Annotated in this window: 65 protein-coding genes and 1 tRNA gene (2 of these 66 running past the window's edge); 33 read left to right on the forward strand and 33 right to left on the reverse strand. The window is 62.8% G+C overall.

What is annotated here, in order from left to right; all coding sequences use genetic code 11:
- The 4 genes from AYX22_RS24185 to AYX22_RS21680 all read left to right on the forward strand — a co-directional run.
- Positions 1 to 1,219, forward strand: the 3' portion of a protein-coding gene (locus AYX22_RS24185) for an FG-GAP-like repeat-containing protein (protein ID WP_242703448.1). Its footprint begins 668 nt before the window's first position; the window shows 1,219 of its 1,887 coding nt (coding positions 669–1,887); its start codon lies off the left edge, out of view; its stop codon occupies positions 1,217 to 1,219.
- A gap of 65 nt (positions 1,220 to 1,284) precedes the next feature.
- On the forward strand, positions 1,285 to 1,650 hold the full coding sequence (locus AYX22_RS21670; RefSeq protein ID WP_207595511.1) for a metal-sensitive transcriptional regulator: 366 nt from the start codon (positions 1,285 to 1,287) through the stop codon (positions 1,648 to 1,650).
- Between the two features lie 49 nt (positions 1,651 to 1,699).
- Positions 1,700 to 1,933, forward strand: coding sequence for a heavy-metal-associated domain-containing protein (locus AYX22_RS21675; RefSeq protein ID WP_232481475.1), 234 nt, complete (start codon positions 1,700 to 1,702; stop codon positions 1,931 to 1,933).
- An 8-nt stretch (positions 1,934 to 1,941) separates the two neighbouring features.
- Positions 1,942 to 4,266 (forward strand): heavy metal translocating P-type ATPase, encoded by a 2,325-nt coding sequence (locus tag AYX22_RS21680; protein WP_207595513.1) that lies wholly within the window; start codon positions 1,942 to 1,944, stop codon positions 4,264 to 4,266.
- A 25-nt stretch (positions 4,267 to 4,291) separates the two neighbouring features.
- Here the strand turns inward: AYX22_RS21680 and AYX22_RS21685 are convergent, their stop codons facing one another.
- Entirely contained in the window at positions 4,292 to 4,564 is a 273-nt protein-coding gene (locus tag AYX22_RS21685; RefSeq protein WP_089596993.1) for a DUF2277 domain-containing protein, read from the reverse strand.
- Between the two features lie 158 nt (positions 4,565 to 4,722).
- On the opposite strand from AYX22_RS21685, the gene AYX22_RS21690 reads away from it, so the two are divergent.
- The gene (locus AYX22_RS21690; protein WP_011776688.1) at positions 4,723 to 4,986 is read left to right on the forward strand and encodes a WXG100 family type VII secretion target; all 264 of its coding nucleotides are present in this window, start codon (positions 4,723 to 4,725) and stop codon (positions 4,984 to 4,986) included.
- A 62-nt stretch (positions 4,987 to 5,048) separates the two neighbouring features.
- Here AYX22_RS21690 and AYX22_RS21695 read toward each other — a convergent pair whose 3' ends face one another.
- The gene (locus AYX22_RS21695) at positions 5,049 to 6,095 is read right to left on the reverse strand and encodes an EamA family transporter (RefSeq protein WP_207595514.1); all 1,047 of its coding nucleotides are present in this window, start codon (positions 6,093 to 6,095) and stop codon (positions 5,049 to 5,051) included.
- A 71-nt stretch (positions 6,096 to 6,166) separates the two neighbouring features.
- Here AYX22_RS21695 and AYX22_RS21700 point away from each other — a divergent pair, with 71 nt between their 5' ends.
- Positions 6,167 to 6,715 (forward strand): CGNR zinc finger domain-containing protein, encoded by a 549-nt coding sequence (locus tag AYX22_RS21700; protein ID WP_207595515.1) that lies wholly within the window; start codon positions 6,167 to 6,169, stop codon positions 6,713 to 6,715.
- Between the two features lie 48 nt (positions 6,716 to 6,763).
- Positions 6,764 to 7,123 carry a DUF1801 domain-containing protein gene (locus tag AYX22_RS21705; protein ID WP_207595516.1) on the forward strand — a complete coding sequence of 120 codons (360 nt, stop codon included), beginning with the start codon at positions 6,764 to 6,766 and terminating at the stop codon, positions 7,121 to 7,123.
- Positions 7,124 to 7,253: 130 nt separating this feature from the next.
- On the opposite strand, the gene AYX22_RS21710 is transcribed toward AYX22_RS21705, so the two are convergent.
- The 3 genes from AYX22_RS21710 to AYX22_RS21720 all read right to left on the reverse strand — a co-directional run bounded on the left by AYX22_RS21710 (position 7,254) and on the right by AYX22_RS21720 (position 9,601).
- Positions 7,254 to 7,598, reverse strand: coding sequence for a hypothetical protein (locus AYX22_RS21710; RefSeq protein ID WP_207595517.1), 345 nt, complete (start codon positions 7,596 to 7,598; stop codon positions 7,254 to 7,256).
- Between the two features lie 68 nt (positions 7,599 to 7,666).
- Positions 7,667 to 8,251, reverse strand: a complete 585-nt coding sequence (locus tag AYX22_RS21715; protein ID WP_242703449.1) for a DUF308 domain-containing protein — start codon at positions 8,249 to 8,251, stop codon at positions 7,667 to 7,669.
- A gap of 9 nt (positions 8,252 to 8,260) precedes the next feature.
- Complete coding sequence (locus AYX22_RS21720; RefSeq protein ID WP_207595518.1) at positions 8,261 to 9,601, reverse strand: MATE family efflux transporter; 1,341 nt, start codon at positions 9,599 to 9,601, stop codon at positions 8,261 to 8,263.
- A 106-nt stretch (positions 9,602 to 9,707) separates the two neighbouring features.
- Here AYX22_RS21720 and AYX22_RS21725 point away from each other — a divergent pair, with 106 nt between their 5' ends.
- The 4 genes from AYX22_RS21725 to AYX22_RS21740 all read left to right on the forward strand — a co-directional run bounded on the left by AYX22_RS21725 (position 9,708) and on the right by AYX22_RS21740 (position 12,229).
- A complete protein-coding gene (locus AYX22_RS21725; RefSeq protein WP_207595519.1) occupies positions 9,708 to 10,682 on the forward strand; it encodes an IS481 family transposase in 975 nt (324 codons plus the stop codon).
- A 38-nt stretch (positions 10,683 to 10,720) separates the two neighbouring features.
- On the forward strand, positions 10,721 to 11,320 hold the full coding sequence (locus tag AYX22_RS21730; protein WP_089597001.1) for an antibiotic biosynthesis monooxygenase: 600 nt from the start codon (positions 10,721 to 10,723) through the stop codon (positions 11,318 to 11,320).
- On the forward strand, positions 11,317 to 11,727 hold the full coding sequence (locus tag AYX22_RS21735) for a GNAT family N-acetyltransferase (protein ID WP_089597002.1): 411 nt from the start codon (positions 11,317 to 11,319) through the stop codon (positions 11,725 to 11,727). Before AYX22_RS21730 ends, AYX22_RS21735 begins: the two co-directional genes overlap by 4 nt.
- Before the next feature lie 67 nt (positions 11,728 to 11,794).
- Positions 11,795 to 12,229 (forward strand): DoxX family protein, encoded by a 435-nt coding sequence (locus AYX22_RS21740; protein WP_089597003.1) that lies wholly within the window; start codon positions 11,795 to 11,797, stop codon positions 12,227 to 12,229.
- Positions 12,230 to 12,357: 128 nt separating this feature from the next.
- Here the strand turns inward: AYX22_RS21740 and aztD are convergent, their stop codons facing one another.
- Positions 12,358 to 13,671 (reverse strand): zinc metallochaperone AztD, encoded by a 1,314-nt coding sequence (gene aztD, locus AYX22_RS21745; protein WP_207595520.1) that lies wholly within the window; start codon positions 13,669 to 13,671, stop codon positions 12,358 to 12,360.
- Between the two features lie 136 nt (positions 13,672 to 13,807).
- Here aztD and AYX22_RS21750 point away from each other — a divergent pair, with 136 nt between their 5' ends.
- Positions 13,808 to 14,782: an acyl-CoA thioesterase gene (locus AYX22_RS21750; protein WP_207595521.1), complete on the forward strand. Its 975-nt coding sequence runs from the start codon at positions 13,808 to 13,810 to the stop codon at positions 14,780 to 14,782.
- A gap of 171 nt (positions 14,783 to 14,953) precedes the next feature.
- Positions 14,954 to 15,148, forward strand: a complete 195-nt coding sequence (locus tag AYX22_RS21755) for a hypothetical protein (RefSeq protein WP_242703450.1) — start codon at positions 14,954 to 14,956, stop codon at positions 15,146 to 15,148.
- 16 nt (positions 15,149 to 15,164) lie between these two features.
- Here the strand turns inward: AYX22_RS21755 and AYX22_RS21760 are convergent, their stop codons facing one another.
- The 5 genes from AYX22_RS21760 to AYX22_RS21780 all read right to left on the reverse strand — a co-directional run bounded on the left by AYX22_RS21760 (position 15,165) and on the right by AYX22_RS21780 (position 20,159).
- Positions 15,165 to 15,902 carry a VOC family protein gene (locus AYX22_RS21760; protein WP_207595522.1) on the reverse strand — a complete coding sequence of 246 codons (738 nt, stop codon included), beginning with the start codon at positions 15,900 to 15,902 and terminating at the stop codon, positions 15,165 to 15,167.
- 188 nt (positions 15,903 to 16,090) lie between these two features.
- Positions 16,091 to 16,744, reverse strand: a complete 654-nt coding sequence (locus AYX22_RS21765; RefSeq protein WP_207595523.1) for a GntR family transcriptional regulator — start codon at positions 16,742 to 16,744, stop codon at positions 16,091 to 16,093.
- 119 nt (positions 16,745 to 16,863) lie between these two features.
- Entirely contained in the window at positions 16,864 to 17,856 is a 993-nt protein-coding gene (locus AYX22_RS21770; protein WP_207595524.1) for a transketolase C-terminal domain-containing protein, read from the reverse strand.
- Positions 17,853 to 18,758 (reverse strand): transketolase, encoded by a 906-nt coding sequence (locus AYX22_RS21775; protein WP_207595525.1) that lies wholly within the window; start codon positions 18,756 to 18,758, stop codon positions 17,853 to 17,855. The genes AYX22_RS21770 and AYX22_RS21775 overlap by 4 nt, the downstream gene beginning before the upstream one ends.
- A 63-nt stretch (positions 18,759 to 18,821) precedes the next feature.
- Positions 18,822 to 20,159 (reverse strand): MFS transporter, encoded by a 1,338-nt coding sequence (locus tag AYX22_RS21780; RefSeq protein ID WP_207595526.1) that lies wholly within the window; start codon positions 20,157 to 20,159, stop codon positions 18,822 to 18,824.
- A gap of 205 nt (positions 20,160 to 20,364) precedes the next feature.
- Here AYX22_RS21780 and AYX22_RS21785 point away from each other — a divergent pair, with 205 nt between their 5' ends.
- Genes AYX22_RS21785 through AYX22_RS21800 form a run of 4 tightly spaced genes read left to right on the forward strand, consistent with a single transcriptional unit; the run spans position 20,365 to position 24,248 of the window.
- Positions 20,365 to 21,207, forward strand: a complete 843-nt coding sequence (locus AYX22_RS21785; protein WP_207595527.1) for a sugar phosphate isomerase/epimerase — start codon at positions 20,365 to 20,367, stop codon at positions 21,205 to 21,207.
- Positions 21,208 to 21,236: 29 nt separating this feature from the next.
- Positions 21,237 to 22,010, forward strand: coding sequence for an SDR family NAD(P)-dependent oxidoreductase (locus AYX22_RS21790; protein WP_207595528.1), 774 nt, complete (start codon positions 21,237 to 21,239; stop codon positions 22,008 to 22,010).
- 33 nt (positions 22,011 to 22,043) lie between these two features.
- The gene (locus AYX22_RS21795; protein ID WP_207595529.1) at positions 22,044 to 23,780 is read left to right on the forward strand and encodes a dihydroxyacetone kinase family protein; all 1,737 of its coding nucleotides are present in this window, start codon (positions 22,044 to 22,046) and stop codon (positions 23,778 to 23,780) included.
- Between the two features lie 9 nt (positions 23,781 to 23,789).
- Complete coding sequence (locus AYX22_RS21800; RefSeq protein WP_278251943.1) at positions 23,790 to 24,248, forward strand: ribose-5-phosphate isomerase; 459 nt, start codon at positions 23,790 to 23,792, stop codon at positions 24,246 to 24,248.
- 73 nt (positions 24,249 to 24,321) lie between these two features.
- Here the strand turns inward: AYX22_RS21800 and AYX22_RS21805 are convergent, their stop codons facing one another.
- Positions 24,322 to 25,053 carry a hypothetical protein gene (locus AYX22_RS21805; protein ID WP_207595530.1) on the reverse strand — a complete coding sequence of 244 codons (732 nt, stop codon included), beginning with the start codon at positions 25,051 to 25,053 and terminating at the stop codon, positions 24,322 to 24,324.
- Positions 25,054 to 25,147: 94 nt separating this feature from the next.
- Positions 25,148 to 26,536: a replicative DNA helicase gene (gene dnaB / locus AYX22_RS21810; RefSeq protein ID WP_089597011.1), complete on the reverse strand. Its 1,389-nt coding sequence runs from the start codon at positions 26,534 to 26,536 to the stop codon at positions 25,148 to 25,150.
- A 594-nt stretch (positions 26,537 to 27,130) separates the two neighbouring features.
- Here dnaB and AYX22_RS21815 point away from each other — a divergent pair.
- Positions 27,131 to 27,604 carry a hypothetical protein gene (locus AYX22_RS21815; protein ID WP_089597012.1) on the forward strand — a complete coding sequence of 158 codons (474 nt, stop codon included), beginning with the start codon at positions 27,131 to 27,133 and terminating at the stop codon, positions 27,602 to 27,604.
- Positions 27,605 to 27,611: 7 nt separating this feature from the next.
- Entirely contained in the window at positions 27,612 to 28,187 is a 576-nt protein-coding gene (locus AYX22_RS21820) for a hypothetical protein (RefSeq protein ID WP_207595531.1), read from the forward strand.
- Between the two features lie 6 nt (positions 28,188 to 28,193).
- Here the strand turns inward: AYX22_RS21820 and AYX22_RS21825 are convergent, their stop codons facing one another.
- Positions 28,194 to 28,550: a zf-TFIIB domain-containing protein gene (locus AYX22_RS21825; RefSeq protein ID WP_242703451.1), complete on the reverse strand. Its 357-nt coding sequence runs from the start codon at positions 28,548 to 28,550 to the stop codon at positions 28,194 to 28,196.
- Between the two features lie 10 nt (positions 28,551 to 28,560).
- Here AYX22_RS21825 and AYX22_RS21830 point away from each other — a divergent pair, with 10 nt between their 5' ends.
- On the forward strand, positions 28,561 to 29,136 hold the full coding sequence (locus AYX22_RS21830; protein WP_207595533.1) for a MepB family protein: 576 nt from the start codon (positions 28,561 to 28,563) through the stop codon (positions 29,134 to 29,136).
- Here AYX22_RS21830 and AYX22_RS21835 read toward each other — a convergent pair.
- From AYX22_RS21835 to AYX22_RS21850, 4 genes are all read right to left on the reverse strand, one after another.
- Entirely contained in the window at positions 29,122 to 29,748 is a 627-nt protein-coding gene (locus AYX22_RS21835) for an FMN reductase (protein WP_207597690.1), read from the reverse strand. The genes AYX22_RS21830 and AYX22_RS21835 overlap by 15 nt on opposite strands.
- 91 nt (positions 29,749 to 29,839) lie before the next feature.
- A complete protein-coding gene (locus tag AYX22_RS21840; protein WP_207595534.1) occupies positions 29,840 to 30,799 on the reverse strand; it encodes an alpha/beta hydrolase in 960 nt (319 codons plus the stop codon).
- Positions 30,800 to 30,855: 56 nt separating this feature from the next.
- Positions 30,856 to 31,932, reverse strand: coding sequence for an alpha/beta hydrolase (locus AYX22_RS21845; RefSeq protein ID WP_207595535.1), 1,077 nt, complete (start codon positions 31,930 to 31,932; stop codon positions 30,856 to 30,858).
- Between the two features lie 63 nt (positions 31,933 to 31,995).
- Positions 31,996 to 32,508: a GNAT family N-acetyltransferase gene (locus AYX22_RS21850; RefSeq protein WP_207595536.1), complete on the reverse strand. Its 513-nt coding sequence runs from the start codon at positions 32,506 to 32,508 to the stop codon at positions 31,996 to 31,998.
- Positions 32,509 to 32,594: 86 nt separating this feature from the next.
- Between AYX22_RS21850 and AYX22_RS21855 the strand changes: the two genes are divergently transcribed.
- Positions 32,595 to 33,845 (forward strand): CaiB/BaiF CoA-transferase family protein, encoded by a 1,251-nt coding sequence (locus AYX22_RS21855; protein WP_207595537.1) that lies wholly within the window; start codon positions 32,595 to 32,597, stop codon positions 33,843 to 33,845.
- Positions 33,842 to 34,792: a hydroxymethylglutaryl-CoA lyase gene (locus tag AYX22_RS21860; protein WP_207595538.1), complete on the forward strand. Its 951-nt coding sequence runs from the start codon at positions 33,842 to 33,844 to the stop codon at positions 34,790 to 34,792. Before AYX22_RS21855 ends, AYX22_RS21860 begins: the two co-directional genes overlap by 4 nt.
- Here AYX22_RS21860 and AYX22_RS21865 read toward each other — a convergent pair.
- Both AYX22_RS21865 and AYX22_RS21870 read right to left on the reverse strand, forming a co-directional pair.
- Positions 34,789 to 35,238 carry an SRPBCC family protein gene (locus AYX22_RS21865; protein WP_207595539.1) on the reverse strand — a complete coding sequence of 150 codons (450 nt, stop codon included), beginning with the start codon at positions 35,236 to 35,238 and terminating at the stop codon, positions 34,789 to 34,791. The two genes, AYX22_RS21860 and AYX22_RS21865, sit on opposite strands and share 4 nt — an antisense overlap.
- A gap of 85 nt (positions 35,239 to 35,323) precedes the next feature.
- Positions 35,324 to 35,617 carry a DUF4287 domain-containing protein gene (locus AYX22_RS21870; protein WP_207595540.1) on the reverse strand — a complete coding sequence of 98 codons (294 nt, stop codon included), beginning with the start codon at positions 35,615 to 35,617 and terminating at the stop codon, positions 35,324 to 35,326.
- Between the two features lie 210 nt (positions 35,618 to 35,827).
- Between AYX22_RS21870 and AYX22_RS21875 the strand changes: the two genes are divergently transcribed.
- A complete protein-coding gene (locus tag AYX22_RS21875) occupies positions 35,828 to 36,736 on the forward strand; it encodes a hypothetical protein (RefSeq protein ID WP_242703452.1) in 909 nt (302 codons plus the stop codon).
- 6 nt (positions 36,737 to 36,742) lie between these two features.
- Here the strand turns inward: AYX22_RS21875 and AYX22_RS21880 are convergent, their stop codons facing one another.
- Positions 36,743 to 37,642, reverse strand: a complete 900-nt coding sequence (locus tag AYX22_RS21880) for a diacylglycerol kinase family protein (protein ID WP_207597692.1) — start codon at positions 37,640 to 37,642, stop codon at positions 36,743 to 36,745.
- A 192-nt stretch (positions 37,643 to 37,834) separates the two neighbouring features.
- Here AYX22_RS21880 and AYX22_RS21885 point away from each other — a divergent pair, with 192 nt between their 5' ends.
- The gene (locus tag AYX22_RS21885) at positions 37,835 to 38,044 is read left to right on the forward strand and encodes a hypothetical protein (protein ID WP_089597024.1); all 210 of its coding nucleotides are present in this window, start codon (positions 37,835 to 37,837) and stop codon (positions 38,042 to 38,044) included.
- 29 nt (positions 38,045 to 38,073) lie between these two features.
- Here the strand turns inward: AYX22_RS21885 and AYX22_RS21890 are convergent, their stop codons facing one another.
- From AYX22_RS21890 to AYX22_RS21900, 3 genes are read right to left on the reverse strand one after another with little or no spacing between them, the layout of a single operon-like run.
- A complete protein-coding gene (locus tag AYX22_RS21890; protein WP_207595541.1) occupies positions 38,074 to 38,832 on the reverse strand; it encodes a methyltransferase domain-containing protein in 759 nt (252 codons plus the stop codon).
- A complete protein-coding gene (locus AYX22_RS21895) occupies positions 38,832 to 39,191 on the reverse strand; it encodes a DUF1801 domain-containing protein (RefSeq protein WP_207595542.1) in 360 nt (119 codons plus the stop codon). The genes AYX22_RS21890 and AYX22_RS21895 overlap by 1 nt, the downstream gene beginning before the upstream one ends.
- A 24-nt stretch (positions 39,192 to 39,215) precedes the next feature.
- Complete coding sequence (locus AYX22_RS21900; RefSeq protein ID WP_207597693.1) at positions 39,216 to 40,007, reverse strand: IclR family transcriptional regulator; 792 nt, start codon at positions 40,005 to 40,007, stop codon at positions 39,216 to 39,218.
- 58 nt (positions 40,008 to 40,065) lie between these two features.
- Here AYX22_RS21900 and AYX22_RS21905 point away from each other — a divergent pair, with 58 nt between their 5' ends.
- Both AYX22_RS21905 and AYX22_RS21910 read left to right on the forward strand, forming a co-directional pair.
- Positions 40,066 to 40,743 carry an ABC transporter ATP-binding protein gene (locus AYX22_RS21905; protein ID WP_207595543.1) on the forward strand — a complete coding sequence of 226 codons (678 nt, stop codon included), beginning with the start codon at positions 40,066 to 40,068 and terminating at the stop codon, positions 40,741 to 40,743.
- Position 40,744: 1 nt separating this feature from the next.
- The gene (locus AYX22_RS21910) at positions 40,745 to 42,277 is read left to right on the forward strand and encodes a DUF6297 family protein (RefSeq protein WP_207595544.1); all 1,533 of its coding nucleotides are present in this window, start codon (positions 40,745 to 40,747) and stop codon (positions 42,275 to 42,277) included.
- Positions 42,278 to 42,307: 30 nt separating this feature from the next.
- On the opposite strand, the gene AYX22_RS21915 is transcribed toward AYX22_RS21910, so the two are convergent.
- Positions 42,308 to 43,159 carry a PhzF family phenazine biosynthesis protein gene (locus AYX22_RS21915; protein ID WP_207595545.1) on the reverse strand — a complete coding sequence of 284 codons (852 nt, stop codon included), beginning with the start codon at positions 43,157 to 43,159 and terminating at the stop codon, positions 42,308 to 42,310.
- 71 nt (positions 43,160 to 43,230) lie between these two features.
- On the opposite strand from AYX22_RS21915, the gene AYX22_RS21920 reads away from it, so the two are divergent.
- On the forward strand, positions 43,231 to 43,653 hold the full coding sequence (locus AYX22_RS21920) for a DUF1801 domain-containing protein (RefSeq protein WP_207595546.1): 423 nt from the start codon (positions 43,231 to 43,233) through the stop codon (positions 43,651 to 43,653).
- Between the two features lie 90 nt (positions 43,654 to 43,743).
- On the opposite strand, the gene rplI is transcribed toward AYX22_RS21920, so the two are convergent.
- The 4 genes from rplI to rpsF form a co-directional block, all read right to left on the reverse strand.
- Complete coding sequence (gene rplI, locus AYX22_RS21925) at positions 43,744 to 44,196, reverse strand: 50S ribosomal protein L9 (RefSeq protein ID WP_024818808.1); 453 nt, start codon at positions 44,194 to 44,196, stop codon at positions 43,744 to 43,746.
- Positions 44,197 to 44,214: 18 nt separating this feature from the next.
- On the reverse strand, positions 44,215 to 44,454 hold the full coding sequence (rpsR, locus tag AYX22_RS21930; RefSeq protein ID WP_003800144.1) for a 30S ribosomal protein S18: 240 nt from the start codon (positions 44,452 to 44,454) through the stop codon (positions 44,215 to 44,217).
- A gap of 128 nt (positions 44,455 to 44,582) precedes the next feature.
- The gene (locus AYX22_RS21935; RefSeq protein ID WP_011776754.1) at positions 44,583 to 45,164 is read right to left on the reverse strand and encodes a single-stranded DNA-binding protein; all 582 of its coding nucleotides are present in this window, start codon (positions 45,162 to 45,164) and stop codon (positions 44,583 to 44,585) included.
- Between the two features lie 50 nt (positions 45,165 to 45,214).
- Positions 45,215 to 45,520 carry a 30S ribosomal protein S6 gene (gene rpsF / locus AYX22_RS21940; protein WP_011776755.1) on the reverse strand — a complete coding sequence of 102 codons (306 nt, stop codon included), beginning with the start codon at positions 45,518 to 45,520 and terminating at the stop codon, positions 45,215 to 45,217.
- Between the two features lie 232 nt (positions 45,521 to 45,752).
- Here rpsF and AYX22_RS21945 point away from each other — a divergent pair, with 232 nt between their 5' ends.
- On the forward strand, positions 45,753 to 46,091 hold the full coding sequence (locus AYX22_RS21945) for a YnfA family protein (protein ID WP_207595547.1): 339 nt from the start codon (positions 45,753 to 45,755) through the stop codon (positions 46,089 to 46,091).
- A 70-nt stretch (positions 46,092 to 46,161) separates the two neighbouring features.
- On the opposite strand, the gene AYX22_RS21950 is transcribed toward AYX22_RS21945, so the two are convergent.
- Positions 46,162 to 46,244 (reverse strand) — tRNA-Leu (locus tag AYX22_RS21950).
- Between the two features lie 120 nt (positions 46,245 to 46,364).
- On the opposite strand from AYX22_RS21950, the gene AYX22_RS21955 reads away from it, so the two are divergent.
- Positions 46,365 to 46,529, forward strand: a complete 165-nt coding sequence (locus tag AYX22_RS21955) for a hypothetical protein (RefSeq protein WP_207595548.1) — start codon at positions 46,365 to 46,367, stop codon at positions 46,527 to 46,529.
- A 26-nt stretch (positions 46,530 to 46,555) separates the two neighbouring features.
- Positions 46,556 to 47,215 carry a DUF1345 domain-containing protein gene (locus tag AYX22_RS21960; protein WP_242703455.1) on the forward strand — a complete coding sequence of 220 codons (660 nt, stop codon included), beginning with the start codon at positions 46,556 to 46,558 and terminating at the stop codon, positions 47,213 to 47,215.
- An 87-nt stretch (positions 47,216 to 47,302) separates the two neighbouring features.
- Here the strand turns inward: AYX22_RS21960 and AYX22_RS21965 are convergent, their stop codons facing one another.
- The 3 genes from AYX22_RS21965 to AYX22_RS21975 all read right to left on the reverse strand — a co-directional run bounded on the left by AYX22_RS21965 (position 47,303) and on the right by AYX22_RS21975 (position 51,181).
- Positions 47,303 to 48,718, reverse strand: coding sequence for an amino acid permease (locus AYX22_RS21965; RefSeq protein WP_207595549.1), 1,416 nt, complete (start codon positions 48,716 to 48,718; stop codon positions 47,303 to 47,305).
- A gap of 224 nt (positions 48,719 to 48,942) precedes the next feature.
- On the reverse strand, positions 48,943 to 50,250 hold the full coding sequence (locus tag AYX22_RS21970) for a M18 family aminopeptidase (protein ID WP_207595550.1): 1,308 nt from the start codon (positions 50,248 to 50,250) through the stop codon (positions 48,943 to 48,945).
- A 37-nt stretch (positions 50,251 to 50,287) separates the two neighbouring features.
- On the reverse strand, positions 50,288 to 51,181 hold the full coding sequence (locus tag AYX22_RS21975; protein ID WP_207595551.1) for an intradiol ring-cleavage dioxygenase: 894 nt from the start codon (positions 51,179 to 51,181) through the stop codon (positions 50,288 to 50,290).
- A gap of 164 nt (positions 51,182 to 51,345) precedes the next feature.
- Between AYX22_RS21975 and AYX22_RS21980 the strand changes: the two genes are divergently transcribed.
- The 3 genes from AYX22_RS21980 to AYX22_RS21990 form a co-directional block, all read left to right on the forward strand.
- Positions 51,346 to 51,792 carry a hypothetical protein gene (locus tag AYX22_RS21980; protein WP_207595552.1) on the forward strand — a complete coding sequence of 149 codons (447 nt, stop codon included), beginning with the start codon at positions 51,346 to 51,348 and terminating at the stop codon, positions 51,790 to 51,792.
- Positions 51,789 to 52,529 carry a cyclase family protein gene (locus AYX22_RS21985; RefSeq protein WP_207595553.1) on the forward strand — a complete coding sequence of 247 codons (741 nt, stop codon included), beginning with the start codon at positions 51,789 to 51,791 and terminating at the stop codon, positions 52,527 to 52,529. Before AYX22_RS21980 ends, AYX22_RS21985 begins: the two co-directional genes overlap by 4 nt.
- A 76-nt stretch (positions 52,530 to 52,605) precedes the next feature.
- Positions 52,606 to 53,109, forward strand: partial view of an IclR family transcriptional regulator gene (locus tag AYX22_RS21990; protein ID WP_207595554.1) — the 5' portion only. It continues 273 nt past the right edge of the window; 504 of the gene's 777 nt are visible here — the first part of the coding sequence; its start codon is at positions 52,606 to 52,608; the stop codon falls past the right edge of the window.

The following is a 53,109-nucleotide window of genomic DNA, read 5'->3' on the forward strand; positions in this document are numbered from 1 at the left end:
GGTATACGTCGCCGTACGGGCGCGGCAGTATGCAGCGCTGGAAGTTGTTGATGGAGCCACAAACCAAGCAGGCGGGATGTTCTCCGATCTCAACGCCAGCCCCACGTCCCTCTCCGTGGACGAAAAGAACAATCGGGTCTACTTCGGCCGGACTTCGCTGGGGGATGGCACCATTTCATCGCGGACCGGGCTGCTGGCGATATTCGACGACGGCGGACCGGGGCGGGTCGATATCAGAACCGGTGCGGCGCCAGGAGCGATTGCCGTCAACGGAACCACCAACAAGGTGTATTTTGAGGCCGGTTACAGGGGCACCACGGTGGTCGATGGTAAAAGCTTTGCTCTCTCCACACTGTCACACCCCTTTACGGGCACCCTGGCCGTCAATGAGGCCACCAACAAAATCTACGCAAGCAACTGGCAAGGGTCCGTAACGATCATTGACGGGAACAGCCCCACACCCCTGAAAAACGACTTCAGGGGTGATCGAAAGACGGACCTGTTGGCCCGCGACGCTTCGGGTGTCTTGTGGCTCTACCCGGGAAACGGGGCCGCCGGATGGCTCCCCCGCACCCAAGTGGGTTCGGCGTGGAACTCCATGACCGCCGTCGTCAGTCCCGGCGACTTTAACGGCGACAAGAAACCGGACGTTCTTGCCCGCGATGGTGCCGGCCACCTGTGGATGTACCCGGGAAACGGGGCGGGTGGTTGGCTGGCGCGGGTTCACGTCGGGTCGGGCTGGAATGCCATCACGGCCATCGTCACGCCAGGGGACTTCAATGGGGACGGCACCGCCGACATCCTCGCCCGCGATACTTCCGGGACCCTCTGGCTGTACCCCGGCGACGGTCGGGGAGATTGGTTGCCCAGGACCAACCTAGGGACCGGCTGGAACGCGCTGACGGCAATTGTTGGCTCAGGTGACTTCAACAGCGATGGCACCCCCGATGTCCTTGCCCGTGACGGATCCGGTGTTCTCTGGCTCTACAACGGGAACGGCACCGGAGGCTGGGCATGGGACCGCCAGAAGGTCGGTGAGGGTTGGAACAGCATGACATCCATCGTCGCCCCAGGAGATTTCAACGGTGACGGGCGGCCGGACATTGTGGCCCGCGATGGCAGCGGCTCACTCTTCTTGTACCCGAGCGCCAGCGGTGGAGCGTGGCTGCCTACCGTCCGGATCGGACAGGGCTGGAATGGCATGACCGCCCTGCTCTAGAAACAGTCAAGTTATACCCCTAGGGGGTACTTGCTTTATACCCCCATGGGGTATAATTTTGTGTCATGAGCACGCCAGATCTGAGCATTGGCCAACCTGATGCACCCACCATCAACGTGGAACCGGAGCACGCCGCACCCCACGGGTACACCAGCAACAAGGATGCCTACATCAAACGATTGAAACGGATCGAGGGGCAAGTCCGCGGAATCGCGCGGATGGTGGAGGACGACAAGTACTGCATCGACATCCTGACCCAAGTGGCCGCCGCCACCAAGGCCCTCCATGCCGTCAGCCTTGGACTCGTAGAGGAGCACATCGGCCACTGTGTGGTCGGTGCTGCCTCCGAGCCCAACCCGGAAGCCCGCGCCGAACAGATCGACGCCAAAGTGAAGGAGGCCACCGATGCCATCGGGCGCCTGCTGCGGTAATTCCGCCAACAACCACCACACCATTCAACTCACCACCAAGGAGCGCTCCATGAGCCAGACCATCCAGACCAACGTCAACGTTTCCGGCATGACCTGCGGCCACTGCGTCTCCAGCGTGAGCGAAGAACTTGAGTCTCTCACCGGCGTCGAAAACGTGGCCGTAGACCTCAACCCCGGTGGGCTGTCCACCGTAACCATCACCTCAACCAAGGAGCTCTCGCCGTCTGAAATTGGCGAAGCCGTGGCAGAAGCCGGCTACCTGGTGGTAGCCAACGAAGCTTAGGAGTCCTCTTGAGTACCCAGGAGACTTTCAACCAACCTGCACACAGGGTCATTGAACTGGACATCGAGGGCATGACCTGCGCCTCGTGCGTCAATCGAGTGGAACGGAAACTGGGCAAACTTGAAGGCGTCGAGGCAAGCGTCAACCTGCCCCTCGAATCAGCCCATGTCACCGTCCCGGCAACCGTGACGGACCAGCAGATCGTCGACACGGTCAACGCCACAGGCTACAAAGCCACCGTCCGCCAAGCCCCAACGCCCCACGCCCGCGATCCCCGCCCCCATGAGCACCACCACGGCAACGAGGCTCCGGAATCAGAGCATGATGCCGGGCACGAAAATCACATGGAGCACGGCCCCTCCGCATCGACGCTCCGGCCCCGCCTGATTGTCGCCGCCCTCCTGACCGTTCCAGTCTTCGCCATCTCGATGATCCCCGCCCTCCAGTTCGCAAACTGGGGTTGGGTTGTCGGGGCGTTGGCCCTGCCGGTGGTGAGTTGGGCTGCCTGGCCGTTCCACAGGGCTGCTGCCGTCAACGCCCGCCACTTCGCCTCCACCATGGACACGCTGGTGTCCATCGGTGTGATCGCCGCGTACCTCTACTCTGCGTGGCAGTTGTTCGCGGACCCCCGGATGACTGAACACCCCGGCATGGAGAGCATGTCCGGCGGCGGGCTGTACTTCGAGGTCGCCGCCGTGGTCACCACGTTCCTGCTGCTGGGGCGCTACCTTGAGGCGAACGCGAAGGCCAAGGCCGGCAATGCACTCAAGGCCCTGCTGAATCTGGGTGCCAAGGATGCCACGATCCTGGTGGACGGCGTGGAGCAGAAGATTCCGGCCGATCAACTCCTGGTGGACGACCTCATTGTGGTCCGCCCGGGCGAGAAGATCGCCACTGACGGCGTGGTCACTGATGGTGCTTCCGCCGTCGACGCTTCACTGGTGACGGGCGAATCGGTGCCGGTCGAGGTTGGACCCGGGAGCGCGGTGACAGGCGCTACCATCAACACGTCCGGCCGCCTGCTGGTGCGTGCAACCCGTGTTGGTTCTGACACGACGCTCGCCCAGATGGGTCGCCTGGTCAGCCAGGCACAAACCGGGAAAGCACCTATTGCCCGGCTCGCGGACAGGATCAGTTCGGTCTTTGTGCCGATCGTTTTGGTGATTGCCCTGGTCACGTTCCTGTTGTGGCTGTTCTTCTCGGGTGACCTCAACGCAGCCTTCACGGCCGCGGTCGCTGTCCTGGTTATCGCTTGCCCCTGCGCCTTGGGCCTGGCCACTCCTGTGGGTCTGCTGACGGGAACGGGCCGCGGCGCTCAGCTGGGCATTCTCATCAAGGGCCCACAGGTCCTTGAGGACACCCGGCACGTGGACACCATCCTGCTGGACAAGACGGGCACCGTAACCAGCGGCAAGCTCGCAGTCGACCACACTGTCGCACTGAACGGCCATTCAGCGGCCACCGTCCTGACATTGGCAGGAGCCGTGGAAGCCGCTTCCGAGCACCCGATCGCCCACGCGATTGCCGCCTCGGCGCAAGAAGCACTGCACGACGCCGGCAGCCTGCCTCGCGTTGAGGGCTTCAGTTCCGCTCCGGGCGGCGGCGTCCGGGGAACCGTTGGGCTGGACGGGGTGACCAGGACTGTCGTCGTCGGGCGCTCCGGCTGGCTCGAGGAGAACGGCGTTACGCTCGACTCAAGTCACCGTGAAGCACTTACCGCGGAGGAAAACGGTGGTGCCACGGCGATCTGGGTTGCCGTCGACGGCCAGCCTGCCGGCATTATCAGCCTGAGCGATACCATCAAGCCCGGTTCGGCAGCAGCAATCCAGAAGTTGAAGGACCTGGGCATCCGTCCCATCCTGTTGACCGGCGACAACGCTGCCGTGGCCGCCCAGGTGGCTGCCGCCGTCGGGATTTCGCCTGAGGACGTATTCGCCGGTGTTCTGCCGGAGGGCAAGGTCGAGGCTGTCAGGAAGCTGCAGGCTTCCGGCGCTACGGTGGCCATGGCCGGTGACGGCGTCAACGACGCTGCAGCCTTGGCACAGTCGGACCTTGGCATCGCCATGGGCTCGGGCACGGATGTCGCCATCGAAGCCTCAGACCTCACGGTGATGGGCAGCGACCTTGGTCAGCTGGTGCAGGCGATTCAGTTGTCCCGCAAGACCCTGTCCACCATCAAGACCAACCTGTTCTGGGCATTCTTCTACAACGCGATCGGCATCCCGGTGGCAGCCCTCGGATTCCTGAACCCGATGATCGCCGGCGCAGCGATGGCAGCGAGCTCAGTGCTGGTGGTAGGGAACTCGCTGAGACTGCGGTCGTTCGGGAAATAGACCCGGAAAGCGAACAGGGGCCTGGTTAGGCCGTCCCGAAACGGACGGCCGACCGGGCCTTTGCTTTTGCTGCTTCCTCTTCCCGGTTCTTCGCCGGAGCGTGGCTCACCAGGGAGTCCAGGAGATGTTGCGTAATGTGGGCAATCTCGTGGACCGCCTCGGCGAAGGCTTCCTCGTTGGCTTTGGAAGGCTTGGTGGATCCGCTGATCTTGCGTACGTATTGCAGCGCTGCGGCCTCCACTTCGGCGTTCGTAGCATGCGGTTCGAAGTTATGCAGGGTCCTGATATTGCGGCACATAACCCCATGCTAACTATGGGCAGTGCTGTATGGGGAGGGGTGCCCATCGACGGTTTTTGGATTCCCGGGATAGGTTTTAGTTATTGGATCTTCCGGATGAGCCGGAGGCCGCTGGGGATGCCGAAGAGCTCGGGTCCGAACAAATGAAGGAGAATCTCATGGCTATTTGGGGTGCAGATGTTGATCAGCTTCGTCAGCTCGGTAACAAGCTGAAGGCAGGTGCCGAGAACATCGAGCAGCAGCGTTCACAGCTCAAGGGTGCACTTGACGGCACCGACTGGAAGGGCCCGGACGCTGACAAGTTCCGCGGCGAGTGGGACAGCCAGCACGCTTCGAACCTGAAGAAGGTTGCCGACGCACTTCGCGAAGCCGGCGATCGCGCTCAGAAGAACGCTGAGCAGCAGCAGCAGGCCTCCAACTAAGACAGTTGGGAAGAACCCGGACGCGCAAGCGTCCGGGTTCTTTGCTTTTAAGGTCCGCCGGCTTAGCTGCGGGGCGCTTTGGTGACGGACCCTGACGGGACGGGTTCGACGTCGTTCGGGTGGTCCAGGACCCGGGCCGCAACCTCAGCGGGCTGGCCTTTAGCGGCGCGTCGGTCTCCCCGGAGCTCATCGACGCGGACCAGGACTACGCCGCCCACAATGAAGAGTCCGCCCAGCAACTGGATGGGGCCAGGGAGTTCGCCCAGCAGCAACCATGCCCAGATCACCGCGAACAGAACTTCGGTCAGGGACACGAACGATGCCACTTTGGAACCCAGGCTCCGCGCGGCCATGATCCCGGAAACATAGGCAAGGACAGTGGCCAGGATGATGAGTCCGACGGCGGACACCCACCACGGCGTTGTCCAAGGTCCGAGGGTTGTATCGGCGGTGCTGAACGTCATGGGCAGCAAACCCAGCAGGCCGACCAGCCACATCACCAGCGCACCCACCATAAGCCCGCCGGACGCGAGCACCAGCGGAGGCAGGGTGTCGTTCTCCTTGGCGGTGATGAAGAAGTAGATCACCAGGCACACGGCCGCGGCCATGCCCCAAAGAACACCGATGAAGTCCACCTTTACGGCACCGGTCAGGTCGAGCACCAGGACCAGGCCACCCAGTGACAGGAGTGCGCCCACGGAGGTAAGTGCCCGGGGCCGGCGGCGGCTTGCGATCCACAGCCACAATACGATCATCACCGGGGCCAGGTATTCCAGCAACAAGGCGACACCCACGGACAACCGCGCGACGGCGTTGAAGTAGAACAGTTGGCATCCTGCGACGCCGATCAAGCCGAACAACAGGATGGTCAGCCAGTTGTCCTTGAGTTGGTGCCAGCGGCCGCGGAGGACCACGACGGCGGGAATCAACAGAATCAGCGCGGCACCGGTGAGGCGCACGGCAACAGCAGCTCCGGGTGACCACCCGGTTTCCAGCATCGATTTGGCGAACGAGCCGGACGTGCCAAAGACAGCGGAAGAAAAGAGTGCGATGCCGAGTCCTGATGCCAGGAAACCTTGTGCATCAGCCTTCGTCGTTGGAGCTGACACAGCAGCCTCCTGTCAGGAGTAAAGTGGGCTTATGGTCATGACAGTACTCCCGGAACTTGTAAGGAGTCAAAGTGCTTTTTGCGCCTGACACCGAAATTGCCCTTCGCAGCGTCGTCAATCTCATCAACACTGCCGCCAACGGAGAGGAATCGCTCGCAACGCTGGAGGACCTCAACGCCTTTCTGGACGCCGAAGAGTTCACGGGTTCCAGGGTTAACTCCCCTGCGGAACTGACCAGTATCAAGCGTCTCCGCAGCGAACTCGCAGCGCTCTGGAGTGCCGACGAGGATACGGCGGCCAAGTCCGTCAACAAGCTGCTGATCGATGCCAAGGCGCTCCCCCAACTGGTGAAGCATGACCACTGGGACTGGCACCTCCACGCCACCACGCCTGATGCTCCCCTGGCAGACCGGATGGGCACCGAGGCAGCCATGGCCATCGTCGACGTCATCCGCGGCAAGGAAATGGACCGCATGCGCGTGTGCGCGGCCGAGGACTGCGACGCCGTTGTGCTGGACCTCAGCCGCAACCGGTCCAAGCTCTACTGCGACACCGGTAATTGCGCCAACCGAGTCCACGTTGCCGCCTACCGGGCAAGGAAGGCAGCCGAGGGCGAGTAAAAGGGCATAATGGCGCTATCCATGCGGTCGATATAGAGGACATCCACCATGACAGCGAGTTCCATCAGCGAGTACATCGACCAGTACGACGGCGATGTACAGCAACGATTGCTGACCGTGTACCAGATGATCAAGTCGGCCGTACCGGCTGAAGCGGTGGAATCGATCAGCTGGCGCATGCCCACTTTCAAAATTGGCGTCGAGCCGTTGTTCTTCTTCACCGGAACAAAGCGCCACGTCGGGTTCTACCCCACACCGCAGGCGATCACGCACTTCTCAACGGCTTTGAGCGACTACGGAACCACCGAGCACGCCATCCAACTGCCCCACAACGTCCCGCTCCCCATCGCGCTCCTTCAGGAGATCATCGATTGGCGGCTGCAGCAATTGCCTTCAGACGAGGCATGACCGTTTCGCTGGAGCCACCCTCTCCGGCCACGTCACACGATCGCCGGAGACCATCGACCTCGGGACTGCCAGCGGAATGCCACACGCGCAAAAAAGCGCTCCCCCACCACGGTGGGGAAGCGCTGGAAGGTTAGCGGCCGGCGTCGGGCGTTTCAGTCTGGTTGTCCGGAGCAGCCGGGCCGCCGTGGCCGGGACGCTTGGAGCTGAGGTTGACCCCGGAGCCCTTGCCGAGGTGATCGGCGTTCTCCTTGTGGCTCATGGAAAGCATGGCCGCCACAACAAGGCTCACGATGAACGCGATGCCGGCGCCGGTGAAGGCGAGGTCGAACCGCGGGGCCTTTGCACTGCCGCCCGAAGCGAAGATGAGCACGGCCACGAAGGCCAGTACTGCAAAGAACGCGGAGAACATGAGGGGTCCCTTGACCGAGGTCCGCATCTTGCGCGGTTCTCCTGGTGTCTGGTCAGCCACGGTCATTCCTCCAATGATGGCGGTTCGTGTCCGCCGGTCTGCAAAAGTTCTACAACGAGTAGAACGTCCAGCTACTAGTTTACGGCCTCGGGCGAAGCGCCGGGAGCAGTGGCCTGGGCCGTACCGTCGGAGGTTGCCTTGGCGTCGTGCCGCAAGGTCAGCCCGGACAGAATCCAGAGCACGCCGGAAATGATGGCCCCGCCGCCGGTGACACCCAGCAGCGCATGGGCCCCGAGCGAGGTGAAGAACGGCAGCAAAACAGCCGTGCCCACGGAAATGACGCCGGAAACAAGCCAGTCGCGCGCCAGGGAATCGCGCTTCCGGATGCCGTGCACCACCTCCAGGAGGCCCAGCACCAGCAGCGCCAGCATGGCCGAAAGGGCGACGCCCGCATCAGACTGGGTGACCAGGGCGCCAATTCCGCCGAGCGCCATCACGGCAGGCACCGCCACCGGCAAAGCCCGGGACATCCACACGGCCCCGGCAGTCGCAAGCAAATAGAGGCCTACAGCCCATGCCAGGACGTGCACAGACGGGGAGGCCCAGAAGATGGTGACCGCACCAAACAGCAGTGCCACCGTGGCACGGATCAGCACGGGTTTCCAGAGTCCGGCCGCGGAGGCAGAAGGAGTCTGGGCAGGAGTCGCTGGGAGAGTCACCCGTCCAGTTTAGTGGGAACCCAGCACCATCCATCGATCAGTGCGTGCGCGAAGCCCCAAAGTCACGCCGCGGGCAAGCATGTAGCCCAGAGCAAACGCGGCCCACAGCCACAGGAGCCCCGCCTCGCCGTCGGGCCTTAACTGGTGGATGGCCACCAGCAGCGGCAGGTAGACCACCAGATTGACGACGCCGGCAATCGCCAGGTAGCGCGCGTCGCCGGCACCGATGAGGACTCCGTCCAGGACGAAGACATAGCCTGCCAGCGGCTGCCCGACCGCCAGGACCCAAAGAGCGACGGTGAGGGCGGAGCGGACACCGGCGTCGGGAGTGAAGAGGTAACCGGCCCAGGGTGCCGCAATGGCAAGGAGCACACCGGTGATCACGCCGAATCCCAGGCCCCAGCGGATCATGGTGCGGGTCAGCTCACGGACGCGTTGGGCGTTCCTGGCGCCGAGTTCCTTGCCGATCAAGGCTTGCGCGGCAATCGCCAGGGCATCCAGGGCGAACGCGAGGAACGAGAAAATGGTCATGGCCAACTGGTGTGCCGCGAGATTCACGGCACCTTGGGCGGTGACCACCAAAACCGTGGCGAGGATGGCAAGGCGGAGACTCAGGGTGCGCAGCATGAGCCACGAACCCACCTTGGTCATGGCGCGGACGCCATGCCAGTCGGGCTTCAAGGACACGCCGTGTTGCCGGGCATTCCGGCTCACCATCACCAGATAAACCGCCGCCATGGCCCACTGCGCAATGCTGGTGCCGATCGCCGAGCCAGCTACCGAGAGGTTCAGTCCGTAGACCAGGAACAGGTTGAGGGCGATGTTCAATGCAAAACCAGCAGTGGCCACCAGCAAGGGAGTCCGGGTGTCCTGGAGCCCACGGAGGACGCCGGTACCGGCGAATATGAGCAGCATCGCGGCCAGGCCAGGCATGGACCAGCGCAAATAGTCGACGGCGAACTGCCTCACGTCTCCAGTTGCTCCCATGAAGCCAACCAGCGGTTCAGCCGCCACAAAGCCAACCACCGCGAGGACCAGGCCCAGCAGCAGCGCCAGCCACACGCCGTCGCGCCCTGCCGCCAAAGCCTTGCCCAACTTGCCGTCGCCGATCGCCCGGGCCACTGCCGGCGTCGTCGAATACGCCAGGAAAACCATCAGCCCCACTGCGGTATGCAGAATAGTGGACGCGAGCCCTACACCGGCCAGTTGGTCGACGCCCAGGTGCCCAACGATTGCGGAGTCGGCCAGCAGGAACAGCGGCTCGGCTATGAGCGCGCCGAACGCGGGGACGGCCAGGCGGAGGATCTCGCGGGCGTTGGAGCGCGTGGGGGTAATTGTGGTTTGTGGCACTAAACAAGCCTAGTTGTACTGAGTCAGGACGTTGGTTACATCGTGAATGGGTGAAGACCTCTTAGGTTGGTGGTTACCACACACAGCCAACGACTAAGAGGTCTTCATGTCCCACCGTAATGCCCGTCTGACTCCGAACGGTAGGCGGATCCTTATCGAGCGCGTCCTCGCCGGCCGTCCCGTTGCCCATGTCGCGAAGGAAATGGGCATCTCGAGGACCTGCGCACACCGCTGGCTCAGCAGGTACAGGACGCACGGCTGGGACGGTCTTGAAGACCGCAGCTCCCGCCCAAGGTCGTGCCCGCACGCGACCTCCGCGGAAGTCGTATCTGATGTTCTGACCCAGCGCGTTGAGCACCGCGAAGGGCCAGCGGGCCTGGCCTTGCGCTGCGGGACGAGCGCACGGACGGTCTCTCGGATCCTGACCCGCGCGGGCATGCCCCGACTGTGGGACCTGGACCCGGTGACCGGGGTACGGATCCGGGCATCCCGTGCCACGGACCGCCGCTATGAGCGTGACGCTCCCGGAGATATGATCCACATCGACGTCAAGAAACTGGGGCGGATTCCCGACGGCGGAGGCTGGCGGGCCGACCCGAAGCAATCCGCCCGCAACCACTCAACAGGCCATACAAGGGTCGGTTTCGACTACGTCCACGTGGCCGTCGATGACCACACCCGTCTGGCCTACGCCGAGGTCCTGCCCGACGAGAAAGGCCCGACCTGCGCCGGGTTCCTCACCCGGGCCGCAGCGGCCATGGCAGCCAACGGCGCACCCGTCCGCAGAGTCATGACCGACAACGCGTTCGCCTACCGGCTATCGAAAGACTTCCAGGACGCACTGGCTGCACTGGGCGCCAAACACATCCTGATCAAACCCCGCCATCCCTGGCAGAACGGCAAAGCAGAACGCTTCAACCGCACCCTCCAAGAAGGCTGGGCCTACCGGCAACCCTTCACGTCCAACCAAGCCCGGACCGACGCCCTGCAGCCCTGGCTAGACTTCTACAACAACCACCGGCCCCACGGCAGCCTCGGAGGCAAACCACCCATCAGCAGGTGCAACCAACCTACTGACTGAGTACACCTAGTCCGCCGATGGCCGGGTACATTTGGGCCGTGTCACACGAGCATCCCGTCACCGTTTCCGTCGCCCGCACCATCCTGCCGGGCTATACCCGCCAAGCCAACGCGTGGGCCCACGCCGGCCAGGAACTCGCCCGCGAATGGCCGGGATACCTGGGGTCGGGGTGGGTTCGCAACGGGGTGGACTCCACCGAATGGCACATGCTCTATCGCTTTGCTGACGCCGAGTCGCTGCAGGAGTGGGAAGACTCCGAGGAACGGCGCTGGTGGATCGACAGCGCCAGGGACATGATGGAGACCACCCGCGTGGAGCGTCACACGGGAATTGAGGGCTGGTTTTCGCGGCCTGGCGACGTCTCGGTGGTGGTACCCGAAACAGTGGTGCCGCCGCGTTGGAAGCAGGCCATCAGCATCTTCCTGCCGTTCTTCCCGTTGAGTCTGCTGGCCAACTTCCTGCTGCATCCGTTGACCCAGGACTGGCCGTTGGTGTTCGCGGTCCTCTTGAACATCGTGATCCTCACGCCGTTGATGACGTACATCTTCCTGCCGATCACCACCCGGCTGCTGCAGCCATGGCTTCAGGCGAAGCCCCGCGGCAGCCGTCCCGTTCGGACCAAGGGGGCTGCGCGATGACCTACGTTCTTTCCGCAGACAAGGACCGCGTTGATCGCGATTGGCTCTGGAATGAACTCTCCACCAACGTCTACTGGGGGAGGTGGCGCACTCGCGCCGATGTTGAAGCACAGCTGGACAACGCTTGGCGGATCGTGGGTGCCTACGATTCCCGCACCGGCGCCATGGTGGGCTACGCCCGGGCGTTCTCCGACGGAGTCGCCATCGCTTACCTGGCCGACGTTTACGTCCACGAATCCGCGCGCGGCCAGTCGCTGGGCAAGGCCATTGTCCGGGAAATGATCGACGCCGGGCCGGGGGCAAACTTCCGCTGGATGCTCCACACCAGCGATGCACATGGGCTGTACCAGCAGTTCGGTTTTGCAGAACCGGATGCCCGCTACCTTGAGCGTCGCGAAGTCAGGTAGCTGGGAGTTTGGTCATAAAAAGCCACGATTAGTTGACACTTCAACTTAACTCCTGAAGGGTTGAAGTATGAACAAGTCCAGCTTGACCACCACAGCCCTGACCATCCTGCGCGTTATTGCAGGATTTCTCTTCGCCGCGCACGGTTGGCAGAAGTTCAACGAATTCACCATTGCAGGCACCCAGGCCTCCTTCGCCCAGATGGGCGTGCCCGGCGCCTCGGCCGTGGCGCCGATTGTTGCAACCCTGGAGCTCGTGGGCGGCATCGCGCTGATCATCGGGCTCCTTACCCGCGTGTTCGCAGCGCTCCTGGCCGTCAACATGCTCGGCGCACTCTTCCTGGTGCACGCGCCGGCCGGCGTCTTTGTCGGCAACGGCGGGTACGAGCTGGTGCTGCTCTTCGCCGGAGCCGCCTTGGCCCTCGCACTGGCCGGTGCAGGCAAAATCTCCGCCGACGCCGCACTGTTCGGCCGTTCAGGATCCAAGCTCCGCGTCCTCGCATAAACCACCCACCGACGCTCTCTCACATAACAGCCCCTATACAGCGACGGTCTCTCACTTTCTTGAGAAAAGTGAGAGACCGTCGGCGTTTAAGCACCGGGATGTGAGAGAGGATCGGGGATGTGAGGGGACTAGCCCTTGACGCCGGTCAGCTCGTTCGGGACATGCTCCACCTGCGCCGACTTCGCCACCTTGCCGGTCTTCAAGTCCACCGCGTGGATGGTGCGAGTCGCCGGCTCGGTGACGAACGCCGTCGAGCCCTGGACAAAGAGCGTTGGCCGTGGGTCCTGCCAGGTTGTGGATTCTTCCCAAGCCCCAACCACCGGGATCGTCGACGTAACGGTACCGGTCAGGGGATCGATCACACGCAGGCCGCCATCCGTGCCAAGTACCAGCGCCTCACCGGCGGGCCCGCGGCCGAGCGAACGGAAGGAGTAGCTGGTGCCGATATCCACCAACTGCAGGCTGGCCGTCTCAGTATTAACCAGGGAGATCCGCGTGGGCCGCTCGAGCTCGGCAGCCTTGTCCACCTTGTAGTCACCGAGAATGACCGGCGACTTTTCGGACCCCGCCTGGTTTCCCATCCGGCCGTAGGCATCAGGGCTGGCAACCTTGGTAATGGCGCCATCTTTGTAGATGAGCATCCCGTTTTCGCAGCCAACCACTACAGCTTCGTTGGCGGCTACGGCCTCGCCGTGAACTCCCGGGCAATCTTCGTTGCGCACTACTTCCTTGCGTTCCTGGCCCTTGCCCGCCGACAGCACCGCGATGCCCGAGCGCCCCTCCTCGTTGCCGAGTGTCACCAGGAGCTTGCCGTCTTCCAGCTCCACAGCCACACCGTGATGTGCCTCGGGCGTTGTATAGACGTCAGTCGCGGGCAACTTCCCATCCTCTACTGCAGCGGCCAGCGCAGAGGTTTGGAAGCTCTCCACCTTCCCGGAACCGTCGCTGAAGAGCACGGTCTTGTCTCCGTGCAGCACCACGTGACCGGCCTTGTCTGCCGCAAACGCCAACTCAGTCAGCTTGGGCTCGGCCACATAGTGGTGGCTGTGGTCGCCGTGCGGCTCCGTCCAGGCGCCTGCGTCGAAGAGGCGGAAGGAGTCGCCCGTGGAGACGAAGACGTGCCGGCCATCGCCGGCCGGGTTGAGCCGGCTGAAACCGGAAATTTCCGCACTTCCCACCTGCTCAAGCGAGGTAGCGTCCAGAACTGAAATGCCGGCGTCGTGGGTGTAAACGAGCCGCGGAGTCGGCGCCCCAGCCTCCTTTGCGCTGGGTGCGGAGGTGGCTTGGGGCGCTGCGTCGACTGCGTTGCCGGCTGAGCCGCCAGGGGCGGCGCACGCTGTCAGCAAGAGGGCAGAGAGCCCGACGGCGGCAATCGGCTGTGCGCGAAGTCGGCTTTTGCGCGTACTGCGGACAGGGGACATGGGAGTGGGGTGATGAGGCATGACTTAAATGATATTGATTCTCATTTATGGTGCAACTCGAGCCGCCGATCGGGTGCACTTGAGGTGTCTGTCCACGCGGACAGCCGGGCCTGACTTACTCACGTAACAGAAACCTGCCGACAGTAAGATTCCAAGCATGAGCGAAGACGCCGCCAATTCAGTGACCCTCCGTTTCCTCGCGGCTCCCATGGACATCGGACACAGCGGGTCAGTCGACGCCGGCACGGTCCTTGAGTGGGTGGACAAGGCAGCCTACGCAGCAGCAGTGGGCTGGTCGAAGTCGTATTGTGTCACCGCTTATGTGGGCAACATCCACTTCACGGATCCGGTCAACAGCGGCGACATGGTGGAGGTGACGTCCACCATCGTCTACACCGGCCGCTCTTCCATGCACATCCACACCGTGGTCAGCTCGCGTGATCCCAAGGGCGGCCCTGAGACGATGCACAGCCAGTGCATGGTGATCTTTGTGGCAGTGGGGCCCGACGGCAAGCCGATTCCCGTCCCCCAGTTTGAGCCGTCTACGCCTGGAGAGATCGAGCAACGAGACCATGCCTTGGCGCGCATCGAGGTCCGCGAGGAGATCGTCAATGCGATGAACGCCCAGGAATATACCGACGCCGGCACCGCCGAGCGCGTTGTCCTGCGGTTCATGGCGTCCCCCACAGATGTGAACTGGGGCGGCAAGGTCCACGGCGGCATCGTCATGAAATGGATCGACGAAGCCGCGTACGTTTGCGCCTCCCGGTACGCCGGGAAGGACACAGTGGCCGTATTCTCCGGTGGTGTGCGTTTCTACCGGCCACTGCTGATCGGTCACGTCGTAGAGGTGGAAGCACGTCTCGTCTACACCGGCGCCAAGGGCATGCACATTGCAGTCCACGTCCGCTCCGGAGATCCCAAGACCCGCGAAATGAACCTGACCACGTATTGCCTCACGGTGATGGTGGCGCGCGATGAAACGGGCACTGCCGTGCCGATTCCGTCCTGGGTACCAGTCTCCGAGGAGGACAAGAAGCTGCACGCCCATGCCCGCGAACTGCTGGAAATCCGTGGGCGGGCACCCGGAAACCGGCTGCCGGATCACCTGTTGAAGGCTTCGGGCCACTAACGTTGGGCAACTAAGGGAGCCGGCTCACCCTGAGTATCGAAGCGCGCGTGAGCTGTCCGTCATCGGTGAAGGCCCACCGTCGGCCGGGTTGGCCCCGGCTGCAGCCATGCCATCGCTGCCGCCTCCCATGAACTGCGCACGCCCCTGACATCGCTGCGGACCAACGCAGCAATGCTCCGGAACTCCGAACTTCCCCAGGTCAGCAAGGAACGCATTACCGGGGCCCTGGAGCATGAACTGATAGCCATGCAGTCCTTCATCGAGGACCTGATCGATCTGGCCCGAAACAAGGAGTCCCTTCCTTCATCGAAGAAGTTGATCTCAACGAACTTGTTCCTTACGCTGCCGCTGGCCGAAGGCAGCTAGGCATCTCGCCTGTTCGTCAGCCTGGCCGCAGTACACAGAACTCGTTGCCCTCGGGGTCCGCGAGGCAACGCCATGACACGTCGCCCTGGCCGACGTCAGCGTCAACGGCACCCAGGGTATGCAAACGGTCCACTTCTGCCGCTTGATCGTCAGCGGAGTAGGGCATCAGGTCGAGGTGTATTCGGTTCTGCAATGAGTCAGGGTCCGCCGTCCGGAGCAACTCCAGATATGGCCCGACCCCCGCGGACGAACGCAGCCTAGCGTGTTCATCCGTCACCTCGTGGAGGGTCCAGTCCATGGCACGGCTCCAGAAGGTGGCCATGGCCCGTGGATCTGCGCAATTGACCACCACAGTGGCAATAGGTCCGGTGTCTTGGTAGATCGGGCGGGGTTCCAACACGCAGAACAGGTTGCCCTCGGGATCTGCCAGCACCGTCCATGGCGCCTCTCCCTGCCCTATATCGGCCGGAGTCGCGCCGAGCTCCTTGAGCCGCGCAATAAGTTCCGCCTGGTGGGCAGCAGAGGTGGTAGCGAGATCAAGATGCACCCGGTATTGCACCGTCTCCGGGTCCGGAACTGTCACGACGTCAACGCAGACGGCTGAAGGGTCAGGCCACGTGAAACCCACGGGTTCAACGTTGGTCACACCGGGTCCCTCACTGGAAGTACCCCATCCGAGGGCGTCAGCCCAAAACTTCCCGAGAGCAGAGTCATCCCGGGCTTTGAAGTTCACTTGAACAAGTCGCAGTCCCATGCCGCACTACCCTATACCTGACCCGAGCCAGATACCGGAGCATCACGACTGTCCGCAGGCTCTGCCCTCTCGAGAGCGGCCACCAGATGTCCTTCGCTGCGTAGCGCCTGCTGCTCAGCAACGGGGACCCTATCGGAGGTATAACCGGTTACGGCCATCGGCAATGTCGGCCAGCCGAGGCTGTAGCACTACCCCACCAAGTTCTCCGCAGCACCGTCCATGTGCGCGATGATCGTCTCCCTCGCTTTGGCCGCGTTCCCGGTCTCAATGGCGGCAACAATGTCGTGATGCCGCCCGACACTCATGTTCCGCGTGGCTCGTTCCAGGCCGGCGAACATGATGGACATCCGGATGGAGCCCTCCAGTGATTCCCACGAATGCAGCAAGGTTTCGTTCCCGGACAGGCGGCAGAGCGTGCGGTGGAACTCGAGGTCGGATTCGATCCGCTCCTCCAGTGAGGACTTGGCGGCTTTGTCCATATTATCGACGGCGGCACGCAGCTCTGCGAGCGCGGCTTCCTTATCGGACATGTCACTAAGGGTCCGTGCAGCCAATGATTCCAGAACGCCGCGGACGGCGAAGATGTCACGGATTTCCTTGACGTCCAGGTGCCGCACGGACATGCGGCCTCGCGCTCCGGCTGAGATCAGGCCTTCCTGCTCCAGCTGGCGCAGGGCTTCGCGGAGGGTGCCGCGGCTGATCTGCAGCATCTCGGAAAGTTCGGTTTCCACGAGGTGCCGCCCGGGTTCGAGTTCACCACTGGTGATGGCGGTGCGCAGTGCTGCGAGCGCCTGTTCGCGCAGGCTCTTCTTCTCAAGTCCCAGCAGGGATGCGGTGGCCATGGTGTGTCCTCGGTTCTTTGGGCAACTGCTGACAGTCCGGTGTTAACAGTTGATACTACGGGCAGGAGTGCGGGACGGGCAGTCATGGCCGTCCCTCACTCCTGCTCGATAACAACAACTCAGCCGAGCTCTGCCAGCACCTTCGACACGATCCGGTCCACAGACAGTCCGTACCGTTCGTGCAGCGTCGGCAGCGCACCGGCGTCGAGGAACTGGTCCGGAAGCGCGATGGGAACCACGCGCTTGCCGAGACCGGCCGTCACGACGGCGGATGCAACAGTTTCGAACAGACCGCCAACAACGGTGTGGTTCTCCAGCGTGACGGCGAGCCGGTCGGTGTTGAGTTCTGCCAGGACGGTTGCGGAGTCGAACGGCTTGATGGTGGGCGTGTGCACCACAGCCACATCCACGTTATGGGCAGCCAACGCATCTGCTGCCTGCAGCGCACGCATGGTCATCAGGCCGGAGGACACGAACACCACGTCGTTGCCGCCGCGCAGGACCTTCGCCTTGCCGAGCTCGAACGTGTAGTCATACTCATCCAGGACCGTGGGGACGTTGCCGCGCAGCAGGCGCAGGTACGTGGGCCCTTCGGATGAAGCGAGCTGGGGCACAGCCTGCTCGATGTCCACGGAGTCGCAAGGGTCCACGATGGTCAGGTTGGGCATGCCGCGGAAGATCGCCATGTCCTCGGTGGCCTGGTGGCTGGGTCCGTAGCCGGTGGTCAGGCCCGGGAGGCCGCCGACGATGTTCACGTTAAGGTTCGGTTCGGCGATGTCCAGGCAGAGGAAGTCGTAAGCACGGCGGGCTGCGAACACGGAGTAGGTGGAAGCGAACGGGATCAGTCCCGTTTCGGCCATGCCCGCGGCGGCGCCGAAGAGGAGCTGCTCGGCCATGCCCATCTGGAAGAACCGTTCCGGAAACGCCTTGGCGAAGATATGCATATCGGTGTACTTACCGAGGTCTGCCGTAAGACCGACAATGCGGGAGTCAGCCTCAGCGGCCTTGACCAGCGCGTGTCCGAACGGAGCGGAGGTGGTTATCTGGCCCGGGTCCGCGAAGGACGCGATCATGGCGGAGGTCTTGAGCTTCGGTTTGGTCACTGTGCTCATGCTGAAACCGTCCCTTCGTATCCAGCGGTCAGCTGTTCGCGGCAGATCTGCCACTCGTGTTCTTCGATGCGCATGAAGTGCGCCTTTTCACGGGTCTCCAACAAAGGCACACCGCGGCCCACCTTGGTGTCGCACAGGATCACGGACGGCTGCCCTGAAGCAGACTTTCCCGCAACCGCCCTGCGGCTGGCGATGTTGTCGAACGCTGCCAGCAGCGCACCGACGTCGTTCCCGTCCACGCGCTGGGTGTACCAGCCGAACGATTCCCACTTCTCGGTGACCGGCTCGGTACGGAGCACGGTGTCGGTGGCGCCGTCAGCCTGGAGGGCGTTGATGTCCACCATGGCCGTCAGGTTTCCGAGCTGGTGGTGGTGCGCGCCCATGGCGGCTTCCCACGTCGAGCCTTCGTCGAGTTCGCCATCGGAAAGGAAGTTGATCACCCGCGACGGGGAGCTTTGCAGGCGCAGCCCAAGAGCCATGCCGACGGCGATCGTCAGGCCATGGCCCAACGAACCGCCGGAGATTTCCATGCCCGGGGTGTAGGTGGACATACCGGACATCGGCAGGCGTGAATCGTCGGAACCGTACGTTTCGAGCTCAGCGACCGGAACGATCCCGGCCTCGGCCAGCGCGGCGTAGTGCCCGATTGCGTAGTGCCCCGTGGAGAGCAGGAACCTGTCGCGGCCTTCCCAGTGCGGGTCTTCGGCCCGGTAGCTGAGCTGGTCGGCGTAAACGGCGGCCAGCATGTCAGCGGCGCCGAGCGCCTGGCCAACGTAGCCCTGGCCCTGGACCTCGCCCATGGTCAGGGCGTGGTGGCGGATGCGGTACGCGGCGGCACGGATGCGGTCAACGCGGTCGGCCGCAGGGGCGGCCGGAGCCGCTTCAACTGAGGAGAGAGTCACTGGTTTCCTTCCGGAGTCGGGCGCATACCGATGGGGAGAACGCGCACGACGTCAATGGGTGCTTTAGGCGTTTACCTTCTGGGGAGTTTTGCTGGCGGCTTCTTCGGCGAGCTCACGCTCACGCTTGCCCCAGGTTTCCCGGGTGATCAGTGCTGCCCACAGGCCGATGGCTGCGTAGAAGCTGAACAGCAGCGCCGGTCCCATCCAGCCCATGCTGACGAACAGCAGGGTGGTGATGAAGGGGGTGAAGCCGGAGACCATGGCGGAGATCTGGTAGGACAGCGACGCGCCGGACGACCGTGTCTTGGCTTGGAAGAGCTCCGGGAACCATGCACCCTGGGCGCCGGCGAGGGAGTTCTGGCAGACAGCGTAGGCGATGACGATGGTGGCGATGATCAGGAGGAACAGGCCGGTGTTGACCAGCATGAACATCGGGATGCCGAAGACCACTGCGAAAGCCGTTGACCAGATGTAGACGGGACGGCGGCCCACCTTGTCGGTCAGTTTGCCCCAGAAGTAGGTGGCGAAGATGCCGATGCCGGCAGCGACACAGAGGGCAACGAGGGTTTGGGTTTTGTCTGCCAGCTGGTTGGTGTGCAGGTAGGAGATCATGTACGTCACGGAGACGGCGTAGCCTGCGGTTTCGGCGATACGGAGGCCGATGCCCCGGACGATGTTGCGCCAGTCGGTCTTGATGACCTCAACGATGGGGGACTTCACGATGTCGCCCTTGGCCTTGACGTCTTCGAACACCGGGGACTCGGGAACCTTGGAGCGGATGATGAGGCCCACGGCCACCAGGACGATGCTCGCAAGGAACGGTACACGCCAGGCCCATTCGCTGCCGAGTCCTACGCTGCCGAGGAAGACGAGGTTCGCGAGGAGGAGTCCCACGGGGAAGCCGGCCTGCACGATGCCTGTGAACTGGCCCTTTTTCCGCCAGGGTGCGTGTTCGTAGCTCATCAGGATGGCGCCACCCCATTCAGCACCGAAGGCCAGGCCTTGGATGATGCGGACAAGGACAAGGAGCGCAGGAGCCAGCAGCCCCACCTGCGAGTAGGTCGGCAGGAGGCCAATGGCGAAGGTTGCCAGGCCCATGAGGATGAGCGAGGCCACGAGGACCGGCTTGCGGCCAAGCTTGTCGCCGAGGTGGCCGCCGATGATGCCACCCAACGGACGGGCAGCGAAGCCGACGCCGAGGGTCGCGAAGGAGGCCAGGGTGCCGGTCACCGGGTCGGCGCCCGGGAAGAATGCCGTACCGAAGTAAAGTGCAGCGGCGGTGCCGAAACCGATGAAGTCGTAGGTTTCGATGACTGCGCCAACGCCGGAACCGACGGCGACGCGCTTTGCTTCCTTGGTTCCATGAACCGGACCACGCATGGTCAGAGCTTCATTGCTCATCTGTCTTTTTCCCTTTCGAAGAGTGCGGCGCTTCTTCGGCAACCCCACTGTCGACAGTCAACATAATACGACAACTGTGACGCAGGGCACCAGCAATGTCAACAGTCAACTCTCAAGGTTGACTGTTGACAGTTAACGCAGCTAACGTGGCTTGCATCACTAAGGCACCTCGCCGATGAGGGCCCCAACATGAGGATCGACGACGATGTTCCATTCACGACTGGGCTGTTCTTCCATCAGCTTCCGCCACCAGGATTTGGCAACAGCCCTCCGCACCATGCGCGGTCTCGGATTCGAAGAGATCGACCTCGGCGCACTACCGGGCGTCTGCGACCATGTGCCGTACGTACTGGACGTGGAGGCAGTCGAAGCGGTCGCCGCCGTCGTCAATAGCTCGGGACTGCGCGTCCGCTCGGTCAACGGCGACGTCGGGTGCCTGAACGCAGCGCTCGACGCCGCTGCGCAGCAAGAGCGCGAACGGCACCTTGGGATGCTTCTCGCCCTGGCCTCCAAGACCGGCGCGAAGGCGCTCGTCCTGCCGTGCGGTGCCATCGACCGCGACCCCTTGCGGAGCCTCGAAGAAGACATCGACGTTGTAGCAACCCAACTGATCCACGCCTCACAGCGGGCGGCAGAGTTCGGCGTCGAGCTGTGGACGGAATCCCTGCACTACTACCGGCTCTGCTGGAACACCGAACGCGCCCAACTGCTCGCGGACCGCCTGGCCGGGTCCGACGTCGGCATCGTCATGGACTTCAGCCACATCGTTGCCTCCGGAGGCGATCCCGTGGATTTCATCCGCCGCGTCGGCTCGCGGATCAGGCATGTCCATCTGAGGGACGCCGTACCCGCAACGGAGACCGGGCCGGGCAACATCAACCTCAGCATCGGCCACGGCAAGGCCGACTTCGCAACCGGACTCGCAACGCTGCGGGACGCCGGCTACGACGGCCACTTCTCACTGGAGCTCGAAACCCGTGATGTCACGCACGACGAACGTCCGGCGGCTGCGGCGAAAGCGGCCAGCTTCATTACAGACCTCATCTAAACCGCGCCATCTCATATTCAAGGAGCACCATGACCACCATCCAGCGCACCGCAGTCCTCACCGGAGCTACCTCCGATCGCGGCATTGGCCTCACCACGGCCCGCCGCTACGCCAACCAGGGCTGGGGCATCGTCATCCTGGACCTCGACGGCGAGAAGTCCGCCAAGGTTGCAGCCGAGATCGCCAACGAATTCAACGTTCCGGCGTTCGGCTACGAAATCGACGTCGCCAACGAAGCTTCAGTCACCGCAGCGCAGGCCGCCGTCGCCGCTGAAGTTGCCGCCGGAAACCTCCCGGCTGTAGGAGCCCTCGCCAACATCGCCGGCATCACCTCGCCGGTCCCGTTCCTGGAGACCACGCTTGAGCTGTGGCACAAGGTCATGGACGTCAACGCCACCGGTACGTACCTGGTCACCAAGGCGTTCCTCCCGGACATGATCGCCAATGGATGGGGCCGCATCGTGAACATGTCCTCGGTGTCCGCCCAGCGCGGCGGCGGCGTGTTCGGCAAGGTTCCCTACTCCGCAGCCAAGGCCGCCATCCTGGGCTTCACCAAGGCACTCGCCCGTGAAATCGGCGAGACCGGAGTGACCGTCAACGCCATCACCCCAGGCGCCGTGGACACCAACATCCGCGTCGGCAGCACCGAAGAGCAGGAAGCCGCCATCAACGCCGGCATCCCCCTGGGCCGCAACGCCACCACCGAGGAAGTCGCCGCCGTGATCACGTTCCTCTCCTCCGAGGAAGCCGCCTACCTCACCGGCACCACCATCGATATCAACGGCGGCAGCCACATCCACTAATTCGAGCCGCTCGAAGGAAACCCAGGACCCACCATGACCCGAATCTTCAACGATCCCGCAGACTTTGCCGATGAAGCCCTCGCCGGTTTCTGCGACGCTCACTCAGACCTCGTCCGCCAGGTTGAAGGCGGCGCAATCCGCCGCGGCCGTCCGGCAACTCCAAAGGTCGCCGTCATCACCGGCGGCGGATCCGGACATTATCCGGCCTTTGCGGGCATCATCGGACCAGGCTTCGCTGACGGCGCCGTGGTGGGCAACATCTTCACCTCGCCATCAACCCAGCAGGCCTACTCGGTAGCCAAGGCCGCAAATTCAGGGGCAGGCGTGGTCTTCACCTACGGCAACTACGCAGGCGATGTGATGAACTTCGGCATGGCCAGCGAGCGCCTCAATGCTGAGGGAATCGCGACGGAGAACGTGCTGGTCACGGACGACATCGCCAGTGCCCCTTCGGACGAGGTAGAGAAGCGTCGCGGTATTGCAGGCGACTTCGTGGTCTTCAAGGTCATGGGTGCGGCGGCCGAAGCAGGGCTGGACCTCGAGTCCGTGGTTCGCGTGGGGCGCAAGGCCAACGAGTTGACGCGGACAATTGGCACGGCCTTCAGCAGCTGTACCTTCCCCGGCGCCGACCAACCCCTGTTCCGCCTTCCTGAAGGACAGATGGGCCTGGGCCTGGGTATCCACGGTGAGCCCGGACTGTTCGATACCGAGCTGCCATCCGCCGTCGAACTTGGCCAGGAACTGGTGCGGCGCGTTCTGGCCGAAACGCCGGCTACCGGTTCTACACGACTGGCTGTGATCCTCAATGGCCTCGGATCCACCAAACACGAGGAGTTGTTCGTTCTCTGGCGCACCGTGGCTCCCCTCCTCCGCGAAGCCGGCTACACCTTGGTCATGCCCGAGGTTGGGGAGCTGGTGACCAGCCTCGATATGGCAGGCGCTTCGTTGACGCTCACCTGGCTGGACGGCGAGCTCGAACAGTACTGGATCGCGCCAGCACTGACTCCGGCGTACCGTCGCGGTGCTGTGGGGTTCGACGTCGCTGCCGCGGACCCCGTTGAAGCCGAACTGGACGCGGTGCCTGCAGCCGACTATTCCTCCACAGTTGAGTCCCGCGAATATGCAGCCCAATGCCTTGCGGCCCTCAACACAACCGCCACACTGCTGCGGGATTCCGAGGCGATGCTGGGCGCCATGGACGCCATCGCAGGCGACGGCGACCACGGCCGCGGCATGGTCCGCGGATCCGCGGCAGCTCTGGATGCGGCGGCCGTTGCGTTTGAACGCGGTGCCGGAGCTGGGTCGCTGCTGGCGGCGGCGGGAGACGCCTGGGCTGACAAAGCCGGCGGAACATCGGGCGTCCTGTGGGGTGCCGGACTGCGCGCCCTTGGCGAGCGGTTGGGTGACTCTGAGAACCCGACCCCGGACGTCCTCACCCAGTCCGTTCGAGCCTTCGCGGACCGCATCGCGAGCCTCGGAAAGGCCGAGATCGGCGATAAGACCATGATGGACGCGCTGCTGCCGTTCGTATCCTCCCTTGAGAAGCGCATCGCTGCCGGTACCTACGCGGAGCAAGCGTGGTCCGCCGCGGCAGCCGACGCCACGCGGGCCGCCGAGTCCACCGCGGAACTTCGCCCCTTGAAGGGGCGTGCCCGGCCCCTGGCCGAGAAGAGCATTGGTACGCCGGACCCCGGGGCGACGTCGCTCGCCATGGTGTTTGCCGCCGTCGGGTCGCATTTCACCGCCATTCCCCTTGCAGCAACCACCTAGGAGATTCACATGCGCATCATTGTGGGCGCCGATGAAGCCGGCGTTGAGTACAAAGACCGAATCCTGGCCGACCTTGAGGCCGACTCCCGGATCGCTGAAGTGATCGACATCGGAGTAAACCGAGCCGACGAGGACTTCACCAGGCCCTACCCCTACGTGGGCATCGCGGCCGGCGAGATGATCCGCGACGGCAAGGCCGACCGGGCCATCCTGTTCTGCGGCACGGGAATTGGGGTGGCTATCGCTGCCAACAAGGTTCCAGGCATCAGGGCCACAGCTGCCCATGATTCGTTCTCCGTTGAGCGCTCCATCCTCTCCAATGACTGCCAGATCCTCACCATGGGCCAGCGGGTTGTAGGCGTGGAGTTGGCCCGCCGGTTGGCCAGGGAGTGGATCGGCTACGCGTTCGATCCTTCGTCCGGTTCAGCCGCCAAGGTAAAGGTCCTCAGCGACTTCGAGGGCTGCTGAAAACCTCTTCAGGGCGTGAAAAAGCCGCACAGGCGGGGAAAGCTCCCGCCTGTGCGGCCCGGACATTCAAGAATTACTTGATCAGCGCTGCTGCCTGGTCCATGAGGGCGCCCGCTGCTTCCGGCCCACCGGCCACACCATCTTCGGCAGTTGCCGAGGCGGAGATCAAGACACCATCCTTAATCGCGTGCGCAATAAAGATGGCGCCTTTTCTTCCATCAGGGAGCACCATTACGGTCTTGAAACCCTCGGTTCCGGGCACGTTGCCCACGCCTTCGACCTTCTGAGTAGAGGTGGTGAGCGTTTGCCCTTCAGCGGAGTAGGACACCTTTTTACACTCTTCCGCCTGGGATTTGCTCTTCTCCAAATCGTCTTGGAGACGGGCAGCATCGACGCCGGAGGTCATTGACACACTGCTGATGAAACCGTTGGCTTTGGTCCGGGTCGTGCCGGCCGCCGTGGAACCGTCGATGGTGCGCGGCGCCCCCAGCAAGAAAGGATCCTTACAGGCGGCGGGTTCGATGGTGGCTCCTGCGAATCCCTTAACCATCGAGTCATACTGCGCCAGCAGCTCGTCGCCGGAGAGTACGGCGGGGCTGGTGCCATCCGCCAGTTTGACCTGCCCGACCAATCCGATGAGCTCTTCCTTGGTGTACTGCTTCACGGGCGTCGGCGTCGAAGTAGCAGCCTCGCTGGCCGGGGCCGACGTTGATTCCTGTGCGGCCGTGGTACCACCACCACACGCCGTGAGAGCCAAAATTACCAGTGCCGATGCCCCGAATCCGAGCAGCGAATTTTTCTTCATGTGTTTCCCCAATAATTCTTAGTATGCGCCCGCAGTCACGGAGTCCACTTAGACTACTGGCCCTCATTGGTCGCCCCGGACCATGCCGTGGAGGCTAGAAGCCGCCGCCGCCAGCGCCTGCATCGCCTGCCATATTGGCAAAACGCGAGTAGTGGCCCTGGAAAGCAACAACGATGTCCTTGGTGGGACCGTTACGGTGCTTGGCAATGAGGATGTCCGCTTCGCCGGCGCGGGGCGATTCTTTGTCGTAGACATCTTCACGGTGCAACAGGATGACCATGTCGGCGTCCTGCTCGATGGAGCCGGATTCACGGAGGTCGGACACCATGGGGCGCTTGTCCTGGCGCTGCTCGGAACCACGGTTCAGCTGTGACAGGGCGATGACGGGAACCTGGAGCTCCTTGGCAAGCAGCTTAAGCGCACGCGAGAACTCGGAAACTTCCTGCTGGCGGGATTCCACCTTTTTGCCGGAGCTCATGAGCTGGAGGTAGTCGAGAATCACCAGTTTGAGGTCGTGCTGCTGCTTCAGGCGGCGGCACTTGGCCCGGATCTCCATCAGGGACATGTTGGGGCTGTCATCGATGAACAGCGGAGCATCGTTCATGCGACCCATGGTGGTGGCGATCTTGGACCATTGCTCGTCCTTGATGGTGCCCTTACGGAGGTCTTGCAGACCAATAGTGGCCTCTGCGGACAGAAGACGCATGGCGATCTCGTTCCGGCCCATTTCCAAGGAGAACATGACTGTAGCCAGGTTGTTCTTGATGGCGGCAGAACGGGCGAAGTCCAGCGCGAACGTGGACTTACCTACGGCAGGACGAGCTGCAATGACGATCATCTGGCCGGGGTGGAGCCCGTGAGTCAGTTCGTCCAGCTCGTAGAAGCCAGTGGGAACACCGGTCATGCCTTCGCCGCGGTGACCGGAAGCTTCGATCTCGTCCACGGTGGATTCCATGACGTCCTTCAACGCCACGTAGTCCTCTGCAGTGCGCTTTTCCGCCACAGCGTAGACCTCGGCCTGGGCCTGGTTGACAAGGTCTTCCACTTCGCCGTCCTGGCCGTAGCCCATCTGGACGATCTTGGTGCCGGCGTTAACAAGGCGGCGAAGGACAGCACGCTCGGCAACAATCTCGGCGTAGTAGCCAGCGTTTGCCGCGGTGGGCACTGTCTGGATGAGCTCGTGGAGGTAGGCGGGGCCGCCAATCCTGTTGATCTCACCGCGCTTGGTCAGTTCGTCCGAGACGGTCACGGCGTCGGCCGGCTCGCCACGACCGTAGAGGTCAATGATGGACTCATAGATGGTCTCGTGGGCCGGACGGTAGAAATCATGCCCACGGACGATCTCGACGACATCCGCGATCGCATCCTTGGACAGCATCATGCCGCCAAGTACCGACTGTTCTGCAGGGATGTCCTGGGGAGGTTTCCGGCTCGAGTCCGAAGCGCGTGTGCCCTCGATTGAGTCCAAGTGCGTAACTGACAAAGCCGTCCTCCATTTGTGTACCGCTGCAGAGATTTACTCCCCGGCGGCCCGTAAAGCGCAGTGTGTGGTGACTAAGTCCGCCGGTGTCTCTGACGATGTCAGGCAGGGCCGACAAAATAGCATTCCGTATCCACAAGTTATCCACAGCCGATTCCCCAAGCCCGCTGCCAATGGTGGTTGGAGCAGCGTCCGGGGAACTCAACAAGGGATATTCGCATCCAAAATGGACACTCCAGACACGTTACAGCAGGCGCCTGACACCCCCTGTGGAAAACCTGTGGAATACCAGCCCCTCGTTGTGCACAGACTGTGCGTTACCCTGTGGATAGAGAAATTCTTTTACAGGAAAATAGCGTCTGACCTGCGGAAACAGTCATCACAAGCTGTGGACTAAAGAAAGATTTGGGGCAATTTCATCCACAGACGCTCCGCCACTCTGAGCCTCATGAAGGGCGGAAAGCACCCCAAACATGCCGCAAATGTGATGCATCTTACAAACCGGCCCTAAATTTGACACCACCGTCTCAGAAGCCTATGCCGGAAGTGGAATGTGCTGTGGATAACCAAGTTCTGGCATAAGCTCTAAGCATGGGGATGAACTTTGGTGACGTGTTGACGCTTGCCCTTCCGCTTCTAGTCCTCGTTGGCCTGTTGTGGGCACTCACGGCGGCCTTCAAACCGCGTGATACCGGCGTCTCGGACGCGGAGAGGTATCAACGTGAACTGGCAGCCCGTTCGGCTGCGCACCAAGCGTCCCAAGTGCAGGAGGCGCTGGCCCTGCGCGCCCGGATTGAAGCCACCACCAAGCCGAGCCAGAATGAGGCAAGCCACCGGGAACAGGCGGAGAACACCAGGTCCGCTATTCAGGCCCAGGCCGCCCGTTCACACGCTGCCGGCCAGACCGGACACCAGCCTGCCGTCCTTCCCAATGGCCAACTGAACCCGCAGCTGGCGCTCGAGCTCCAAAACCTGGTCCGCAGCGGCAAGAAAATCGAGGCCATCAAGGTTCTGCGCCAAGCCACCCACTCGGACCTGCTTACCGCCAAGAACTACGTAGATCGGCTCTGACAACGCCATGGATTCCATCCTCATCCCGCTCCTGATCCTCATTGCGGTCATTGCGGGCGTGCTCCTGCTCATTCGCTCTTTCACCAAGCGTTCTGCTGAAACCTCAGCGGATGTGGCAGCCGCGAACGCCCCGAAGGATCCCGTCGAGCTAGCCAGGGAATCTGCCGCCAAGCTCAACCAGGAGCAGCACCGCCAGCTCTACTCCCTGATCGCCCGCGGACAGGGCATGGCAGCGATCAAGCTCTACTTACAGGCCACTGGCGAAGGCCTGCGTGCCTCGCGTGAAGCGGTTGGCGCCTTGGCTGCCCACCCGCAGCCTTTCACGCCGGAGCCGGCCGCCAAGGACCTGCTGGCTGAGGACGATGACGAGCCCGAGCGCTTTCCTTACCGTTACAGGGCGATCGTCAGCAAAGGCGAGGTGACGCGGGAAGTGAGCAGCAACATGCTCAACGATGAGATCTACGGACGAATCCGGACGCTCGCCAAAAGTGGAGATGTTGAGGGCGCAGCCATAGCGTTGACGCGCCACTCAGACATCACCATCAAACAAGCCCGCGAGTTTATTGAGCTGTTGGACGACTAGGAAAACCTAGAAGTCGAAGAGGTCTCCAAGGAAGCCTTCTTTTTTCTTGCGCTTACGGCCGTACCCATCGCGATCGTAGCCTTCGCGCCGATCGCCATCCCGTCGGTCGTAGTCGCGCCTGTCCCTGTCGTCATAGCGCGGCTGCTGCGGACGGGACTCAAACGGATTGTAGAGGGGCGGCGGCGCGACGGGGGGCTGGGACGGCGCGGCCGCAGGCCGGGCAGGGGCAGGGATGGTTTCTGCTGCGACGCGATCAATGATCTTGTCCAGCTCCCCACGGTCCAACCACACACCCCTGCATTGCGGGCAGTAGTCAATCTCCACGCCGCTTCGTTCGCTCATCACCAGGTCAATGGAATCCACAGGACACTTCATGGTTGCCCCAACGATCAGCCGCGTGAAAAAGTTCGGGCCAACCAAGGGGTGGGATTCACCAAGCACCCAGCACCACGTGCATACTGATCCGATGGTTCATCCCGATGTCCTCCAAGCGCACCGGCTTATGAACCTCCTGGGGAAGACGTGCTCCCTCCCCGTTCCCGAGCCTGACAACTCTGAGTACGGCGCCGCAACGTCCACCTGTGGGCATGCAGTGATCCGTTTCAGGGTGGGCAAGGTTACGCCGACCAAGGTGGGACTCTTCGTTGCGGTGTGGCGGCGGTCAGCTGCCGGAGGTACGGAACCGTTCCCGGCCGACCACCCGGATGCCAACGACGCCGACACTTTGGTGATCTCCGTCCGGGAAGGGGAAAACACCGGTCACTTCGTCTTTCCCCGGTCCGCCGTGGTCACTCACGGCATCAGTTCCCTCAGCGGAAGAGGCGGGAAGCGCGGGTTCCGTGTCTATCCTCCGTGGTCCGTCACTATCAACCCCCAGGCACGGAAGACCCAGGCGTGGCAGGTCGGGTACTTCCACTACTCCCCTGATGGCGGGCTACCGACCCGCTGAAATACCTGCCAACAGCTGTTCGAACGGCAGTGATTCAAGGGCGTCGGGCTTGCGGTTCGGCTGCGGGCCGCTGAGCAACTGCACCAGTTCTCCCGCAGCGCGGTCCACGCGCGCCGAAAGGGGCGAGCCGCCGTCGTCGGTGTTTCCCCAGTCCTGGGGTCCCGCGAACACGCCCGTAGCGGCAATCCTGGTGCGCAAGTAGGTGAACAGTGGGCGCATAGCGTAATCGAGGACCATCTGGTGGCGATCGGTGCCGCCTGTGGCGCCGAGCAGAACAGCCTTGCCATCCAGCGACTTCGGGTCCAGCACGTCGATGAACGACTTGAACAAACCACTGTAGGAGGCGCTGAAGACGGGGCTGACGGCGATGATGGCGTCGGAATCATCGACGCCGGCAATCACCTCAGCGAGGCGTGGCGCGGCATAGCCGGTGACGAAGTTGTTGGCGATATCCACGGCAAGGTCACGCAGTTCAACGGTGTCGATCTTCACGTCATACCCTGCAGCCCGCAACTGTCGCTCGGCGGAGGCGGCCAGCTGATCGGCCAGCAGGCGGCTCGACGACGGGACACCGAGTCCGGCGGAAAGGACGGTGATGCGGCGGGTTTCCATGGCATTCTCCTGTTGCTTGTTCATCCAGCTTACATGCGTTTGCATCTAAATCAATGAACAGGCGCATGCCCGAAACTATTCCCGGGAGGCCCTAGCCGCCCTCGATCCCCGTCAGGAACGCAACCGTGGCCGCCGTAATCTGCCCCTGGGCAACGTCGCGACCCACGCCGGGTTCGCCGTCGCCGGGCTGCGGCCCGTAGTCCCCGAAGAACGCATGGTTACCGCCCTGGACTTCCACAAAGGCGGCGTCACGGGGCAGCAGCTCGCGGGAGGCGTCGATCTTCCCAGGCGTACTGAGTCCGTCTTCGGAGCCCGAGATGGACAGGACCCTCAGCCCCGTGCGGTCGCACATGGAGTCCAGCGGGTAGGAGGCGTAGAGCAGCAGGCCGTCCACGTCCTGGTTGGACAGGGCAAATGAACCCGCGCTGACCCCGCCCAGCGAATGACCTCCAACAGTCCACGTGGAGATTTCCGGATGGGCAACCATGGCGCCACGGGCCTGGTTTCCGTCCAACAAGCTGAGATTGAGGGGCGTCTTGAGGATCACCACCAGGACCCCGGCATCCACTGCCGGCTTGAGGATGTCCACATACGCCCGAGCCTCTACGCGGGCGCCGGGGTAAAAGACGAGCCCCTTGGTGGCCGGCGCCCCTTCGGGCCTCATGACAATCGCCGTCAGCTCGTCAGCCACCGAGGCCTTGGGAGACGATCCCGTCGCTACGGCGCCCTGCTGGTAGGCGAAGGGATTCAGCCAAACGAGCATGGCCACCAAGGCCAGCACAGCCACGCGCCCGGCCCACGCGCCTGCAGCCCTTAGTGCCGAACGCTTGCGGGACGCGCGGCGGCGGCGCCACAGCAGAACAGCCCAAAGAAGTCCGACGACGACGGCAGTCACCAACAGCGCGGGCAGCAACGGGTGTCCGCGCAGGACAGCGGGATTCCCGAGCAACATCCACAGGGGCACCAAAACCAAGGCGCCAACACACAGGACAGAGGCCCAAAAGAGCGCCGGCCTGCGTGTGGCGGGTGGGACTTTAAGGGAGGTGGTCATACTCCAATAATAGTTCCATCATGGAGATACTTTGAACTTTTCCAGGAACCGGACGATCAGCGCCGCGGGGCGTGGGTGGACAGGAAAGCGAACGTCTTGTCCCGCGCCTCCCTCGCCTCATCGAAGTTCAGGTGGAACTGGTACTCATGCGGCAGCTCCGGCTCATGGGTGGCTGGCCAGAACAGCTCGGTCACCGGAACGCCGGCATCCTTGAGGCGGTTGCTGTAGGGCACGGACTGGAGCCATGTGAGCCCGTCACCGTTGCCCCCGCTGATGAACGTAGGCGGGAAGTCGTCGGTGACGAAGTCGATAGTGGACATGGTGGCCCCGGCGTAGGTCGCGGACCAGTCCTTGGTGCCTGTGTAGGCCCAAAGGGAGGTCTTGAACCCCCAGGCAACGATGCCGTTGAGGTCAGCCATGGCCCGGAGATCGTACACACCGCAATGGAGGATGGTGGCGGCCAACTCCGACTTCTGGAGGGCAGGCTGGATCCCCATCAGATTGGCGTACTCGGGGTTTACGGTGAGCGTGGTCATCTGGCTGGCAAGCTGGGCCCCGGCAGAGTCACCGGCGAGCACAATGCGGCTGGTGTCCACATTCAGTTCGGCCGCATGGTCCTTGATGTAGGCGAGGGCGTCGTTGATGTCACGCACGGCAGTGGGATAGGTGGCTTCGGGAGCGATCGGATAGCTCATGCCGATGGTGGTGTAACCCTCGGCGGCGATGATCTGGAGATACGGATTCACGTCGCGCTGCGCTCCGGAAATCCAGGCACCCCCATGAATCCACACCACGGTCGGCAGCGGCGCGGTGGTCCCTTCCGGGCTGAAAACATCAAAGGTGGACCCGGGCTTGTACACCACGCCGGCCTGGGATTGCAGAGGCGTATCCGGCACGTAAGGGGTCATCTCATCAATGGTCGCCTGCGCCCCACGCTCAAAAACACTGCGGATCAGCATCGCGGACGGCCACGGGGTAGCCGACAGTGCCAGAAGGACGATCAGGACCAGCAGAATCGCAACGTCCAGCTTCTTCAGCCGCGATGACCGTACCCGCGGAGGCCGCGAACGTGGTCCCGCTCCTGCTGATCGGCTCTCATCTGTACTTCTTTGGATCGATTCCAACGGTCCCATCACACACTCCCCCGGTCGGTGCACCTGTGGACCATGCTAAGGCCGCCGCGGCGTTTGCCGACGTCAGCCCTGCGGCCGTGCCGCCGACAGCAGCACTCCTTCGCCGCCGTCGAACGCTACGGTGTGAAAACGGGCGCCCCGCGCGGCCTCCCAAAATCCCCATCTTCGGTGCAACGCCAGAGACGCCTCATTGCGCGCATTGACCACATACCAGGCGAACTCCGCCCGCTCCCACATCCAGTGGAGACGGGCCTCAGTCAGCTGCGCCGCCAGGCCCATCCGCCGGAATTCAGGCCGCACGGTGACGCCCCCCAGGTAATGCCCGGCCGGCGCGGGGCCGTCCGCGTAGTCCCAGTAATGCGTTTTCGCCCAACCCACGACGCCGGACCCACCTTCCGCGGTGGTGTCATCACGCGCTTCGGCCACCACGACGAGACGGGTGGGGTCGGCGACCGCGGCGAGGATGCCATCAGCAAATCGCTCAGTCTCACTGAGAGATGTCCGCCCAGCTGCGATGTCCGCGGCGAGGATGCCATGTACATCGGCTGGGCGGGCTGTCCGGATAGTGAAGTACACCGGCTTAGTCTATTTGAGCAAAAGACTTTCATTATGAGTTGCAGCCCATAATATGGGATAGGCGACGCCCCGCACTAAGGAAGCCCATGACACATCACACCATCGCCCCACTGGACGGCGTCCGGGTCCTGGAACTCGGCAACTACATTGCCGCACCCACGGCAGGCAGGCTGCTGGCCGACTTCGGAGCCGAGGTCATCAAGGTGGAGCGGCCCGGCACCGGCGACGAGCTGCGTAACTGGCGCCTGCACAAGGGCACCACGTCCATGCTCTACCGCACACTGAACCGCAACAAGAAGTCCGTGGTCCTGGATCTCCGCACCGACGCGGGCAAGCAGGCCGTGCTGGAGCTGGTGGCCAAGTGCGACATTCTCCTGGAAAACTTCCGGCCCGGCACCTTGGAAAAGTGGGGCCTGGGACCGGAGGTCCTCAACCAGGCCAACCCGAAGCTGATCGTCACGCGCGTTTCTGCCTTCGGGCAGACGGGGCCGCTGTCCGAGCGGCCCGGTTTTGCCGCCGTCGCCGAAGCGTACGGCGGGTTCCGCAACCTGGTGGGCGACCCGGACCGCGCTCCCGTTCGTGTTGGTGTCTCGATCGGCGACTCGATCGCGGGCCTGTACGCCGCCTTCGGCTCCGTGATGAGCCTGTACCAGCGTGAAGCACGACGCCGGGACTCGGCCGGTGGCGTTCCGCTCACCGAGCGCATCATCGACGTTGCGCTGAATGAGGCAATGTTCTCGATGATGGAATCGTTGATCCCTGACTATCAGGCTTACGGCGTGGACCGTCAGCGTGTGGGCGGCCGGATGGAGGGCATTGCTCCCTCCAACGCGTACGTGTGCAAGGACGGCGCGAGCATTGTGGTGGCAGGCAACGGTGACTCCATTTTTCAGCGGTATATGCAGACCATCGGTCGCCCTGATCTCGCCGAAGACCCTTCGCTGCAAACAAATGCCGGGCGCTGGGCCCAGCGAGAGGAGCTTGACCAGGCCATCGGCGAGTGGGCAGCTGCGCTTTCCGGTGCTGAGGCGCTGGCGGCCCTCGAGGCCGCAGGAGTTCCGGCCGGACCGATCTATACCGCCGCGGACATCAGCACGGATACCCAGTATGCGGCCCGCAACATGATCCAGAAGTTCGACGTGTCCACCGGCGAGGAAATTCTTCCGGGGGTGGGCTTCCCGGGCATCGTTCCGGTGATCGGGGACCAGTCCCTGCCCATCAGAAACCTCGGCCCGGACCTGGGCGAAAACACACAGGAAATCCTTGGCGGATTCCTGAAAATGGATGCCGCGCAGATCAGTGCGGCCTCCGGCCGCGAGGAGGCCCTCCGACCATGAACAACTTCGAAAGCCCCCTGGCCACCACGCTGGGCAACGCCATTCTTCGGGACGTCACGCTGCGCGACGGGCTCCAGCTTACCGGGAAGATCCTGCCCACCGAACGGAAGATCGAGACGGTGCGGGAACTGCTGCGGCTGGGAGTGCCCGCCATTGAGCTGGGTTCCATGGCCCGCGCAGATTTGGTCCCCACCATGGCCAACACACTTGACGTGGTCCGGGCCCTCACCCCCGAGGAACTGGAGAAGTGCTGGATCTGGGTGGCCACCCCCGGTCACGTCGCGAAAGCATCAGCCGCCGGAGCAAGGAACTTCCAGTACTGCTTGTCGGCCTCCGACTCGCACAACAAGGCCAATATTGGGCGGACCACTGATGAGAGCTTGGCCGCACTTCCCGAAGCCGTTGAGTACGCGCGGGCGGTGGCTGGCCAGATCCAACTGTGCATTGCCACCTCCTTCACCTGCCCGTTCGAGGGTTACGTTCCCGAAGAGCGCGTTCTCTCCATCGCCAATGATCCGCGGGCTGAAGGCACCACGGACATAGTCATCTGCGACACCTTGGGGCAAGCCGTGCCCGCGCAGGTCTCCCGGCTCATCACCCGGGTTCGGGACGAGTCACCTGCACGCAGGATCGTCTATCACGGCCACGACACCTGGGGCTTGGGTGTAGCAAACACGCTTGCCGCTCTTCAGGCCGGAGCCGCCATGGTGGACGGCGCCCTTGGTGGACTGGGCGGCTGCCCTTTCGCACCCGGCGCCAGTGGCAATACGTCCAGTGAAGACATTCTCTTTGCGACCCGCCCTGAGTGGTTGGGTCCGGACGTCTTCGGGGAACTTGTGGTGCTTTCGGAGAAACTCCTGGCCGAGTTGGGTGAACCGAACCGCTCCAAGGCAGCCCAGGGAGCGCGGTCCAAGGCTGAGGCTTTTGACTGGGTCAGGCCAGCCTAGCTCTTCTTGCCCGCTCCGCCCGCAGCCATAAGTTCCAGACGCTTGAGCGTCTCGCGGTTCCGCACTCCTATCACGGGGTCCCGCAGTGCCTTGGGTATCAATTTTCCCGGGCCGCGGACGGCGTCTTCTGCAATGGACACCCGGCACTGGGAACCGCCAAGGTCTTCCAAGGTGATCAGGATTCTGGCTTCGCCCAGAGGCCATCCTCTCGCGAGGATTTCCAGCTTTCTGCCAGGTTCCACAGCAGTGACCCTGCTGCTGTCATCGATGAGGAAGGGCCAAGACCCAACGGAATGATGCAGCTTGGAACCCACCTGCGGCCACTGATCGTCGACGGCGCGGATCCGTGAAGCACCCACCACCCAGCCGGGATAGAGCCACCCGTCCTCGATGACGTCCCAGACGTCGGCGGCGGGGGATCTGAACAACTGCGTCACGGTGGACATGTGGACCCTTTCTCAGCAGATACGGCCACGGCAATGACACTAAGCTAAGCATGCTTATGGATTGGCCGCCATAGGCCGCTCCCGGTCACGGCTGTGGCTTGCTGGCCTTGCCGTCCAGCCAGAGCATGTCCGACTCGTCCCGGTGCGTGCCGTCCGAACCCACATGCTTGCTGTCGATCTGTGGGCCCTTCTTAATGACGTGTACCAGCGCCATTCCATGGCCGCGGCCAAGATCATAATCAGCCTTGAGCCATTCGAGGATGGTCCCGGCCTTCACCGAAGGGTCACTGAATCCCTTGGATTCGGCGATTTCAACGAGCTTCCTCGGAGTGAGGCCGGTCTTGTCTTCAATGGCGTCGAGATAAGCCTGGAATGACATCGGCGTGGCCTTTCGTTCTAGATTTCAGGGACATTACTGCGAAGTCTGCGTGAGCCATAGCGTACCGCCACCAGGGCGTACCGAAATCCCAGCGCGGCCGGATCCATAAGAACCCGCCGTCCACGAATCAGAGCCAGACCAATTCAGCGGCGGACCCCGCGGTTCCGGCGAGGGTACCGCGCTGCTTGGCGGCGCCCCTACACTGATCGCATGATGAGCCGAGGGTGGCGTTCCCTTGCGGCGGGTCTGGGCTTCGCCGCGACACTGCCGCTTGTGGGCGCGTGCGACTCCGGCGGAACTGGTGGCGGCGGCTCCGTTTCGGAACCCTCCAGCGGAAGCCCAGGACCCATCTACGTTGAGGTCAACCAGTCTCGGGACCAATACGGCAAGCAGGCCATCATGCTGCAGCTCACCAACACCACGGACGCTCCCCTGACGGTGACCGCCGCCCGGCTGCGATCCACGCTTTTTGACGGTGACATTTCCTGGGAACCATTGGAAGGCAGCTTGGAGCTGCCGCCGCGTCAGCCCAAAAGCCTTCCTGCTGCTTTGCCGGGGGCCGCCTGCGAAGCATCCGGCACAGCGTCACCGGAACTCAACGCCAGGATCACCTACGCAGCAACGGGCAAAGAACCTGTGGACGGGATCACCGAGGCTTCCGATCCCTTCAACGTCCTCGCCAGAAACGCCGGCGAACTGTGCCTCGCAGCAGAAGCTGCCGCCGTCGCCTCAATGGTCCTGGACCCCGCACTTGAGGTGGCAGCGGACGGCCGCACCGCCGTCGTGCGCCTTGTCATGACGCCGGCCACGCCGGGTGGATCCGCGAAAAGCCTCACCATTGAATCGATCGACGGAACCACCCTTCTGGCGGAGACACCCTCTGATCCCTGGCCGCGGAACGTCACCATCGCACCCGGTGACGCCACACGCGTTTTGGCCTTGCACATGAGACCTGCGCGCTGCGACCCACATGCCGTCGCCGAGGACAAGGTGGGGACACTCTTGCCATTAAGGGTCACAGTGGGTGAACGTCAGGGGTTGGTGAAGATCGCGGCGTCCAATGAACTCCGTGGCCGGATCTACGACTTCGTCACCGTCGCATGCGCCACTGCGGGCTAAGCGTGCCTAGCCGAGAGTGGCCAGGGCGCGGGGAGCGCACTCCACCGTGACCTTGACGTTCGCTTCAACGCTCTTCACCTCGCCATCCATTTGATACGGCAGGGGCTTGAGCGTGGTGAATTCATACTTGCTCATGCTCGGTTGGTCACCCAAGCCCTGCGTGGTGGCCTTGAGCGCAGTCAGGAGAACGCGCCACTTGGGCATATGCGGGAAAGTGATGACCTCAAACTTCCCGTCGGATGGGTGGTTTGCGGCTTCACTGAGCGTGGCGTACTTGGCCATTTCATTGATATTGGCGAAGACGAGGCTGTCGAATTTCCGGCGCTTCCCGTCAGCCAAGCGAATGCCAAACGGCTCGAACTTGGAAAACGTCTGGATCACGGTGACCATTTCCGTCAACGCACCTTTACTGCCCTTTTCGAGTTCGGTGGCCACCACAGGGGTCAAGCCGAATCCGATGTAGGAATGCGCATATTCGAGGGGCTCATTCTCGTTTTGGCCCGTGTGGATGCGGAGAAGGTCAATGTGGTGAACATGGCCTTCGGCAATGGCCTCTTCCAACGGTTTCGTCGACATGATCCTGCTGTGGTCGTTGGCGTTTCCGGCAGCCCTGACTGCACAGACAGCCTTGGGGTTCCCGGCCTGCATCACACCATTAACCACCTCGTTGTAGCCGCCATCGCCGCTGACGGACACCACCAGGACGTCGCCGCCCTTGCTGGCCGCTTCCCTCGCCAGATCGACGGCGTGTCCGGCGTGTTCGGTGGGCTGGAGGGTGATCTCAGGCTGATAGGAGAGGAGCTCCTTCAGCCGGTCATGCAACTGCTGCGCCAACTCAGGCGCATCCCCCGTGCTGTTGGGGTTAAAAATGATGACGATCGACTCAAAGGTCCGGGCAGAATCCACAGTGTGCTCCTGATTCATTGCGAGGTCCCTCTTCAGGCGATAGTTTCCCTCGGAAGTTCCCATAGTATTCCCAAAGCCGCTGGGGTTTCGGATGGGCCCTGAACGTGCAAGCATGAAAATGCACCTTAAGAAGCAAGATCACGTCAATCAGCCTGATGCGGTTAGTGCCGTGTCAGGGGTCGGGAAAGGTTCATGGAAGACTCACGCCAGACGGCCCGGTCGCTGGTCATGGAGCATGAGATCACCCTGGACGATTTATGGGCTTGGTATTGGGCCAACGGCGGAAACGCCAGGCCGTGGGATTTCGACGCCTACCTCTTTGGCATCCAAGAGCGGGATCCCTTCGACCTGAAGATCCTCACTTGGGCCATGGAAGATCTTGAGGCGCGTTCACTGCTCTGATTCCCCTAGGGCATTGCTGCATGGGCCGGCTACTTAAGCTCTTTCCGGGCCTCCATCAGATGCCGTGTTGAGTGGGCAACGAACGGGCGCCCGGACCTCATCTGCTCATCCATTTCCCTCAGTCTGCCCAGATAGCGTTCTGCTGAAAAATCGGGAACCCACCACACACATTTGCGCAGGATCCACACCACGGCGCCCACGTCGAAGAACTCCATCCGGCACCGGGCGGTGCGGAGGTCCGTGACGGTGAGGCCGGAGGCTTCGGCAGCCGCTGCCTCGGCCTGGGGGTCCCGCCCCTTACGCTGTTCCGGTAAAGGCCCCAGAAAGTGTTCAATCAGTTCAAAGGCCGACGCCGGTCCCACATGCTGGGCGAAATAGCAGCCACCGGGGATCAGGACGCGGTGAATTTCTTTCCAGTCGGGCCTGACCGGGTGGCGTGCGGTCACGAGCTCGAAGGAACTGTCAGGGAAAGGCAGGCCGGAACCGGCTGTCGTCTCCAGGATGTCTACTCCGCGCGGCCCCAGTAACCCACGGGCGCGTTGGGCGTTGGGCGGCCAGCCCTCGGTGGCAGCCATCAGTTCAGGAAACTGGGTGGCCTCTGAGAGCACCTCGCCGCCACCAGTGTCCAGGTCCAAGGCACTCCGGACAGCGGCAAGGCGGCCCGCCAGCAACTTCGCATATCCCCACGGCGGACGTTCTTCGGTTGCCCGCCCGTCCAGCCAGGCGAATCCCCAGCCGTTCACGTCGGCTTCCCCGGCCTCCGCCACCAAAGTCTCAAAATCACGCATCAGTGTTTCCGTCGTCTTTCCGCCGCGAGCTGGCCAGCAACCCTGCTGATCAATTGGTACGGGATTGGCTTGGATAAAGGGAACTTCAAGGTTCCTTTCCCGGACAGATACTGCTCCAACTCGTTATTCAACGTTTCGTCTCCCCGAGGGACCGGATACACCGAAATGTGGTGTGCCCAGGCAGCGAAATACACCACATAGTGCCCATCGATGGTGACTGTGGGAATGTCATAACTGATCATCTCGCCGGCATCGGGAACTGCTGCGTGAATGCTCCTGCGGATCTCCTTGAGGATCAGCTGGGTGGCCTCAGGCTGGGCTGCGATGTAGGCGTCCACTGTGGAGTGTTTCCCGGCCATCGTCATTCTCCCTTACGTTGTTAATCAGCTCTCGCCGGGGAAACGTCCACCGATCAGCCTGGTCATGTGCTCAGCGGCAGCCAGCAGGGGCTCCACCCAAGCCTCGCATGTCTCCCGCGGCATCCGAAGAGTTGGCCCGCTGATAGCGACGGCGCCCACCAAGCCGGCGGCCGAATCGAAAACCGGCGCGGATAGCCCTGATGCGCCGTCTTCCCGCTCACCCACAGTGATGGCGAACCCGTCAGCGTGGGTCTTCTTCACCGCCGCTTCGAGCTCCTCGGAACTGGTGATGGTGTGATCCGTGATGGACTCCAACGGATCCCGCAGCACGGCTTCCATCAATTCCGGCGACCAGGCCAGGAGCACCCTGCCTGCCGACCCTGCGTGAAGCGGCACAATCTTTCCCAAGTGCATCTCCCGGCGGAGTGCGTGATGCGTTTCTGCCATGGCCACGCAGACCCGGTAGTGCTGTTCTGCTTTGAAGAAGCACGCAGTCTCGCCGGTGGTGTCCCGAAGGGACTTGAGCAGCGGACCCAGGATGTCCACCACGTCCATACCGCGGGTTGCCGGCGCCGCCCAGTAGGCCATCCGCATGCCGATGCGGTACGCATCGCCTTCCCGGTCCAGGAAGCCCTGCGACGTGAGGTTCGTGACCAGTCGCTGCACCGTCGACGTGGGCATGCCGGTGGATTCGCGGATGTCTGCCAACTGCAGTACCGGCTTGGACAACGAGAAAGCATCCAGGATGGACGTGATCTTGCCCAGGACAAGCAAAGGGTTGCCGTTGGCCTTCACGGAAGCATCGGATGCGGACATAAGACTCACGCTAAACGCTCCGGCAAGGTCGCGCCAATCCCGCCGGTAGGGTTGCATCATGGGGACAGTTTTGGAAGCCGAAGGCTTGCTGGTTGGGTACGCCGGGGCTCCGGTGTGCGGGGAAGTTTCTGCATCCGTGGATCCGGGTGAAGTCTTGGGAATCGTGGGTGTCAACGGCGCCGGGAAGTCCACGGTAGCCCGTACTCTTGCGGGACGGCAGGCGTCCTTGGCCGGCGACGTGAAAGTCCACGGCCTTCTCATCGACCCTGACGCCGTTCCCTTCCGCCGGCAAGTTTCGGCAGTGTTTGACGACGACCTCTTCTTCCCGTCCCTCACAGTTCGGGAGCACCTCCTCCTCATCGCCCGCGGCCATTCATTGGAGGACCCCGAAGCGCGTGTTGAGGAAGAGCTGGATTTCTTCGGGCTCCAGGGCAGGTCGCACGCCATCCCTGACGCCCTCTCTTCGGGCCAGCGGCGCCGGCTGCTGCTGGCAGCGGGGCTGATCCGTCCGTCGTCGCTCCTGATCCTTGATGAGCCGGAGCAACGGCTCGATCCGCGGATGCGGGTGGCCCTCGGTGAGCGCATCGCCGCCCACGCCAAAGAGGGTGGCGCAGTGGTTCTGGTGACCCATGATCCCCAGCTCCTGCTCGCTACCGCCTCATCCTGTTTGGTTATTGACGAGGAAGTCCAGGTATTCGATCCGGAACAGGGGGCCTCGATCATTGCCGGCTCCTGACATGATCACGCTTGAACCGTCAGGCCGGAACAGGGAGCTGGCTGCTGACATCGTCCGGTTTACCCGCAAGTCCGCCCGACGCTACAAACGCAGTCGGATCTCGTGGAGCGACAGGTTCGTCGATGCCTACAGTTGGGGCCTCGGCATCGGCGTGTCCCTGACCATCGCAGCCTCGTTCGTTCTAGCGCTGCGCAACGAAATCGCGGACCGCGCTTCCGCCACCGGCAGCATCATTGGCGAGCAATGGCTTGTCCTGCCGGAACCCGTGTTGTGGACGTCCGTGACCTTCGCGGTCCTTCTGTCCATCAGCAACCTGGCACGCAAGTTCGGACCCATGGCAGTGAGTGGTGCGGAGAGCACCTGGTGGCTGACTCTACCGGTGGATCGCCGCCCCATGGTCCTGCCGCCGTTCCTCGGCAAAGTCGCGCTTACCGCAGCCGGTTCGGCCATCATCTACCTTCCCTTCAGCATGGTTATCGCCATTGACCGCGCCCCCGTTGAACACGTTTTCGCTGCACTCACTTTTGGCGGTGCCGGCGCCATTGCGGTGGTTCTGGCGGCCGTGCAACAGCTCGGCCTACTGGGACCCCGGCTGGGTAAGGCGACCACTGCCGCGGCGACTTTGGGGTGCTCGTTCCTTCCCGCGCTGTCGTGGTCTCCGTGGCCAACAGCGCTGGTGGGCCTTGCCGCCGTCGGATTATCGGCGCTGGTTGTGCCGCGGTCCGGACGCGTGCGGGGTGAAGAGCTGGTTCGCGGCGGAGCCGTGGCCGGTCATGCCGGGGCTTCGCTGTTCATGATGGACGCCAATGAGGTGCTGCGCGCCTTGAGCGGCGGCCGTCAAAGGGTCGACGGCGGCAGGGCGGCCCGCTTTTACGCCCGGCACACGCACGGCCCCCTCAGGGCGCTGATCCGTGCTGATGCGGTTGCCTTCTTCAGACTCAATCCTCCGCTGATGCCACCCCTCCTGTGGCTTGTTGCCTGCATCGCCATGCTTTCGGTGGAAGGCGGGCTGCCGGAGTTCGTGCAGCTGGCGGTCATCGTGATCGCGGGGTGTGCCACGGCTTCCGGGATGGGAACCGTGGCCCGGAAGACCGCCCTGGTTCCTGAGCTCGACGCCATGCTTCCACTGCATCCGGCACTGGTCAGGACCAGTCGCGCGCTCATGCCTTGCCTTGCCATGTCCCTGTGGATGGCGGTGCTCAGTGGGCTGTTGGTTCTCCTCGGCGCAGCGGATCCGTGGTTGATACTGGTCGGTGCCCTGGCAGGCGTGGGCATGGGTGCGGGAACTCTCCGCGCGGCCACCAGAACGCCACCGGACTGGACCGCCCCGCCGGTTGAGACTCCGTTTGGTCCTGTTCCCCGAGCGCAGCTGGGCTCCCTGCTGCGGGGGCTGGACGTGACCATTTTGGCGACCATCCCGCTGCTCGTGGCACTCTATCTGGGGTACGTCCCATCGACCGTCCTGATGGTGCAGGCCGTGTTCAGTTCAGGGATCTTCCTGGTGGTGGTGCTGTCGAGGCCCAAGCGCACGTGACAGCGGTGCGGGCAGTGCCGTGGGAAGCCTTTAGAGCAGCACCGTTCCTTCGATGCACGTGGCCGACGCTCCACCAACCCAAATCTCGCCGTCCTCCGCTGTGATATGGACCCTGCCTGCCCTGCCCAGCACGGTGCCCTGGGCTGCAATGTACTCTTCAGGCGCCCGGCCACTGCCGATCAACCACTGCGCAGCGCCGGCATTGAAACTGCCCGTGACCGGGTCTTCCACCATGGCGTCGCCAGGAATGAACGTACGGACTTCAAAGTCGACGCCGGTACCCGGTTGATGCGGTCCGATCACACCGACCTTGAGGTCACCCATGGCAGCGAAATCCGGTTCGATGGCCAAAACTTGTTCCGCGGAACCGAGGAGCACGCCGATCCATGTGGGTCCGTTGACCAGCCATGAGGCGTCCAACAGAGCTTCGTCCGGAAGACGCAGGCCGGCAGCGAGCTGGACCCTGATACTGTCATCAACCGGGCCAAAGCGCGTCAGCGGCGGCGCGGCGAAAGCCAACCGCCCGGCGTCGTGCTTCACCCTCACCAAACCGGCGCCGCACTCCTGGACCAGGACGCCGTCAGCCTTGGGCACTCCCCCGGCCTGAAGCCAGGTATGTGCTGAACCCAGCGTCGGATGCCCTGCGAAGGGGAACTCCTCGCTGCCTGTGAAGATCCGCACCTTGTAATCCGCCAGTGGGTCCGTGGGAGGCAGGAGGAACGTGGTCTCGGAAAGGTTGGTCCAGTTGGCGAAGTGCTGCATTGTGACTGTGCTGAGGCCTTCGGCATCGACCACCACGGCAAGCGGGTTGCCTCGGTAAGGCTGGTCGGAGAAGACGTCCACCTGGTGGAACGGGCGGCTGCGCAGGGCTTCTGAAGTCACCGGTGCAGGCTATCACCGGTTGCTGGCCGGTTTTGCTGACGCACGTGCCCCGGGTCTGCAAAACTACCCCTATGGCAGAGAACAAGACCCAGCCCACGGACGTGTCCGTGGAAGAATTCCTGGCCGCCGTGGAGCACCCGACCCGGCGTGCGGACGGTTTCGAACTGCTGGAGATGATGCGTGACATCACCGGCAAGGAAGCCGTCATGTGGGGGCCGTCGATCGTTGGCTTCGGCAGCTATCACTACAAGTACGACAGCGGCCGCGAAGGCGACGCCGCCGCCGTCGGATTCTCACCGCGCAAGAGCAGCCTGGTGCTCTACGGCCTCACCGAAGGTCCCGACGCAGACCGGCTGCTACCGGAACTCGGAAAGCACAAGACCAGTGCCGCGTGCCTGTATGTGAACAAACTGGACGACGTGGACCGGGACACCCTGGCCGAGATGATCCGCACCGGGTACAAGCACGTGATGGAGGAGATCCACACTCCCTGATTCCCCCGCAAAAAAGACCCCCACCACCGGAATCCGGTGGTGGGGGTCTTGGATGCAGTCAAAGACTACTTTGCGCTGCGTAACACTGCGTTACTTGCTTGCAACGACCTCGAGGTCGATGACAGCGGAAACGTCCTCGTGCAGGCGAACGTTGGCCGTGTACGAACCGACAGACTTGATGTGGTTCGGCAGTTCAACGTTGCGCTTGTCGATGGCGCCGAGGCCAGCGGCCTCAACAGCAGCAGCGACGTCAGCAGGCTTGACGGTGCCGAAGAGACGACCGGACTCGCCGGCCTTCACCTCGAGCTTGACCTTCTTGGAGGACAGAGCCTGGGCCTGTGCCTGTGCAGCTTCAACAGAAGCGTGCGCACGAGCGGCGCGGGCAGCCTTGATGGACTCAACCTGCTTCTCGCCACCCTTCGACCAGGTCAGAGCGAAGCCGCGGGGCAGCAGGAAGTTACGTGCGTAACCGTCCTTGACCTCCACAACGTCGCCAGCAGCACCGAGACCGGTTACTTCGTGGGTCAGAATGAGCTTTGCCATGTTAGTTAATCCCTTCCCTTAGCCGCGGCCAGCGCCGGAGTAAGGCAGCAGAGCAACTTCGCGGGCGTTCTTGATTGCCTGGGCGATCTTGCGCTGTTCCTGAACGGTAACGCCAGTAACGCGACGAGCACGGATCTTTCCGCGGTCGGAGATGAACTTGCGCAGCAGTGCTACGTCCTTGTAGTCGATGACAGTGATGTCAGCGGCCTTCAAGGGGTTGGACTTTGGTTTGGGCTTACGGAGTTCAGCCTTAGCCATCGTGGAGCTCCTTTTCTATGGAGCCCGTGGATATTGATCCACGGGATGGTGGTGTTCGACGGCGGTTGCCACCAAGGTGCCTCGCGGCAGTCCGGGTGAGCGTCCGGCGTCGGACGTTTATGTTTTGTTTAGAAGGGAGGTTCGGAATCCGGGCCGTTGCCCCAGCCGCCGGCATTGCTGACACCGGGCGTAGCCCAAGGATCATCCTGCTGCTGTGCGGGCTGGTTGCCGCCCCAGGTTCCACCGGAGTTGCCGCCGCCCTGGTTTCCACCAGGAGCGCCACCTCCAAAGCCACCGGAATTACCGGCGTTACCGCCACCGAAGCCGCCCTGCCCGCCGCCGGAGCGCTGGGTACGGTTGACCTTGGCGTTTGCGTAACGCAGGCTGGGGCCGATTTCGTCGACCTCAAGCTCGATAACGGTGCGCTTTTCGCCTTCTTTTGTTTCGTAGGAACGGCTCTTCAAACGGCCGGAAACGATGACGCGCATACCCTTTGTGAGGGACTCGGCCACGTTCTCGGCTGCTTCGCGCCATACAGATGCGCGGAGGAACAGGGTTTCCCCGTCCTTCCACTCATTGGACTGGCGGTCAAAGGTCCGGGGAGTAGAAGCGATGGTGAAGTTCGCTACTGCTGAGCCAGACGGGGTGAACCGCAGCTCGGGGTCATTGGTGAGATTACCGATGACCGTAATAGTGGTTTCGCCTGCCATCTACTGCCTCCTTGTTCGTTCCTGCGGGATAAAGATCTGGAAGGGGCTGATTACTCAGCAACGACCTTCTGGTCTTCAGGACGGATGATCTTGGTGCGCATGATCGTCTCGTTAAGAGACAGCTGGCGATCAAGTTCCTTGGCGGTAGCCGGTGCTGCGGTGAAGTTCACCACGGCGTAGATACCTTCGGACTTCTTCTTGATGTCGTACGCCAGACGGCGACGGCCCCAGATGTCAACCTTTTCGATGGTTCCACCATCGGTGGTGATGACATTGAGGAACTTCTGAAGCGACGACTCTACGGTACGCTCTTCGACCTCGGGGTCGATGATTACCATCAATTCGTAAGGACGCATATGTGAACCCACCTCCTTTGGGCTAAGCGGTTACGGTATTTCCGTAACAGGAGGTTCATTTGCGATGCCGTGTACCCGCTCCCCCGCCGAAGACTCGGAAGGAGGGCGCAACACAGACTTCAATATCTTAGTGCATCTCCTGCACCCAAAGCTATTCGAGCGGATCCGTCGCCGGAACCGGTCACTTGGCGTATGTGGATAACCCGGACAGCCAGCAGGGAATACTGGAGCAATGACCGCCCTGAAGTCCATCATTCTCTTCGTCCTGGCCGCCGTTGCAGAGATCGGCGGTGCGTGGCTGATCTGGCAGGCCGTCCGGGAGGGCAAGGCCTGGTGGTGGGCCGGCCTCGGCGTCGTGGCACTGGGCATCTACGGCTTCTTCGCAGCGTTTCAGCCCGACGCGCACTTCGGCAGGGTCCTGGCCGCCTACGGGGGCGTCTTCATCGCCGGCTCGCTGGCCTGGGGAATGCTGGTGGACGGCTTCCGCCCTGATCGCTGGGACGTGGTCGGGGCTGCAATCTGCATAGTGGGCGTGGGCGTCATCATGTTCGCACCCCGCCCGGGAGCGTAGGCCCGAACACGAGAGCCCCGGCCCGAACGCTGCAAAACCCCCGGAAGGCGACCTTCCGGGGGTTTCTTTGTGCGCGGAGGGGGACTTGAACCCCCACCCCCTTTCGAGGACTAGCACCTCAAGCTAGCGCGTCTGCCATTCCGCCACCCGCGCAAGGTGATCAGGAGAAACAATGTTTCGTTTTTCTCCTCGACAGCGACAAAGACAGTAACACGAACAGTGCCGATCCGTAGATTCCTGAGGTCCTGATGGAGCCTCGCTAGGGTGGTGGCCATGGATGCCACACCCCTGAATGCCTTGGTCCTGACTGTCGTCTTCGCCGGGATCGGACTCTACGCCCTGTACTTCGTGATCCGCTCAGGCGTCCGCGACGGCATCCTTCAGGCCGACAAGAAGCGCAGCGAGCAAACGGAGCCGTCAAGCCCAACCGACTTTTGAGCTCCCCCACTGGTTAGGGTGGGCACATGGATAACGTCAGGGTGAGGCGGAGCCGGCTGCGCTTTGTGGTCATGGTCCTGGCGGGCACAGCCGCGTTCGTCGCTTCCGGCATCTCAGGCAGCTGGGTGGATGCGCCCGCGGTTGGCTGGGCCGTGGCCGCCTTGGTCTACGTTGTCTGGGTTTGGCTGGTGATCGCACGGCTCGATCCTGCAGAAACGCAGCACCATGCAACGTCCGAGGACCCGTCGCGGGGAGTCACCGACCTGCTGATACTCGTGGCGAACCTGGCCAGCCTTGCTGCTGTGGCCGCCGTGATCGTCAATTCGCACACTGAGGGAACCGGCTCCCGCCTATCTTCTGCGGCACTCGCCCTGGCGTGTGTGGGACTGTCCTGGATGCTGGTCCAAACGCTTTTCACGCTGCGGTACGCCGAGCTGTATTACAGCCAGGACGCCCACGCCGGCGGTGCAGTGGGTGGCATCAGCTTCAACCAGGACCGGCCGCCGCAGTACACGGACTTCGCTTATCTGGCCACGAGCCTGGGCATGACGTACCAGGTATCGGACACCAATCTCGGCAACCACTCGATCCGGCTGGAGGCGCTGAAGCACAGCCTGCTGTCCTACCTGTTTGGAACAGTCATCCTTGCCGTCACCATCAACCTCGTCATCGGCCTGGCCCAGTAGCCACGAGGCCTGCGGCGGTGACCTTAAAGCGAAACGGGGCAGCCGTCGTCGAACGCTGACGCTGGCTGCCCCGCTGCTGAAGGACGCTTACGACGCCGGTCCCCCACCGACCGTCGCCTGCTCGGCGTCCGCGGTGGTCGCCTCGGGTGAAGCGGCGGCACGCTTGCGGTAGCGCCAAATGCCGATGCCCACCACGATCGCGGCCAACGCCAGCGACAGGAAGAGCGACTCACGGGTGGATTCGATGATCACCATCCCGATAATGAGGGCCACGATGGCGCCGATGGCGATCCACGTGAGGTACGGGAAGAACCACATCTTGAGGTCAAGGTCCTTGGCTGCAGCCCCCATGCGTTTGCGCAGGATGAGTTGCGAGGCCGCAATGACCAGCCACACAAAGAGCGCGATGGCACCGGACGTGTTCACGAGGAACAGGAACACCGTGTCCGGGGCGATGTAGTTCAGGCCAACGGTAATGAACCCCACCACCGTAGAGGCCAGCACTGCTGCTGCCGGGACGCCACGCTTGGAGATCTTCATCCAGGACTTGGGGGCGTCCCCCCGCTGGGAGAGCGAGAAGAGCATGCGGCTGGCGGTGTAGAGGCCGGAGTTCAAACAGGACAGCACCGAGGTGAGGACAACGATATCCATGATGGTGCCTGCGCCCGGGATTCCGTACAGCTCGATCACGGCAACGTACGGGCTCTTGGCAACGGAGGCGTCGTTCCACGGCAGAAGCGTGACAACAATGGCGATGGATCCGATGTAGAAGATCAGGATGCGCCACACGGTGGACTTCACGGCCTTCTTGACGGCGTCTACGGGGTTTTCCGATTCGCCGGCCGCGATGGTGGCGATTTCGGCGCCGAAGAACGAGAAGACCACCACGAGGATGCCCGCCAGGACTGCGCCCGGACCGTTCGGCATGAAGCCGCCCTGATCCAGGAGGTTGGCGACGCCCGGGGCGGAGACGCCCGGCATGAGGCCCAGGATGGCAGCGATGCCCGCGAGCAGGAAGATGACAATTGCGGCCACCTTGATGGACGCGAACCAGAACTCGAACTCGCCGTAGGACTTCACGGAACCCAGGTTGGTCAGCGTCAGGAGCACCATCAAAATCAGCGCCCAGATCCACTGGTCCACACCGGGAACCCAGCGGTGCATAATGGCGGCGCCCGCCGTTGCCTCGATGCCGAGGACGATGATCCAGAACCAAGCGTAGAGCCAGCCGATACTGAAGCCAGCCCACCGGCCAAGGGCCTTGTCAGCGTAGGTGGAGAACGAGCCGGTCTCCGGATTGGCCGCAGCCATCTCGCCCAGCATGCGCATGACCAGGATAACCACCAGGCCGGCAGCCAAGTACGCCACGAGGATGCCGGGACCGGCTTGCTGGATAGCGGCGCCGGACCCTACGAACAAGCCTGCGCCAATAACGCCGGCGATGGCGATCATGGAGAGGTGCCGGGGCTTCAAGGATTTCGAAAGTTGTTGGTCAGCGTGCATGGATCTGCGCCGTCCTTTAGGTTTTTGCGGGGTGGCCGGAGTGGTGTGCCACGGGCCACATGACTCACTCACGCTAGCTTGCTGCACCATCGCACTACCTGTGCAGCTGAACATTTTGACGCCCCCAAAAAGGGGAGTGTGCACAAAATGTACACCTGGAGGCATCCAATGTTTCGTATTGAAAACTTTTGTAATGCCCCTGAAATGAGTGTTTGAGGCTTCCGTCAGACGAAGGTGCGGAAGAACAACTCAACAACAGTTGCCAGGTACCGTGGATCCTTAACGCCGCAGAGCTCGCGCGCGGAGTGCATCGACAACAGGGGAATGCCCACATCCACGGTCCGGATACCAAGGCGCGTAGCAGTCAGGGGTCCAATGGTGGATCCACACGGGAGATCGTTGTTGGACACATATTCCTGGTAGGGAACGCCGGATTCGTCGCACAACCGGGCCCAGAACGCAGCACCTGTGGCATCCGTGGCGTAACGCTGGTTGGCGTTGATCTTCAGCAGCGGCCCACCGTTCAGCACTGGCTTGTTGGCGGGATCATGCTTTTCCGCGTAGTTCGGGTGTACAGCATGGCCGGCATCGGCGGAAACACAGAACGACGCCGCCAGCGCCTGCCGCCGCTGGCTCACCGAGGCGCCGAGGCCGTCCGAGATGCGGACCAGGATGTCTTCGAGGATGGGGCCACACGCTCCGGAGCGCGAGTTGGAGCCGATCTCCTCGTGATCGAATGCGGCCAGGACGGCGATCGGACCCCCAACCCGAGCTGACGCCGCGTGACTGATCAGTGCCACCAGGCCCGCGTGGGTTGAGGAGAGGTTATCCATGCGGCCTGACGCGAAAAACTCGCTGTTGGCCCCGAAAACCGCGGGGGCCTGCGTGTCTGCCACCACGACGTCGTACCCGCCGATGTCCGCAGCATCAACAGCGGTGCCCTCCACGCGATCGGCGAGCAAGCCCAAAAGATCCTCACCCGCGGGGTCGCCTTGGCCGAAGACGGGGTTCATATGCTGCTGCTTGGAAAGGTGGAGGCCGTTGTCATTAACACCCCGGTCCAGGTGGATCGCCAACTGGGGGAAGCGCAGAAGAGGGCCCGTGGCTGTCAGATGCTGGGTGCCGTCACGCATGACCAAACGGCCCGCCAACTGCAGTTCCCGGTCCAGCCAGGAATTCAACAGGGGTCCGCCGTACACCTCAACGCCGGCCTGCAGCCAGCCGAATTTGCCCGTAGTGGGTTTCGGCTTGAGTTTAAAGGACGGCGAATCGGTGTGTGCACCGAGGATATTAAACCCCGTGGTGGGGCCGGCATTTTCGGGCGTTACCCACGCGATCAGGGCGCCGTCGCGGATCACGTAGAACTTGCCTGCTCCGCCATCCCACGGCTTCAGTTCATCGAGTGCCGTGAATCCTGCGGCATCCAGTCTGCGGGCGGCCTCGTGGACTGCATGGAAGCTCGACGGTGACGCAGAAACGTAGGCGCCGAGATCCTGGATGTGGTCAACTGCTGCGGAAGCATTCGAAGGCATGACCCCGAGTCTAGCCGCGCTTTCGCCGCCGGCCGGGCTAAACGGTAACGTTCAGCGCGGCCGTATAACCGCCCGCAACCGAGCCGGATATAGTCGCGAGTTGGTATATACCCCCATCGTCGCCAAAGACATTGTCCGAGGTCAGCGTAGTGTTGGGGAAGTTTCGGGCGCTGGACTCGTAGCCCGCGGTTGCGTAGACCGTCTTGCACGCCGCCTCCGTGAGGGCAATCTGCGAGACGGCCAGCACCTGTCCGGCAGCGGTGGTGTTGCTCATCGATTCGAATACCTCAAAGTGAATATGTGGCCATCGGCCGTTATACGCGCCCGGGTAGATGGTGCTGAAGGTCAGCTGGCCGTTGGCGTCAGCCTCCTGCACACCCCTGAGATAGTTCTGGTCCTCCAGGCCCGAATCGTAGAGGGAGTACTTGCCGTTCCGGTCACAATGCCAGACGTACACTGCAGCACCAGCCAGCGGTGAGCAGCCATTGGCATTGTCCAGGAGTGTCAGGGTCACCGTGAGGGGTACGCCCTCGGCCGTAGTGGTGGACGTTCCGAAACTGGACCTGATGTCCCGGCGGACCACCCCGGAGGCCTCCAGTACGTTGGGGCCATTGGAGCCATCTCCCGGGTAGGGCCCGAGCGTCTCCTCAGGGATCTCGACGCCGCATTCAGCAAATGCCCGGGTCACCGTGCTGGTGGCGGACGCTGTTGGCGATGCGGCCGCCGTCGTACCTTCCGTGGCCGTTGCTGCGGCCGTGGCGCTGGAAGTGCTCGACGACGATGTGCCGCTGACATCCGAACCGGGCGTGCAGGCTGCGAGGGCGGCCGCAGTCCCGGCGCTGAAGAGCACACCCAAAGTGTGTCGCCGGCTCAGGAGTGTGGAGAGGTCGAATTCGAGTCCGCGATCGTGGTTGGGATGGGGAGTAGTCATGTCTCCATGTAACGCGTGCGTCCTGTGCCTTGTACATGGGAAGGCTGTGGGGGGACTGTGCAAATCCGACATCGCGTGCAGTATAAACATTTCTATATGCTTGTAATGCCCGTCACATCGTGGCACGATGGCTCAACGGACATAATGACGGAAGGTCACTCGCTATGAACATCGAATTGAAACCAGTGCGAAAGCTTCGGATTCACTGGCCCATTCCCGTGGAAACCATGAAGCAAATGGCCGCTGGCGACCTTGGCGCCCTCGATTCCGATGAAGGCATTGCCTCCCTGCTGAACGAACTGCAATCGGCCCCCGAACTGGGCGGCTTCGGCAACTACCACCACGTCTTCGAGTCCTCCGCGGGTTTCGAGGGATTCACGGTAGCTGAGGGGGCCAAGCCCACTCTCGGCGCTGTAGGCCAGCGGACCATCTCGCCTACTTTTGTGTTCACCACCTACTTCGACGATTCCCTCGACTACCGGACTGTCCAGGAGTTGGTGCAACGGATTGTCGACATCCACCCGTGGGAAGTCCCTGTCATCGAGGTCTCGGGTCCGCTCAGTGTCTCCAGCAGCTCCGCCGTCCACGCCGAAGCGCGGGTGGCATCATGAGCTCGCCCCTTTGGCAGGAACTGGCACCCCTTCTCCGAAACAGGACATTTACGGACCTGACACACGCCTTTCATCCCGGCCAGCCGCATTTTCCGGCCTTTCCCGACGAAGACAGGGAAACCCTCTTCGAGCTGGAAAAGGGAGACGGGTTTACAGCCCACAGATACTCGATTGTGGGCCAGTGGGGCACGCACGTTGATCCGCCGTCGCATTTTGTCCTGGGCGGCCGGACACTCGACCAACTGCCCGTGGAGGACATGATCCTGCCGTTGGTTGTCCTGGACATCAGCGACCGCGTCGCGGCCGATCCGGATGCTACCCCCACTGTGGAGGACGTCCTGGGCTGGGAGGCGCGGAACGGGGACATCCCTGCCGGGTCGTTCGTGGCCCTGCGGACGGGCTGGAGCCGCCGCTGGCCGGACAGTACAGCCATGGCAAACGTCGACGAAGCCGGGATCAGCCATACTCCCGGATGGTCGCGGGAAGTTTTGGAGTACCTGGTCGAAAAACGAGCCGTCAGCGCAATCGGCCATGAACAGACAGACACCGACCCCGGCATGGCCACGTCGCGGCAGGATTTCAGCCTGGAAACTTACATCCTGGCCCAGGACAAGTGGCAGATAGAGCTTCTTGCCGCCCTGGACCACCTTCCGGAGGCCGGTGCAGCCTTGGTGGCTACGTGGGCAAAGCCGCTCGAGGGCAGTGGTTTCCCGGCCAGGGTCTTCTCCATCCACTGACTCCGGCCGTCCTGTGATGCCGGCTGTGACGCCGGGCTGTAATGCCGACGCAAGCCACGGTAGCTAGAATCGATCCATGTCAAAGACCTCCAGCATGGGCCGCGGCATGATGGCCCTTCTTGCGGTGGGGGCGCGTCATGCGGAAGGTTTCGACGGCGGTACGGTAGCCGACGTCGCGGCCCGCCTCGGCAAAGACCGCAGCCAGGTATCACGAAGCCTGAAGGGTGCGCAGCAGGAAGGCTTCCTGACACGTTCGGACCAACGCGAGTACAGCCTGGATTGGTCCATCCTGACGGACGCCCAACTTGTCACAGAACAACGGCTGAAGACCGATGGCCTCACGGCCTTGGAAGGATTGGCCACCGAAACCAACGAGGCCTGCTTTTTGGGCGTACTGAGCGGAAACAGTACGGTCACCATCGGCGAGCAAGTTCCCGAGAGCGCAAACCTTGTGGGCTCCTGGTTGGGCCGCCCCTACCCTGCCTACTGCAGTGACGCCGGCCAGGCGCTCCTGTGGGATGCCCCGGACACGGAAATCCGGAAAATCTTCAGCACAGTGGAGTTCGTGAGGCATGGCCCC

The organism is Arthrobacter sp. D5-1 (assembly GCF_017357425.1).
Lineage (GTDB): Bacteria > Actinomycetota > Actinomycetes > Actinomycetales > Micrococcaceae > Arthrobacter.

Coding starts and splice junctions, on each gene's coding strand:
- AYX22_RS21670 (WP_207595511.1), top strand. CDS start 1,285: ATGAGCACGCCAGATCTGAGCATTGGCCAACCTGATGCACCCACCATC.
- AYX22_RS21675 (WP_232481475.1), top strand. CDS start 1,700: ATGAGCCAGACCATCCAGACCAACGTCAACGTTTCCGGCATGACCTGC.
- AYX22_RS21685 (WP_089596993.1), bottom strand. CDS start 4,564: ATGTGCCGCAATATCAGGACCCTGCATAACTTCGAACCGCATGCTACG.
- AYX22_RS21690 (WP_011776688.1), top strand. CDS start 4,723: ATGGCTATTTGGGGTGCAGATGTTGATCAGCTTCGTCAGCTCGGTAAC.
- AYX22_RS21705 (WP_207595516.1), top strand. CDS start 6,764: ATGACAGCGAGTTCCATCAGCGAGTACATCGACCAGTACGACGGCGAT.
- AYX22_RS21710 (WP_207595517.1), bottom strand. CDS start 7,598: ATGACCGTGGCTGACCAGACACCAGGAGAACCGCGCAAGATGCGGACC.
- AYX22_RS21725 (WP_207595519.1), top strand. CDS start 9,708: ATGTCCCACCGTAATGCCCGTCTGACTCCGAACGGTAGGCGGATCCTT.
- AYX22_RS21735 (WP_089597002.1), top strand. CDS start 11,317: ATGACCTACGTTCTTTCCGCAGACAAGGACCGCGTTGATCGCGATTGG.
- AYX22_RS21740 (WP_089597003.1), top strand. CDS start 11,795: ATGAACAAGTCCAGCTTGACCACCACAGCCCTGACCATCCTGCGCGTT.
- aztD (WP_207595520.1), bottom strand. CDS start 13,671: ATGCCTCATCACCCCACTCCCATGTCCCCTGTCCGCAGTACGCGCAAA.
- AYX22_RS21750 (WP_207595521.1), top strand. CDS start 13,808: ATGAGCGAAGACGCCGCCAATTCAGTGACCCTCCGTTTCCTCGCGGCT.
- AYX22_RS21755 (WP_242703450.1), top strand. CDS start 14,954: ATGCTCCGGAACTCCGAACTTCCCCAGGTCAGCAAGGAACGCATTACC.
- AYX22_RS21760 (WP_207595522.1), bottom strand. CDS start 15,902: ATGGGACTGCGACTTGTTCAAGTGAACTTCAAAGCCCGGGATGACTCT.
- AYX22_RS21765 (WP_207595523.1), bottom strand. CDS start 16,744: ATGGCCACCGCATCCCTGCTGGGACTTGAGAAGAAGAGCCTGCGCGAA.
- AYX22_RS21770 (WP_207595524.1), bottom strand. CDS start 17,856: ATGAGCACAGTGACCAAACCGAAGCTCAAGACCTCCGCCATGATCGCG.
- AYX22_RS21780 (WP_207595526.1), bottom strand. CDS start 20,159: ATGAGCAATGAAGCTCTGACCATGCGTGGTCCGGTTCATGGAACCAAG.
- AYX22_RS21785 (WP_207595527.1), top strand. CDS start 20,365: ATGTTCCATTCACGACTGGGCTGTTCTTCCATCAGCTTCCGCCACCAG.
- AYX22_RS21790 (WP_207595528.1), top strand. CDS start 21,237: ATGACCACCATCCAGCGCACCGCAGTCCTCACCGGAGCTACCTCCGAT.
- AYX22_RS21795 (WP_207595529.1), top strand. CDS start 22,044: ATGACCCGAATCTTCAACGATCCCGCAGACTTTGCCGATGAAGCCCTC.
- AYX22_RS21800 (WP_278251943.1), top strand. CDS start 23,790: ATGCGCATCATTGTGGGCGCCGATGAAGCCGGCGTTGAGTACAAAGAC.
- AYX22_RS21805 (WP_207595530.1), bottom strand. CDS start 25,053: ATGAAGAAAAATTCGCTGCTCGGATTCGGGGCATCGGCACTGGTAATT.
- AYX22_RS21815 (WP_089597012.1), top strand. CDS start 27,131: ATGAACTTTGGTGACGTGTTGACGCTTGCCCTTCCGCTTCTAGTCCTC.
- AYX22_RS21820 (WP_207595531.1), top strand. CDS start 27,612: ATGGATTCCATCCTCATCCCGCTCCTGATCCTCATTGCGGTCATTGCG.
- AYX22_RS21830 (WP_207595533.1), top strand. CDS start 28,561: ATGGTTGCCCCAACGATCAGCCGCGTGAAAAAGTTCGGGCCAACCAAG.
- AYX22_RS21835 (WP_207597690.1), bottom strand. CDS start 29,748: ATGGAAACCCGCCGCATCACCGTCCTTTCCGCCGGACTCGGTGTCCCG.
- AYX22_RS21840 (WP_207595534.1), bottom strand. CDS start 30,799: ATGACCACCTCCCTTAAAGTCCCACCCGCCACACGCAGGCCGGCGCTC.
- AYX22_RS21845 (WP_207595535.1), bottom strand. CDS start 31,932: ATGGGACCGTTGGAATCGATCCAAAGAAGTACAGATGAGAGCCGATCA.
- AYX22_RS21855 (WP_207595537.1), top strand. CDS start 32,595: ATGACACATCACACCATCGCCCCACTGGACGGCGTCCGGGTCCTGGAA.
- AYX22_RS21860 (WP_207595538.1), top strand. CDS start 33,842: ATGAACAACTTCGAAAGCCCCCTGGCCACCACGCTGGGCAACGCCATT.
- AYX22_RS21865 (WP_207595539.1), bottom strand. CDS start 35,238: ATGTCCACCGTGACGCAGTTGTTCAGATCCCCCGCCGCCGACGTCTGG.
- AYX22_RS21870 (WP_207595540.1), bottom strand. CDS start 35,617: ATGTCATTCCAGGCTTATCTCGACGCCATTGAAGACAAGACCGGCCTC.
- AYX22_RS21875 (WP_242703452.1), top strand. CDS start 35,828: ATGATGAGCCGAGGGTGGCGTTCCCTTGCGGCGGGTCTGGGCTTCGCC.
- AYX22_RS21885 (WP_089597024.1), top strand. CDS start 37,835: ATGGAAGACTCACGCCAGACGGCCCGGTCGCTGGTCATGGAGCATGAG.
- AYX22_RS21890 (WP_207595541.1), bottom strand. CDS start 38,832: ATGCGTGATTTTGAGACTTTGGTGGCGGAGGCCGGGGAAGCCGACGTG.
- AYX22_RS21895 (WP_207595542.1), bottom strand. CDS start 39,191: ATGGCCGGGAAACACTCCACAGTGGACGCCTACATCGCAGCCCAGCCT.
- AYX22_RS21900 (WP_207597693.1), bottom strand. CDS start 40,007: ATGTCCGCATCCGATGCTTCCGTGAAGGCCAACGGCAACCCTTTGCTT.
- AYX22_RS21905 (WP_207595543.1), top strand. CDS start 40,066: ATGGGGACAGTTTTGGAAGCCGAAGGCTTGCTGGTTGGGTACGCCGGG.
- AYX22_RS21910 (WP_207595544.1), top strand. CDS start 40,745: ATGATCACGCTTGAACCGTCAGGCCGGAACAGGGAGCTGGCTGCTGAC.
- AYX22_RS21920 (WP_207595546.1), top strand. CDS start 43,231: ATGGCAGAGAACAAGACCCAGCCCACGGACGTGTCCGTGGAAGAATTC.
- rplI (WP_024818808.1), bottom strand. CDS start 44,196: ATGGCAAAGCTCATTCTGACCCACGAAGTAACCGGTCTCGGTGCTGCT.
- rpsR (WP_003800144.1), bottom strand. CDS start 44,454: ATGGCTAAGGCTGAACTCCGTAAGCCCAAACCAAAGTCCAACCCCTTG.
- AYX22_RS21935 (WP_011776754.1), bottom strand. CDS start 45,164: ATGGCAGGCGAAACCACTATTACGGTCATCGGTAATCTCACCAATGAC.
- rpsF (WP_011776755.1), bottom strand. CDS start 45,520: ATGCGTCCTTACGAATTGATGGTAATCATCGACCCCGAGGTCGAAGAG.
- AYX22_RS21945 (WP_207595547.1), top strand. CDS start 45,753: ATGACCGCCCTGAAGTCCATCATTCTCTTCGTCCTGGCCGCCGTTGCA.
- AYX22_RS21955 (WP_207595548.1), top strand. CDS start 46,365: ATGGATGCCACACCCCTGAATGCCTTGGTCCTGACTGTCGTCTTCGCC.
- AYX22_RS21960 (WP_242703455.1), top strand. CDS start 46,556: ATGGATAACGTCAGGGTGAGGCGGAGCCGGCTGCGCTTTGTGGTCATG.
- AYX22_RS21965 (WP_207595549.1), bottom strand. CDS start 48,718: ATGCACGCTGACCAACAACTTTCGAAATCCTTGAAGCCCCGGCACCTC.
- AYX22_RS21970 (WP_207595550.1), bottom strand. CDS start 50,250: ATGCCTTCGAATGCTTCCGCAGCAGTTGACCACATCCAGGATCTCGGC.
- AYX22_RS21975 (WP_207595551.1), bottom strand. CDS start 51,181: ATGACTACTCCCCATCCCAACCACGATCGCGGACTCGAATTCGACCTC.
- AYX22_RS21980 (WP_207595552.1), top strand. CDS start 51,346: ATGAACATCGAATTGAAACCAGTGCGAAAGCTTCGGATTCACTGGCCC.
- AYX22_RS21985 (WP_207595553.1), top strand. CDS start 51,789: ATGAGCTCGCCCCTTTGGCAGGAACTGGCACCCCTTCTCCGAAACAGG.